The 52,625-nt window shown below is 68.6% G+C and carries 36 protein-coding genes and 4 pseudogenes (1 of these 40 only partly in view); 23 read left to right on the forward strand and 17 right to left on the reverse strand.

The annotated features are described in order from the left end of the window. From AB0937_RS33625 to AB0937_RS33640, 4 genes and pseudogenes are all read left to right on the forward strand, one after another. On the forward strand, positions 1-6,566 hold the 3' portion of the coding sequence (locus AB0937_RS33625) for an RHS repeat-associated core domain-containing protein (protein WP_366717217.1). Its footprint begins 385 nt before the window's first position; 6,566 of the gene's 6,951 nt are visible here — the last part of the coding sequence; its start codon lies beyond the left edge, outside the window; its stop codon occupies positions 6,564-6,566. Positions 6,567-6,572: 6 nt separating this feature from the next. After that, on the forward strand, positions 6,573-7,067 hold the full coding sequence (locus AB0937_RS33630) for a hypothetical protein (protein ID WP_366717218.1): 495 nt from the start codon (positions 6,573-6,575) through the stop codon (positions 7,065-7,067). A 99-nt stretch (positions 7,068-7,166) separates the two neighbouring features. Next, complete coding sequence (locus tag AB0937_RS33635; RefSeq protein WP_366717220.1) at positions 7,167-8,240, forward strand: Dyp-type peroxidase; 1,074 nt, start codon at positions 7,167-7,169, stop codon at positions 8,238-8,240. Between the two features lie 85 nt (positions 8,241-8,325). Next, positions 8,326-8,451, forward strand: a pseudogene (locus AB0937_RS33640) (transposase); the annotation flags it as partial. 260 nt (positions 8,452-8,711) lie between these two features. Here the strand turns inward: AB0937_RS33640 and AB0937_RS33645 are convergent. Both AB0937_RS33645 and AB0937_RS33650 read right to left on the reverse strand, forming a co-directional pair. Beyond that, entirely contained in the window at positions 8,712-9,674 is a 963-nt protein-coding gene (locus tag AB0937_RS33645; protein WP_366717222.1) for a hypothetical protein, read from the reverse strand. A gap of 16 nt (positions 9,675-9,690) precedes the next feature. Next, on the reverse strand, positions 9,691-10,260 hold the full coding sequence (locus AB0937_RS33650) for a hypothetical protein (protein ID WP_366717224.1): 570 nt from the start codon (positions 10,258-10,260) through the stop codon (positions 9,691-9,693). Positions 10,261-10,363: 103 nt separating this feature from the next. Between AB0937_RS33650 and AB0937_RS33655 the strand changes: the two genes are divergently transcribed. Then, positions 10,364-11,416, forward strand: coding sequence for a TniQ family protein (locus AB0937_RS33655; protein WP_366717226.1), 1,053 nt, complete (start codon positions 10,364-10,366; stop codon positions 11,414-11,416). A gap of 53 nt (positions 11,417-11,469) precedes the next feature. Here the strand turns inward: AB0937_RS33655 and AB0937_RS33660 are convergent, their stop codons facing one another. Continuing rightward, on the reverse strand, positions 11,470-13,632 hold the full coding sequence (locus AB0937_RS33660; RefSeq protein WP_366717228.1) for a helix-turn-helix domain-containing protein: 2,163 nt from the start codon (positions 13,630-13,632) through the stop codon (positions 11,470-11,472). A 427-nt stretch (positions 13,633-14,059) separates the two neighbouring features. Here AB0937_RS33660 and AB0937_RS33665 point away from each other — a divergent pair, with 427 nt between their 5' ends. The 5 genes from AB0937_RS33665 (at position 14,060) to AB0937_RS33685 (ending at position 20,048) form a co-directional block, all read left to right on the forward strand. Next, on the forward strand, positions 14,060-14,779 hold the full coding sequence (locus tag AB0937_RS33665; protein WP_366717230.1) for a hypothetical protein: 720 nt from the start codon (positions 14,060-14,062) through the stop codon (positions 14,777-14,779). Then, positions 14,779-17,004 carry a Mu transposase C-terminal domain-containing protein gene (locus AB0937_RS33670; RefSeq protein ID WP_366717232.1) on the forward strand — a complete coding sequence of 742 codons (2,226 nt, stop codon included), beginning with the start codon at positions 14,779-14,781 and terminating at the stop codon, positions 17,002-17,004. Before AB0937_RS33665 ends, AB0937_RS33670 begins: the two co-directional genes overlap by 1 nt. Before the next feature lie 81 nt (positions 17,005-17,085). Beyond that, on the forward strand, positions 17,086-18,114 hold the full coding sequence (locus AB0937_RS33675) for an ATP/GTP-binding protein (protein WP_366717234.1): 1,029 nt from the start codon (positions 17,086-17,088) through the stop codon (positions 18,112-18,114). A gap of 267 nt (positions 18,115-18,381) precedes the next feature. Continuing rightward, entirely contained in the window at positions 18,382-18,936 is a 555-nt protein-coding gene (locus AB0937_RS33680) for a hypothetical protein (protein ID WP_366717236.1), read from the forward strand. Positions 18,937-19,157: 221 nt separating this feature from the next. Continuing rightward, positions 19,158-20,048, forward strand: a complete 891-nt coding sequence (locus tag AB0937_RS33685) for a hypothetical protein (RefSeq protein ID WP_366717238.1) — start codon at positions 19,158-19,160, stop codon at positions 20,046-20,048. A 37-nt stretch (positions 20,049-20,085) separates the two neighbouring features. Here AB0937_RS33685 and AB0937_RS33690 read toward each other — a convergent pair whose 3' ends face one another. Genes AB0937_RS33690 through AB0937_RS33700 form a run of 3 tightly spaced genes read right to left on the reverse strand, consistent with a single transcriptional unit; the run spans position 20,086 to position 23,789 of the window. Beyond that, a complete protein-coding gene (locus AB0937_RS33690; protein WP_366717240.1) occupies positions 20,086-22,038 on the reverse strand; it encodes a DUF3732 domain-containing protein in 1,953 nt (650 codons plus the stop codon). Between the two features lie 33 nt (positions 22,039-22,071). Beyond that, positions 22,072-22,548 carry a three component ABC system middle component gene (locus AB0937_RS33695; protein WP_366717242.1) on the reverse strand — a complete coding sequence of 159 codons (477 nt, stop codon included), beginning with the start codon at positions 22,546-22,548 and terminating at the stop codon, positions 22,072-22,074. Between the two features lie 2 nt (positions 22,549-22,550). Continuing rightward, on the reverse strand, positions 22,551-23,789 hold the full coding sequence (locus AB0937_RS33700) for an ABC-three component system protein (protein ID WP_366717244.1): 1,239 nt from the start codon (positions 23,787-23,789) through the stop codon (positions 22,551-22,553). Positions 23,790-24,508: 719 nt separating this feature from the next. Between AB0937_RS33700 and AB0937_RS33705 the strand changes: the two genes are divergently transcribed. Further along, positions 24,509-25,675 (forward strand): hypothetical protein, encoded by a 1,167-nt coding sequence (locus tag AB0937_RS33705; RefSeq protein ID WP_366717246.1) that lies wholly within the window; start codon positions 24,509-24,511, stop codon positions 25,673-25,675. After that, complete coding sequence (locus AB0937_RS33710; protein ID WP_366717248.1) at positions 25,635-26,048, forward strand: hypothetical protein; 414 nt, start codon at positions 25,635-25,637, stop codon at positions 26,046-26,048. The genes AB0937_RS33705 and AB0937_RS33710 overlap by 41 nt, the downstream gene beginning before the upstream one ends. 377 nt (positions 26,049-26,425) lie before the next feature. Here AB0937_RS33710 and AB0937_RS33715 read toward each other — a convergent pair whose 3' ends face one another. After that, entirely contained in the window at positions 26,426-26,563 is a 138-nt protein-coding gene (locus AB0937_RS33715; protein WP_366717250.1) for a hypothetical protein, read from the reverse strand. A gap of 1,117 nt (positions 26,564-27,680) precedes the next feature. Here AB0937_RS33715 and AB0937_RS33720 point away from each other — a divergent pair. Beyond that, entirely contained in the window at positions 27,681-29,405 is a 1,725-nt protein-coding gene (locus AB0937_RS33720) for a hypothetical protein (RefSeq protein ID WP_366717252.1), read from the forward strand. 387 nt (positions 29,406-29,792) lie between these two features. Here the strand turns inward: AB0937_RS33720 and AB0937_RS33725 are convergent, their stop codons facing one another. Continuing rightward, positions 29,793-31,664, reverse strand: coding sequence for a zinc-ribbon domain-containing protein (locus AB0937_RS33725; protein WP_366717254.1), 1,872 nt, complete (start codon positions 31,662-31,664; stop codon positions 29,793-29,795). Between the two features lie 6 nt (positions 31,665-31,670). On the opposite strand from AB0937_RS33725, the gene AB0937_RS33730 reads away from it, so the two are divergent. From AB0937_RS33730 to AB0937_RS33740, 3 genes are all read left to right on the forward strand, one after another. Next, positions 31,671-33,518 (forward strand): hypothetical protein, encoded by a 1,848-nt coding sequence (locus AB0937_RS33730; protein ID WP_366717256.1) that lies wholly within the window; start codon positions 31,671-31,673, stop codon positions 33,516-33,518. Then, on the forward strand, positions 33,518-35,170 hold the full coding sequence (locus tag AB0937_RS33735; protein ID WP_366717258.1) for a UvrD-helicase domain-containing protein: 1,653 nt from the start codon (positions 33,518-33,520) through the stop codon (positions 35,168-35,170). The genes AB0937_RS33730 and AB0937_RS33735 overlap by 1 nt, the downstream gene beginning before the upstream one ends. 116 nt (positions 35,171-35,286) lie before the next feature. After that, a complete protein-coding gene (locus AB0937_RS33740) occupies positions 35,287-38,109 on the forward strand; it encodes a dsDNA nuclease domain-containing protein (RefSeq protein ID WP_366717260.1) in 2,823 nt (940 codons plus the stop codon). A 156-nt stretch (positions 38,110-38,265) separates the two neighbouring features. Here AB0937_RS33740 and AB0937_RS33745 read toward each other — a convergent pair whose 3' ends face one another. The 5 genes from AB0937_RS33745 to AB0937_RS33765 all read right to left on the reverse strand — a co-directional run bounded on the left by AB0937_RS33745 (position 38,266) and on the right by AB0937_RS33765 (position 43,298). Continuing rightward, positions 38,266-38,811 (reverse strand): NUDIX hydrolase, encoded by a 546-nt coding sequence (locus AB0937_RS33745; RefSeq protein ID WP_366717262.1) that lies wholly within the window; start codon positions 38,809-38,811, stop codon positions 38,266-38,268. After that, on the reverse strand, positions 38,808-39,695 hold the full coding sequence (locus tag AB0937_RS33750) for a sugar nucleotide-binding protein (protein ID WP_366717264.1): 888 nt from the start codon (positions 39,693-39,695) through the stop codon (positions 38,808-38,810). Before AB0937_RS33750 ends, AB0937_RS33745 begins: the two co-directional genes overlap by 4 nt. Positions 39,696-39,703: 8 nt before the next feature. Beyond that, positions 39,704-40,744, reverse strand: a complete 1,041-nt coding sequence (locus tag AB0937_RS33755; protein ID WP_366717266.1) for an ROK family protein — start codon at positions 40,742-40,744, stop codon at positions 39,704-39,706. Further along, positions 40,737-42,380 carry an iron-containing alcohol dehydrogenase gene (locus tag AB0937_RS33760; protein WP_366717268.1) on the reverse strand — a complete coding sequence of 548 codons (1,644 nt, stop codon included), beginning with the start codon at positions 42,378-42,380 and terminating at the stop codon, positions 40,737-40,739. The genes AB0937_RS33755 and AB0937_RS33760 overlap by 8 nt, the downstream gene beginning before the upstream one ends. A gap of 579 nt (positions 42,381-42,959) precedes the next feature. Continuing rightward, positions 42,960-43,298, reverse strand: coding sequence for an extradiol dioxygenase (locus AB0937_RS33765; RefSeq protein ID WP_366717270.1), 339 nt, complete (start codon positions 43,296-43,298; stop codon positions 42,960-42,962). A 426-nt stretch (positions 43,299-43,724) separates the two neighbouring features. Between AB0937_RS33765 and AB0937_RS33770 the strand changes: the two genes are divergently transcribed. From AB0937_RS33770 to AB0937_RS33780, 3 genes and pseudogenes are all read left to right on the forward strand, one after another. Then, the gene (locus AB0937_RS33770) at positions 43,725-46,262 is read left to right on the forward strand and encodes a Helicase associated domain protein (RefSeq protein WP_366717271.1); all 2,538 of its coding nucleotides are present in this window, start codon (positions 43,725-43,727) and stop codon (positions 46,260-46,262) included. A gap of 161 nt (positions 46,263-46,423) precedes the next feature. Further along, positions 46,424-46,573 (forward strand): annotated as a pseudogene (locus AB0937_RS33775) (XRE family transcriptional regulator); the annotation flags it as partial. Between the two features lie 204 nt (positions 46,574-46,777). Then, positions 46,778-46,981 carry a terminal protein Tpg-like protein gene (locus AB0937_RS33780; protein ID WP_366717289.1) on the forward strand — a complete coding sequence of 68 codons (204 nt, stop codon included), beginning with the start codon at positions 46,778-46,780 and terminating at the stop codon, positions 46,979-46,981. Between the two features lie 31 nt (positions 46,982-47,012). Here the strand turns inward: AB0937_RS33780 and AB0937_RS33785 are convergent, their stop codons facing one another. Continuing rightward, positions 47,013-48,125, reverse strand: a complete 1,113-nt coding sequence (locus tag AB0937_RS33785) for a hypothetical protein (RefSeq protein ID WP_366717273.1) — start codon at positions 48,123-48,125, stop codon at positions 47,013-47,015. An 11-nt stretch (positions 48,126-48,136) separates the two neighbouring features. Beyond that, positions 48,137-48,880 (reverse strand): ATP-binding protein, encoded by a 744-nt coding sequence (locus AB0937_RS33790; RefSeq protein ID WP_366717275.1) that lies wholly within the window; start codon positions 48,878-48,880, stop codon positions 48,137-48,139. 38 nt (positions 48,881-48,918) lie between these two features. Here AB0937_RS33790 and AB0937_RS33795 point away from each other — a divergent pair. After that, positions 48,919-49,194, forward strand: a pseudogene (locus AB0937_RS33795) (hypothetical protein); the annotation flags it as partial. 6 nt (positions 49,195-49,200) lie between these two features. Further along, positions 49,201-49,758 carry an XRE family transcriptional regulator gene (locus AB0937_RS33800; protein WP_366717291.1) on the forward strand — a complete coding sequence of 186 codons (558 nt, stop codon included), beginning with the start codon at positions 49,201-49,203 and terminating at the stop codon, positions 49,756-49,758. On the opposite strand, the gene AB0937_RS33805 is transcribed toward AB0937_RS33800, so the two are convergent. Both AB0937_RS33805 and AB0937_RS33810 read right to left on the reverse strand, forming a co-directional pair. Beyond that, positions 49,742-50,329 carry a class F sortase gene (locus tag AB0937_RS33805; protein WP_366717287.1) on the reverse strand — a complete coding sequence of 196 codons (588 nt, stop codon included), beginning with the start codon at positions 50,327-50,329 and terminating at the stop codon, positions 49,742-49,744. The genes AB0937_RS33800 and AB0937_RS33805 overlap by 17 nt on opposite strands. Before the next feature lie 194 nt (positions 50,330-50,523). Continuing rightward, on the reverse strand, positions 50,524-51,015 hold the full coding sequence (locus tag AB0937_RS33810; protein ID WP_366717277.1) for a sortase: 492 nt from the start codon (positions 51,013-51,015) through the stop codon (positions 50,524-50,526). A 472-nt stretch (positions 51,016-51,487) separates the two neighbouring features. Between AB0937_RS33810 and AB0937_RS33815 the strand changes: the two genes are divergently transcribed. Further along, positions 51,488-51,661, forward strand: a complete 174-nt coding sequence (locus AB0937_RS33815) for a hypothetical protein (protein WP_366717279.1) — start codon at positions 51,488-51,490, stop codon at positions 51,659-51,661. 171 nt (positions 51,662-51,832) lie between these two features. Then, positions 51,833-52,534 (forward strand): annotated as a pseudogene (locus AB0937_RS33820) (IS481 family transposase); the annotation flags it as partial. Between the last annotated feature and the right edge of the window lie 91 nt (positions 52,535-52,625).

Genomic DNA, 52,625 nt, shown 5'->3' on the forward strand with positions numbered 1-52,625 from the left:
GCAAGGCCGCGGCCGTCACCTCCGCCTCCGCCACCCGTCTCGTCGTCACCGTCCCCTCCGGGGCTGTCAACGGAAAAGTCACCGTGAGCGCGGGCGGTGCGTCCGCCGACGCGGCGGAGGCGTTCATCGTGGCGCCGTCCGGGCCGAGCGTGACGAAGGTCGAGCCGGCCTCCGGCGCGCCCGGCAGTGAAGTCACCCTGTCCGGCGTCGGGTTCACTTCCGCGGTCACCGATAACGTGGTGCGGTTCAACGGCCTGGTCGCGCAGGTGAAGAAGGTTTCCGGTTCCTCGCTGACCGTTGAGGTGCCGCCGCATGCCCGTACCGGGCGGGTGGAGGTGGACACCCCCGCTGGTTCAGCTGCGGCGCCGGGCGACTTCACTGTCACCGCCGACGGCGAGGGCGCTCTGTACGACACGACGATGCGGGCCTCGTTTACCGATGCGGACCCCTCGCAGGTGGCGGTGGTGACGGCCGAGAACAAGGCTCGGATCCTGTTCGACGCCGAGCGAGGCGATGCGATCGGGTTCGGTCTGCAGGGAGGCTCGTTCACCTCCCAGACCTCGATCAGTCTCGTCTCGCCCCAGGGCGCGACGGTCGCCTCCAACAGTTTCGGTGGCACGGCGGCCGACTGGGAGGTCACCGGCCTGCCGGAGTCGGGGACCTACCAGTTCGTCATCGACCCGCGCTCCACCGACACCGGCTCGGTGGCGGTGATGCTGTCCAAGCCGGTCAACGCGACCGTGGCCTTCGACGGGCCGACGGTCTCCACGGCTCTGTCCCGGATCGGGCAGGACGGCAACTGGGCCTTCACCGCGGCCAAGGGCGAATCGTTGAGCGTCGGCGTGGATGCCACGGCGATGGGCGGCTATCTGCGCTGCTACGTCTACCGGCCGGACGGCACGCAAGGTGAGTATCTGCCCGTTCCCAACGGGGACAGCCACTCCCTGGACGTCGACTCACTGCCCCAGAGCGGCCAGTACACGCTGCGCTGCGACCCCGACGGCGGCGGCACCGGAACGGTCAAGGTGGCCATTTCCCACTACGTCCAGGGCGGGGCGCTCAGCGCGACCGGAGCGTCGCCGACGCTGAATATCACCCGTCCCGGCCAGGACGGCATCGCTACCTTCACCGCTCAGGCCGGGGACTTCGTCAGCCTTGCCGCGACGGGGGCGACGATGCCGTCGTATGCGACCGTCACGATCACCGGGCCGGACGGCAACTTCGTCTCCAGCATCACGGCAGCGCCAGGCCGTAACGATGCCTGGGACAGCGGGGCGCTGACGGCCGGCACGTACACGGTGCGGGTGGCGGACCGCAGGCTGGACGTCGGCAAGGTGACGCTGACCCTGTCCAAGCCGGCCGACGTGGGCGTACTCGCGCGTGGCGGTGCGGCGGTGAAGGCGACGGTGGGCCGGCCCGGGCAGAACATCCACGCTTCGTTCACCGCCAAGGCGGGTGATGACCTGTCGCTGGAGGTGGCGGCGAACACCTTCACCAGCAGTCTGTGGGCGGACGTGCTGGCCCCCTCGGGCACCGCGGTGGTCAGCTTCCGGCTGATCTCGGCCGGCGCGTCGGGGTCGATCGCCTTGACCGACCTCGCCGAGGCCGGCACCTACAAGGTGCGACTCAACCCCACCAGCGCGGCCACCGGCTCGCTCAACCTGAGCCTCAAAGCAGCGGCCGCAGCGGCGAAGACGCATGTGTTCACCAGCAACGTGCCGCAGCTGTCGGTGAAGAGCGCGTGCCGCGCCGAGCGCCTGGCCCGCACCTTCGCCATGTCGCCGCCGGACTGGCTGAAGGTGCGCGCGGACAAGTGTGACCGGCTCGAGCAGCAGGCGAAGGCCAAGGCGGAGAAGGCGAAGAAGGCGGCAGGCATCGTGCCGAAGGGGCGCGATGCCTGGCGGCCGGCTGCGCACAACCTCAAGGGCCGTGACTGGCTCACCGGGCGGGGCGCCGGGCCGAAGGCCCCGCCAGCGCTGCGTGCACCGCCCGGCAGTACCGCGGTGACCGGGCACGTACTGAAGCTGGACGGCAAGCCACTGGCCAAGGTGAACATCAGGGTCGGGGCGAAGACCACGAAGACCGACGGCCGGGGACGCTTCCTGCTGTCCGGGATCAGTGCCGAGGCCACCACCCTGGTAGTCGACGGAGCGAGCGCGAAGACCGGCAAGCGCAGCTACGGACGCTACGACATCCGGATCCGGCCGGTGGCGGGCCGCAGCACGGACTTGGGTTTCCCCGTCTGGATGACGCCGCTGGATACCAAGCACACCGTCGCCTTCGACACCCCGACCAGGTCGGACGTCACGCTGACCACCCCGCAGATCCCCGGCCTTGAGGTACGCATTCCCAAGGGCTCGGTGGTGCGCGATGAACATGGCAGGCCGGTCACCGAGCTGGGCATCACCGCGATCCCCGTAGACCGGCCGCCCTTCCCGCTTCCCGAGAACAGTGCCGTGCCGGTGTACTTCACCGTCCAGCCCGGCGGCACCTATCTGTTCCCCAAGGGCGCGCAGATCGTCTACCCGAACTACACGCACGAAGCTCCCGGCACCCGGATCGACTTCCTCGCCTACGACCCCGAGCGCAAGGGCTGGCACACCTACGGGCACGGCACCGTCACCCGCGACGGCAAGCAGGTCGTCCCTGACGACAAGACGCGCGTGTGGGCGTTCCACGGCGCCATGCTCAGCATCTCCGACGTCATCCCCTTCGACCTCTCCGCCATCTCGGACATCGTCGACTGGCTCTCCGGCGACCCCGTCGACCTGCAGACCGGCCTGCTGACCGACTCCCGCACCGATCTGGGCGTGTCCGGACCGCTGGGCTCGGCCGAGGTCACCCGCACCTACTGGCAGGGCGACACCCGCCCCCGCGCCTTCGGCATCGGCCGCGACCTGTCCTACAACATGTACCTGCACTCCAAACGCCTCTACACCGAGGTGGACCTGTACCTGCCGGGCGGCAAGAAGGTCCACTTCGTGCGGACCTCACCGGGCAGCGGCTACGCCGACGCGATCTTCGAACCCGAAGGCACACCCACCGCCCTGAACGGCGCCAAGATCAGCCAGGAGTCGGGCAGCTGGCACCTGCGCCTGAGGGACGGCACCGACTACGTCTTCCCCTGGTACGGGCCCTTGCAGGAGATCCGCGACCGGCACGGCAATGCGCTGCGCATCACCCGCTCCAACGGCTCCAAGGGCGACATCACGTCCGTCACCGCCCCCGGCGGACGCTGGATCTCCTTCAGCTACGACAGCGCACAGCGGATCACCAAGGCGCAGGACAACACCGGCCGCAGCACCTCCTACACCTACGACGATGCCGGCCGGCTCAAGACAGTCACCGACCCCGCAGGCAAGGTCAGTTCCTTCACCTACGACGGCGCGACCAACCGGATCGCGACCGCCAAGGACGCCCGCGGCATCGTCTACATGACCAACACCTACTACGCCGACGGCCGGGTCAAGAAGCAGACGCTGACCGAGGGACAGGAATACTCCTTCGCCTACACGAAGACCCCGGCCGGCCAGATCACCGCCACAGAGGTCACTCAGCCGGGCGGCTCGGTACGCAGAGTGGAGTTCAACAACAGCGGCTTCGCCGTCAACGACACTCAGGCGTACGGCACGACCCTGGCCCGTAAGACGGTCTACGAGCGCGGCACCAAGCACCGCATCGCCGCCGTCATAGATCCTTTCGGCCGCCGCACCGAACTGTCCTACGACCCCAACGGGTACGTCACCTCGGCGCTCGAGCTGGCCGGCACCGCCAATGCCCGCTCCACGGGCAAGACGACCTTCGACGGCCCCTACAACCAGCCGACCCAAGCCGCCGACCCGCTGGGCAACGCCACCGTCTTCGGCTACAACACCACCGGTGATCTTGAAACGGTCACCGACCCCGAAGGCCGCAAGACAGGCTTCACGTTCAACGCAAGCGGCCAGATCAAGACGGTCACCGACAACGCGAACGCGACCAGCGAGTACACCTACCAGCACGGCGACCTGGCCCAGGTGAAGGACGCCGAGGGGCGCATCACCCGGCAGTTCACCGACGCCGCCGGCCGCATCAGCGCCCTCACCGACGAGGCGGGCTCACAGACCACAGTCCTGTTCGACGCCCTCAACCAGCCCAGGGAGATCACCGACCCGCTGGGGCACACCACCGCGCTCGGCTACGACGAGAACGGCAACCTCACCACCCTGACCGACGCCCGCCTGAACACCACCAAGTGGGACTACGACCAGGCCGACCGACCCAAGACGGCCACCGACCCGCTGGGCGCGCAGGCGCTGTTCGAGTACGACGCCGCCGGATTCCTGAAGAAGGCCACCAGCAGATCCGGCAAGGCCGCTATCGCCGAGTACGACCTACTCGGCCGGCCCAAGAACACCAAGTACGGCGTCGACGCCGCCGGCCAGGCCGAATCCACCGTCACCTACGACTACGACACCCGTGACCTGCTCAAGCAGATCACCGACAGCAAGGCCGGCAACCAGGCCTTCACCTACGACGTCCACGACCGCCTGGCCACCACCACCGGACCCACCGGCAAGGTCACCTACGACTACGACAACGCCGACCGCCGCAAACTGATGACCGCAGCCGGAACCAGCACCACCTACGGCTACGACAAGTCCAGCATCCTCAAGTCGGTCAAGACCGGCACCCAGGACGTCACCTTCGGCCTGGATGCCGTGGGCCGGGAGAAGACCGCCTCTCTGCCCGGCGGCATCACCCGCACCACCGGCTACGACACCACCGGCGTCATCAAGTCCATCGCCTACGCCCAAGGCACCAAGACCGTCGGCGACCTGACGTACACCAGGGATGTCCGTGCCCTGCAGGCGGGCTTGTCGGGCTCACTGACGAAGGTTGCTTTGCCCGCCGCGGAGAGCGGGACGCAGTTCGGCAAGGACAACCGCATCACCACTTATGGCGGCCGCACCTTCACCTACGACACCGACGGTCAGCTCAAGAACGACGGCCTGCGTACCTACACCTGGAACGCCCACGGAGAACTCACCGGGCTGGCCAAGGCAGGCACCGCGTCATCGTTCGGCTATGACCCGCTCGGCGGCCGCATATCCAAGACGACCGGCACCGCCACCAGCCGGTACCTGACCGACGGCACCAACCCACTGGTCGAACAGAACACTTCCGGCACAACGACAGCCAGCGTGGCCACCTCGGGCCTGGATGAGTTCCTCAGCCGTACCGAAGGCGGCAAGACGCAGGTCTACCTCACCGACGCGCTCGGCACCGTCGTAGGTTTGGCCAACACCGACGGCACCATCGCCACCACCTACGCCTACGACCCGAACGGCACCCCCACCACCACCGGCACCCCCACCTCCAACCCCTACACCTTCACCGGCCGCGAAGACGACGGCACCGGCCTGCTCTACTACCGCAACCGCTACTACGACCCCCAGACCGGCCGCTTCATCTCCCAAGACCCCATCGGCCACGCCGGCGGCACCAACCTCTACCAATACGCCCTGTCCTCCCCCACCACCTACACCGACCCCTCCGGCAACAACCCCCTCATCGCCGGCTGCATCATCGGCGGCGTCGTCGACGGCGGTATCGACTGGCTCACCCAGCGCCTGTCCGGCCGCAAAGTCAACTGGGGCCAAGTCGGAGTCGCCGCCGCAGCCGGCTGCCTCGGCGGCATGCTCGGCGCAGGCCTCGGCGCCAAGGTAGGCAGCAGAATCGGCTGCGCTGCCCCCAACAGCTTCACCGGCGACACCCCCGTCCTCATGGCCGACGGGAGCCGGCGACCTATCAAGGACGTGCAAGTCGGCGACACCGTCATCGCCACCGACCCCGAAACCGGCGAGAGCGGACCACGCAAAGTCACCACGTTGATTGAGGGCAGTGGCGTTAAGCGCCTCGTCGACATCACTCTCGACACCGACGGCTCTATAGAGCACTCGACAGGGAAGATCATCGCAACCGACGGGCACCCGTTCTGGGTTCCCGCCCTCCACCAGTGGGTAGAAGCTGGTGACCTCAAAGCCGGACAGTGGCTGCAGACTAGCGCCGGCACCTGGGTCCAGATCACCGCTATCCGGCACCACACCCGACAGGCACCGGTCTACAACCTCACGGTTGATGGCCTCCACACGTATTACGTGGCCGCCGCCGGTACGTCGGTCCTCGTCCACAACGACAACCCACTTGCCTGCCCTTTGAGGGCTTATACCGACATCCTCAGGATGGGCCCGGGGTTGAACAGTGGCGCGACCAGCGTCCTTTGGACTCCGTCCGGCAACATGTACTTCAACTTCAGTCGCCCTAGGTCAGCTTCGCAAGCACGTGAGTGGCCGTTGGTGCTCAGACGGGTGTACAACCAGCTCGGCCATCACCGAGGATGCGCCGAAATCGGCTGCATCATCGACGCCTTGGACGCAGGTGAAAGGATCAAGGGAAGCCGTAGTCTTGCCATGGTGCACAAGCCGTTCGACCATCCCCGCAACAGAGAGCTGATCCCCGGTTGTGATCAGTGCCAACGCGTCATGGACCGGCTTGGTATCACCGACACGTTCGGAGGCGGGTGAGCAGGCATGGGGACCATCTTGAAGGGATTGCACCGTGTCCAGTGGGGTGATCTCGAGGTGCCCAGGGGCTCCGCGCGAGACATTCCCACGTTGCTCTCCAAAGCGGCCTGGTCGGATCGCGAGACCGGGAGCCTAGCCTTGGACTATCTAGCTGATCTGGTGTGCGAGCTGGGCTTCGTAATCTCTGAGGCCACCGCTCCGACCGTACCCTTTCTCCTCGAACTGGCCAGTGCTCCTCACGTGGCCTGCAAAGCCGAGGTGCTCCAGCTCCTGCTGAACATCTACTCCTCCCGCGAGTGGAGTCACTCCGCAGCAGATGCTCTTCCGAAGTACGCCGACAACTACACCCACAAGGTCCAATGGGAAGTCACCGCGAAGCAGGCGGTGCTAGCCGGCCGCCAGGTCGTCGAGGGGTTGACCGGTTCCATTGACCCCGATGTCGCTGAGGCTGCCAGCAAGCTGCTCGACGCCTTCGATGCGGAGGATCCCAATGCCGCCTAGCCGAAGCCGACGAAGCGAGGCGTCTGCCATGCAGCCGCTCGACCAAGCCTGTCGACACCGAAGCAGCGCTGCTGCCCGCCGGACACGTGAGGCCATCCAATGGCTATAGCAAGACGGGAGGTGCTGGGCACTTCCCTTGCCATCGGTGCCGGGGCTGTCGGTCTGGCCGCGGTGAGTGCCGTTGCTCTGCGGGGCAATGGCGCAGGAAACACCGAAACGCCGGCGCACCTACGCGGCATGGCACCGCTACCGTTCACACAGATCCATTCCTTCGATCTCAACGCAAGCGGCTTGGGACGTGCCAACGTGCTGCGTGCCGCATTCCATGCCATCGCTGAGATGGACGGCGGCGAAATCGCCGCCTGGCTGGCGCTCGGCGAGGGCGCTTTGCCCCCGCGCATCGACCGGCCGCGGTATCTGAGGAAGATGCCCTCGTTTGCAGGTGACGTGATGGACTCTGCCGCGTCGCATGGCGACCTCTTGCTCCACATCACAGGAGCCTCAGCCCGCGCGGTACGGCAGGCCGCCGAGCAAGCACTGCGCGCGCTGCCACATCAGCAGCTGCGCTGGCGCGTGGACGGGACCCGTCCCGAGAACCGCATCGAGGACGGCCGGGGATTGTCCCGCAACCCGTTCCACTTCACCGAGGGACATGGAAACCCCGCCACTGCGGCCGAGATCACCGAACGTGCGATCGTCAAGGCCGGTCAGGGTGAGCCTTCTTGGGCTGTAGGCGGCAGCTATCAGGTGATACGGATCATCAGGCTTGCCACCGACTTCTGGGACCGGGACACCATTCAGGAGCAAGAGCGCATCATTGGCCGCCGTAGGAGCGGACGGTGGCTCGACGGCACGCCCGGCACCGATCGGGCCGCCTTCGCTACTGATCCTCACGGCAGCATCACTCCGCTCGACTCACATGTGCGCAGAGCGGCGCCCAACCCTCGTATCCCTCCGCCCATGGTCCGGCGCAGCTACAACTACGACCGGGGCCCCGATGACCAAGGGCTCATCTTCTCCTGCTTCCAAGGCGACTTGGAGAAGGGTTTCGAGGCGGTACAGCACAGACTCCAGGGCGAGGCCATGGCCAAATACACCCTCACCACGGGAGGCGGCTACTTCTTCGTCCCACCACCCGGCGACGCATGGCTCCATGCGATCGCAGATAGCTGACTCCGAGGCAGCGATTGGTGAGTATGAGCTGCTGAGAGGCCGGGTGATCAGGGGGCCGGGCAGCCGGTCCCTACCGGCCCGACATCGGTCAGGACGGTCTTGGACCGTCCTGACCGATGTCGGGCCGGAGGAGATAACCGTGCCCCGCGATCGGGACGGCCCTTTCGAACCGAAGATCGTCAAGAAGCGGCAGAAACGCTTGACCGGCGTCGTCGACGCGCAGAACGGCGATCTCGTGGGCGTCGAGGCGGTGCAGCGGGGCGTGGGGGCGCCGCCTGAGGGCCTGGACGACGTCAAGAGGGGATCATGACGCGGACGCTGCGGCGGGAGAGGCCGGCAGGAGGTCGGCGCGGATGAGGCGGCGCAGGGTGGTGATGGCGCAGTCCACTTCGGCTGCTGCCTGCCCTGTGGTCAACAAGCATCCATCCCTCATTGTAAGTCTGATCAGATATCTGATCAGACTTACAAGTGTCAGATGGCGGTGAGGCGGGCTTGGTCCGCGGCGGGACCGACTGCTCCGATCTTCAGCAGCCGGGATTCGATGGCCTGTTCACTGCGGCCGAACTCGGTGCTGAGTTCGGGAGTCAGCACTCCCTCGGCGCAGCGCCGGGCCAGTTGCCGCTCCTCTTCGTTGTTCCAGCGGGTGTGGGAGTTCGGGTGGGTCTGGCGTCGTTGCTGCATGGCCTCGGAGAGGGGTCGGCTGGCGGGAGCGGTGCGGTCCGATCCGGGCGTCCGGATCAGTCCCTGGCGGGTGAGTTCTTCGTAGATGGCACCACGGGAACAGTCGAACTCCGCGGCGAGGATGCCGAAGTCACATTCCTGGCGGAAGCGGACGCCGAGCCGGTAGCTGTCTGCGGGTGCCCACCTGCCGCCCTGGCGAGGCGGCGGGATGGCGGCGGGGGTGGTGAGGGTGCGGGAGGCGGCGTCCAGGAGGCGGGCCATGGGCGCGAGGTCGTCCGCGGTGACGCCGCCGCAGAGTTCTCCTTGGACCTCTCCCCGCTCACCTCTGATGGTGAGTTCCAGGGTGAACTGTCCGTTGTCGCAGCGAGTGCCGGTCAGGACGTAGCGGCGTCCGTCTTCGGTGGAGGCGGACGCCAGGCAGGGCGCTGGCAGGGGGTCGGGCGGGGTGGCGGACGGTGCGGGCTGGGGGGCGGTGCCCATCGGGGAGGCGAGGAGGGTGTGGATGTGCCAGGTGGCCTGGAAGCGGCCGCCGGTGTCGAGTTGATAGGTGACGGGGCCGGCCTCGAGGTCGGTGACGCCGTACAGGACGGTGAGCCGCTGGCCGGCGAAGGGGCTGGTTGCTTCGGGGGTTCCGGGCACGGGCTGGTAGGTGAGGATTCCGCGGCCGGGTTCGTCGGCGGGGTCGAGCAGGGGGGCGTCGGGGTCGCCGTGCCAGTTGCCGCTGCGGTCTTGGAAGGCGTAGATGACGGCCATGGGCGGGCTCCTTGGCTCAGTAGTGGAACTGGATGAGGTGCAGGTCGCTGATGGTCACGGCGGCCTGCTGCTGGTCGGCGGGCAGGGCGCGGAAGAAGTAGGCCTCGCCGATGCCGTCGGCGAGGATGCGGCGCAGTTCGTCTTCTTCGGCGTCGCGGTGGCGGGCGTCGAAGAGGTGGCGGGCGTGGTGGGCGGGCAGGTCTTCGATGACGCGCAGCAGGCGGGGGTCGTGGAATTCGCCGCTGAGGGTGGTGTAGGCGAAACGCGCGTGGAGTTGGGCGGTGACGCAGCCGCCGTGGTCGAGGATCTGCTGATGCGCACGGCGACGGACATCCGGCTGCCAGGTGCGGTGGATCTCGCGCTCGATGAGGGTGGCCTGGGCGGGCGTGAGGTCACCGAGGTCGCCCTCGACCCACCGGGCGAGGGTGTGGGGATAGGCGAACAGGCGTGGCGCCAGGACACTGGGGCTGCTCTGGCTCAGCAGGTGGCGCAGGCGTGTGGCGGGACGCTTGGGGGGTTGTCGTGTCCAGTGCCGGGCGTCGGCGAGGTCGAGCGCGTGGGCGACGGAGGTGTTCAGCAGCGGCACGGTGGGGGTGGTCTCCTGTCAGGGGTTACCGGGGTCGGTGCTGGTCGTTGTCCGCGGTGAAGGGTCCAGGCTGAGGCCAGGCCGGGGATTGCGGGAGGCGAGCATGAACACGGAGGCGGTGCCGAAACTGGTGGGGGTGGAGCCGGTGCCGGGTGAGGCAGCGGCCTCCTTCGTCCGGCGGCTGGCCCACCTCAACGAGTTGCCCGTGAAGGAAGTGCTGCGGGAGGCGGGAGCACGCCGGCCGCCCCGTGAGCTGGATCCGTGGGCGCAGGAGGTGTTCCTTGGTGAACAGGCCGCCGCGCGGCTGGCGGTGATGGCCTGGCGCACGCCGCAGGAGCTGTGCCGCGCTCTGCCGACACTGGCCGCCGACACGAGTGGCTGCCGCCGCCCATCGGTGCGGGTGGAGCCATGGCCCGGACAGTGGACGCCGCTCGAGCCGTGCACGGCGTGCCTGGCCCGGCACGACGACCTCGTGACCCCGGTGGTGCTGGCCGGCGCCGATCCGTGGCAGGTGTGCGTGCGCCACGGCCGGTGGCTGCGCAGCACTGCCGACGGTGGCCCCGCACAGGTCTCTCTGGCCGGGCTTGGGGAGGTGGTGCGGGCGCATCGGCGTCGGGTGCGGCTGCAGCAGCGGGTGGGACCGTACGCGCGGGCGCTGCTGGCCGATGCGCTGCAGGTGGCCGCGGCCTGGTGGCAGGGCCGCCAGATGGGATCGGAAACGCCCTGGGCCGGCCGGGAAGCGGTGCTGGGCACGGGGCGGCAACGGTGGGCGGTGCCGCTGGTCGTCTACCCGGAGGCCGTCACCGTCGCCGAGGCCATGGCCGTGTACGAGCGGCAGCGGCACTGGGGGCGGGAGTTCGCAGGCGGTGCACCGGGCTGGGTCTCGAAACGCTGGATCGCCTTCGTGGGCGAGCGGTTGGGTATGCCCGGCCCGATGGAGCACGGCGGCTACCGGATGCTGCGTCAGTGGACGCTGCAGCATCGCATCACCGCACCGGTGGTGGACCGGCTGGCCCTGCCGGCGCCGCCGCCCGGTTACCGGACGGTGCACCTGCCGGTGATGGACCCGCATTACGGCCTGCCGGAACGAGGGGCGTTGGAGGACGCCTCGTGTCTTGACTGGCGGCTGGGCCGGCCGGTGACCGCAGCGGAGTAGGAGGGAGGCGGCCGTCGGCGGCGGGCGCTCGGAGCCGCGGGCGGGCTGGGCGCTCACCATGACGGGCAAGTGCCCTTTAGCAGTTGGGCGGGATTGGTGCCCTCGGCGCAGCGGGCTGTGTACCAGTGCAGCGGGCGCACGGCGACGGGAAGGACGTGGCCGGGCGAGAGGCCGATCTTGAAGTCGCTGTGAGGGGTGTCGGTGATCTCGGTCAGGTGCGGGGTTCGGGTGGCGTAGACGATGTGGCCGCCGGCGACGGCGAGGGGCCAGTAGCCACTGCGGGATGTTCGGGCGAGCTTGCGGTGGAGGTTGGCGCGGGCGTTGGCGACGGCTGCGGCGCGCAGGTCGGGACGCCAGGAGGGCTCTTTGGGGCTGGGCCAGGCGGCCAGTGCGGCCTGGTCGGGCTGGGCGGGTGGCTGGGCCAGAGCCTCGAAGGCGTCCTGAACGGTGGTGTGCAGGGCGTGCAGTAGGGTCCGCTGCAGGGGGTCGGTCTGAGGCAGGTCGGTGAGGGCGGTCAGAAGGTCGGGGGTCTCTAGGGTGGCGGTGATGCCGAGGCGTTTCAGGACGGTCAGGCGGGCCGAGCGCAGGTGGTCGTACCAGGGGGCCAGGTAGGGGCTGGTCGGGCCGGGGCGCAGCCAGCCCTGGACGGGTTGTAGCTGTGCTGCGCCCACCCGTAGCGCGGCATAGGCGACGGCGGGCGTGGTGTGCCAGGCGAGGCCGGTGCTGGCGAAGGCCGGTGGCAGCAGGGCGTGTTGAGGGACGGCGGAGAGGTCGACGAGCCAGCTGCCGGGTCGTTTGGGGTCGAAGGGCGGGTGGTGGAAGTGGTGGGCTGGCCCGTCGGCGACTCGGATCTCGTTGCTGCCGGCGAGGTGGAGCAGGTTCACCGCCAGGCACACCACATATGCGCGGTCGGCTTCGTCGGGGGCGGGATGGCGCCACCAGTCGATGTCGGTGTCGGCGAGGGCGTCTTGCTCGGCGCGGTGGCTGGCCAATTGGTGTCCGGGCGGGGCCTCGCAGGGGGCCGGGTCGACGGGCATCGTCAGGGCTCCGCGCACGCCTGCAGTCAGCTGGGCGCCGGTTGCGGTGTGGCGGTGAGGGGGCGGGCGCAGGTCGCGCATGAGTTGGTGGCCGCAGGCGCCCGGGGCGCCCAGCGGAGTGCGCACGAGCGAGGCGTACTGGCCCAGAACGGCGGCGAGTTCGCTGGGCGTGAGCCGTTCGGGCAGATTCCAGGCGTCGTGGTGCAGGGCGCCCCAGTCGGTGAGAGCGAGGTGGATGCTGTCGCATGCGGGGTCACCGGCGCTGGGGTGCAGCCGCGTCCAGGGGCCCAGGCCGTCGGCGTCGGTCTGCCAGCCGATCGTGCGGGCCTGCTGCAGCAGCGGGTGGTCGCTGCGCGGATGCCGTGCGGGCAGGTCAGGCAGGCTGGTGGGCAGCGCCAGGCGGGCGCGGGCGGTGGCAGTGAGCACCAGCAGCGGGCCGGGTGGTAGGGCTTCGCGGCGGATGGGTACCGCGCCGAGCGGGGTGTTTACTGCCCAGGTCAGCAGCCCGTGCAGGTCATCGGCGGGACAGGTCAAGGTGTGGCCGTCAGCGAGGTGGGCGATCAGCCCCGACGGGCCGGCGTCGAGGACGGCCAGGGGGCCGTCGGACATGCCTCTGGCCTTGAGCGGCGGATAGGCCAGTCGCACCGTGGGGCGGGCCTCGAACCGCTGCTGCTGCGGCAGCGCAGGAGTGCTGCTTCCAGGCCATCCAGGCGCTGTCCGGGATGCGGGTGAGGCCGGCAGGGCCCGGTCGGCGTCGGGTGCGGGGCATCTGGTGCCCAGATGCTGGGGGTGGCCGCCGACACGCTGTTGCGTGGGCTGCTGGCAGCGGCGGCACGGTGCGTGGGCTGCCGCCCGGGTGGGGACCTGGTGCCGGAGAACGCCCAACGCGGCCCAGTCCGGTGCCTGAGTCGGCTGGGTGTCAGGCCCGGCTGTACCTTCCTGCCGGGTTGCCAGGGCAGCCAGCAGATGGCCGTAGATGGTCGCGGTGTCGCCGCGTGGCGTGGTACGGCCCTGTTCCCAGGCGCGGACGGTGTCCTCGCTCACGCCGTAGGCGTCGGCGATCTGGTGCGGGGAGAGTCCGGACTGGCGGCGCAGTCTGCGCCGTTGCGCTGGCAGGGGCAGGCCGCCGGGCGGCGGCCCGGGCTCTGAGATGGCGTCGAGGTCGAACAGTCCGTCCACGGTTGGGTTGGCTCCCCCACTGGTGCTTGGTCCGGGATGCGGCACCGCTGCACGGCAGATGCGCTTGGCAGCGCAGCATGCAGGAATCTGCAAAGCGCAGGCGTCACACGCAAGAACGTTCCGTTGGGCGCCGACCTGCACAGATGCCGCGGAAGTGGCCCGGAGATCTGCTCCGTTCGAGCGAGGCGCGCGCCGGGTGTTGTCCTGCGCCCCCTGTCCCGGCCTTGTCGGTACGGGTTCACCTGGCGCAACGGCCGGTTCGCCCGTGTGATCGAACGGCGCGCGGGCGTGGCGCGCGCTCGCTCGTTCGAGGGTGTTCGACCCGGATCGCCTTCTCCAGGCGCAGTGGGCGGCCACGGTGATCGACGTCGCCCCGCTCGATCACACGGGCGATATTCGTGCTGTCGCGTTGTGAGAGGTGTTGAACGTGGCTGAGGTGGTGTGGGCGCAGTTCCTGTCCCCCGCTGGGCGGCTGCTGCAAAGACCCGTGAGCCAGGTCCGTCAGGAGCGGCTGGAGGAGCGGGCCGAGGTGTGGAGACCGACGCGGTACCGGGGCCGACGGGCGATCGCCACCTGGTGGCGGCCGGCCGGGCAGGCCCGCCTCGCGGGCTGCGCCACCCTGGGTGCCCTGGAGGCGGCGCTGTCCTTGGAGTTCGATCCGCAGGTGGTGTCGTTCACGGGCTGGTCAGTGCGGCTGGCCTGGGCGGACAGCGAGCAGGGGTACGTGCCGGACTTCTTCGCCCGGCTGGCCGACGGGCGCGCGCGGCTGCTGGTGTGCCAGACCTCGCAGCGGGCCTCGGGCGGCTGGGAGGAGGCATCGAGGCTTCTGGAGGCGGCCGGCGAGCAGGCCAGCTGGGAGGTGCGGGTGCATCCGGGCGCCGATGACACGGCCGCGGCAGCGAATCGGCAGCGGCTGGCTCGCTACCGGCATGCCCGGCTGGCGGATGCGGACACCGCGCGCGTCCTGCACCAGGTGTTCGCCCGGCCGCGTCCGTTCACCGACGGGGTGACAGCGAGTGCCCTGCCCGAACTAGCGACCGTGGCCCGGGCGTTGCATCTGGTCTGGACGCGCGAGCTCCTCATCGACTGGAGCACCCCGTTCGTGCCGGCGCGCTCCCTGGTGTGGTCGCCGCAGGGGGTGCGCTGATGGCGGTTCACGCACCGGCCCGGCCGGAGGTCGTGGCGGTGGGCAGCGCCGTGCACTGGCACGGCGAGACGTATCTGGTGACGGCGCTGCAGGGCAGCAAGGTGCACCTGCTCAGCCAGCACGCCGACGGCGAGGACGCCGTCGTCCTGCTGGATACGCTGCACCGCTCCCCTGGCTTCCGCGTGCTGGGAGCGCCGGCCTCAGACGACGGCCATGCCCCGCCGTCGGCGTCCCCGCGCCGGTCCTTGGGCGGAGCGGACCTGCTGGAGGGGCTGGCGAAGGAGGCCCGCAAGGAGGTCGACTTCTGGCTCGACCATGTGCTGGAAGTGCACACGGGACTGCCCGGATTCGCCGCGCCCGGCACTGCTCCGCGCCCCTGCTACGACCCCGAGCACACGACCCTGCGGGACCGGTATGCGTCCAAGGCCGCCGAGCTGCGCGCCGCGCATCATCAGGTGTCGGCGGCCACGGTGGAACGTAAGCGGCTGGCTTGGCTGGCGCAGGGCGTGTGGGGGCTGGTCGACAAGAGGCGGGTGCGTGGCCCGAGCCGGCACGGCCGCGTCGACGAGCAGGTCGTCAAGCTGCTGCGCAAGGTGCACAAGCGGCACGAGAAGAAGTCCATCGGGACCAGGTCACGGCTGTTTGAGCTGCTCAGGAGGGCATGCGTGCGCAAGTTCAAGAAGAAGGCGGAGAAGCTGATGCCTTCCAGAGCGACGTTCTACCGGCTGCTGGACCGGCTCGGGATCGTCTGCGGAAAGCAGGCCGCCGCCCGGCGCGGCGACGGCAGCCATCGCCCCGAACCGCCGTTCACGCTGGCGATGGCCACGGCGCCGGGCGAACAAGTGCAGATCGACACCACCTCGCTGGACATGCTGGGCGTGGACGAGACCGGACGCGTCGTCTCCTTGGAGCTGACCGCAGCCATCGACGTGGTCAGCCGGTCGGTCCTGGCCGCGGTCATCCGGCCCAAGACCAGCGGCACCAAAACCGGTACCACCTCCCGCCGTCACGGGGGGCGGGCCACAAAGGCCGTGGACGCCCTGTTCCTGCTGGCCGAGATGTGCACCCCGCAGCCGATGCGCCCGCACTGGTCGCTCAAGGCGGGTGCCAAGGAATCCGACCTGCCCTACGCCCAGCTGGTGGAGGCCGACGAGCGGATGCAGGGCGCGGCAGCCCGGCCGGTGATCATCCCGGAGATGATCGTCATAGACAACGGGAAGGTGTTCGCCGGGCGTGCCTTCATGGACGCCTGCGCCCAGCTCGGCATCTCCGTACGCCCGGCCTGCGCCTACTCCCCCACCCACAAGGCGATCATCGAGCGGACCTTCGGCTCGATCAAAAGCCTCTTCAGTCAGTTCCTGCCCGGTTACACCGGCAAGGACCTCACCCACCGCGGCAAGAACGTCGCCAAGGAACGGCTGTGGCGCATCGATCAGATCAACGACTTTCTGCAGCAGTGGATCGCCCTGGGCTGGCAGCAGCGCCCGCACAGCGAACTGCGTAACCCGTTCCTGCCGTCCATGCCGCCGCGCACCCCCAACCAGATGTTCGCTGCCCACGTCGCCAGCAGCGGCTACGTCCCCCTCCGTCTCAGCGCCGAGGACCGGCTGCGGCTGCTGCCCACCGCCTGGGCGCAGGTCACCGACAAGGGAATCCGCCTGAACAACCGCACCTACGACAGCCGCGCCCTGAACGGCTATCGCAACGCCCGCTCCGGCTGGCCGGGCAAGGGACAGCGGTGGCCGGTGCGCTACCACCCCCATCAGCCGGAGAAGGTCTGGCTCGAAGACCACCACAACGGCGCCTGGGCGGAAGCCGAATTCGTCTACCAGCGGCTGATCGGCGATGCCTGGAGCGAACACATCTGGGATCAGGCCACCGCAACCCATATCGACAAGGGCGGCCACGCCCGGGACGAGACCGCCATCGCCCGCCTGGTGCGCTCCCTGCTGGAGCGCGCCGGCCGCGGCCCCTCCCGCACCGCCGTACCGGGGCCGGTCCCCGTCGAGCGCGGCATGCAGGTCTCACCGGCGCCGGTGCAGGACCCCTATCGCGGCATCCCCGCCCCCGCCTACCACAGCGTGGCCAGCCTGCCTGTCATGGACGTCGACCCGCGCGAGCTGGGCGCACCGGCTGTGCGTCTCGCGCTGCCGGCCAGCCCGTCGGGCCCACCCCAGCCGAGCGAGGGCCACAGCCACGACTGCCCATCCGCCGAACGGTCCTAGCTCTCCTTCCCCGTCTGCGAGCGGTGACCGGCGCGGATACCGAGCGCCGACCACCGCCGACTGTCTCCAAGGACGCATGCCATGGCTTACCCCCAAACCCCTGACGTCACCGGCCGGTTCCTGCCGCCGACGACCCACCCGGGCTGGCTGGCCCAGCTCGACCGCGTCATCGACCCGCCCGACCTGGCAGCCTGCCCGCAAACGGAACACCCCCTCCGGCTCGACGACCCACGCATCCTCTACCACGCCACCATGCGCACCGTGCAGACACCGGCACTGATGAAAGCGGTCGCCGTCGCACGGCGACTATGGCTGGTGGGCGGCCCCCGCAGCGAAGGGCCCCTGCACCTGGCCGTCGACGGACCGGGCGAGACCGGGATGACCACGGTGCTACGGCAGATCGGCCGGGCCTACGAGGGCCTCATCCGCGACCGACTGCCCGCCGACCCCAAACGGATCCCTGTCATCCACGTCAACACCCCGCTGGCCCCCAGCAGCAGGCTGGACATGTCAGTCCCGTTCGCCGAGTTCCTGGGCCACAAGCACACCAAAGACCCCGAGACCAGCCAGCGCAGCACCGACATGACCGGACCCGTCTGCCACGTCATGAAGACCCGTGGCACCCGCCTGGTCCTCGTCGACGGCATCGACCGGCTGGACAACTGCGAACTGAAGACGGCCTTCGACTACTTCGGCTACCTCGCCGCCGAATGCAACGTCTCCTTCGTCTACTGCGGGCCCGGCGCCCGCGAGATCGTCAACGAGGCCCGGCGCGGCAAACGACCCGCACCGCCCGACGGCGGTGCAGGCGGCATCCCCACCCTGGCAGTCAACCCGATCCCCTACAGTGCAGACGACTACGACCTGTTCCACCAGGTCGTCAAGGCCCTCGATCAGGACCTGCGCCTGCACCAGCACCGTCCGGGCGACCTGCTCAAGCTCGCCGCCCACCTGCACCGTCGTACCGGCGGCTACATGAAACCGCTGTCCTACCTCATCTGCCAGAGTGCGCAGGAGGCTATCGAGACCGGCATCGAGGCCATCACCGAGGAACTGCTCGACAACCAGCTGGTGGGCCGCTTCGATGATGATCCGATTCTGCAGATCTGACACGCATCCGTTCAGATCATCCGCTCGTTGCACTCCATGTCAGGCACCGCTTACGGCAGCGCGACAGGCGCCGGCAGCCGCGCTCTGCCAGACACCCCCCCCCCGGGCGGCCGACCTGCCGCCACTCCCCCGAAGGAACCTGCTCCCGTGGCCAAGCGCAAAGCCAAAGCCGCCCGTCCCCGCCAGGTGCCCACCGTCGTGGTAGCGGACGCAACCGAGATCGGAACCTCGCCAGGTGTCCTCATTGTTCGGACTGGTCCCCTCACCATGACCCCCGCGGTCCTCGCCTTGCCCGCCGAGAGCGTCGACTCGTTCGTGTCGACCTTGCAGAAGGCAGCCTGTGCAGCAGAAGAGGAGTACTGGGGCCTTCTGCCCGCTTTCCGAGCCGGGGCCGCCAGTGAGGACAGCGCCGAGTTGGCAAGGGCCAAGGAGACCTGGCTTCTTTCCCAGCCCTGGCAGCAGGAGATGCGGCGGGTACTGGGCCAGCGGAGCGATCGTCTGTTCCTCATGGACTACGTCGGACACGTCGCCGTCGTCGCAGCTCCGCCCTTCGCGGACACCCCTCACCTGCTCATCTTCGACCCGCTGCAACTCCACCGGCTGGCCCCAGCGTTCCGGCAGGCCGCCGACCGGGCACGGCACAGCCCGCCGGCCGCCACGGCCGATCCAGTGCAGCGGCTTGCCGCGGCGCACCTCGAATGGTCCTCCCTCTCCTGGCCGCGCCACCCGGTCGCCCTGCCCACCCAGCAGCAGGCAGACACGGTCATCACGGCGCTGCGCACCGAATTCCTGCGCCGAACCCCGCTCCTCAAGGGGCACTGAACGCTCCCGGCCAACCGCCCAGCCCGTCCTCGCGGGTCGCGGTAGCGCGCAAGCGGGCCGTGCTGCCTGCCGGCCAGGTCGGTCTCCCAGTGCCGCTGCGGCCTCATAGGCCCCAGGCCGGATAACGGGCCTGTCCCTCTCATGTCTCTCTTTTCTCTTTCCCCCAGGCGCAGCGCGCCGCACTGGCGTGCCGCGCCCCATCTCAGAACAGGGAATGCCTGATGGAGCAGTACCGCACATGGTTGGAAGTGCGTTTCCGAGATGACGACGGCCAGGACGGCCCCTGGCAGCGCTACGACGAGGTAATGGATCCCTACTACTCGCAGGCCCCCCGCAGCGAGCAGCTGTACGAGGACGACAGCCAATGGCTTCCGGGCACTCTCCAGGAACGCGCCCAAGACGATCTCAACGAGGCTCTCGACACCGTCATCGACGAGCAGTACCTCGCGCGCGTGGTACGCGATGGCCCGATGGACGTGCGTGTCCGGCTCGTGGAAGAAGGCTCCGGCGACACCCCTGACAAGGTCATTGCCGTGTGCACGCCGTCCCCCGAGCAGGAAGCCCGGGCGTATCTGAAGTCAGCCCTGAGCGGCTACGACGACGTACGGGACGATCTGCGCTGGCGACTGCTGCGGGCACACCGGGCGGGTGTCGTTGCGGACGATCTCATCCGCGAGACCGCTGGACGGATCGAAGCCGCCGAAATCCACGCCCTGTTCGAGGCCGACCGGCTGGCCGAGGCTGCCCGCGCTGTCATCGCCGGCTGGCCGGACCCGGAGGATCGGGCAGCGGTGACCGTCGAGAGGGACAACTCTGTTCTTGTCCTGTTGCGGACCTCATTCCAACAGGAGATCAACTACGAGGAGATGTGCCGCAGCGACGACGACTACGGGTACGAAGACTGCGAGGACGGCGACTGGTGGGGATACAAGGACGGCGTTCGCGACGCCGAAGCGCTGCTGCAGCTCCTGACCGAGCACTACACGGTCACCCGCGGAGTTGGCCCGGCGACGCCGTCCGACCTGGCCCCGCTGGATCCCGTCCGGTGGGGCTGGGTACGGATCGCTCCCAAACCGTCCCTGGCGCAGGGGCCCTGCCTGCAGTCGCCCTGACAGACAGCGGACCCGGCGGGGTGGCCCAAGCCTGGCGTCAGTCGAGCCAGTCGGTGGGGATCAGCGCTTTGCGTTGTCCGCCGTCCGGCCGCCAGTTCTCCACGATGGCTTCCTGGAACCAGAGTTGCTCTGTGAGGTTGGCGTGGTCGCACACAATGATCTGTAGTGCGCCTTCGTTGAGGTCGGCCACGTCCCTGAGGAGTTCGAAGTAGGCGGTGACGGTGTCCCAGTCGGCGTCCTGGACGGTGGTGGCGTCTTTGATCTTCGCGGGGAAGAAAGCCTGGGTGGGCTGGTCGAGCATGAGGAAGCCGGGGACGGGCCGATCGTGGAGCCGGAAGTAGGTGTGCAGGGCGAGGTGGGCGACCATGTGGTAGCCGATCCAGTTCTTGGCGCTGCCGATGCGGTTGAGCGGGAGACGCCCCTGGGGGCGTCGCACGACGACGTTGAGTTGACTCAGGCTGATGGCGACTTCGTCGGCCGAGGCGGCCTGTCCGAGGTTCAGGCGCCTGGCCCAGGTGGTCATGTTGTCGGCGATGTCGGCGAGCCGTCGTTCCGTCTCGGCGGTGACGTCGTCTTCGTCGATCAAGGTCTGAAGGGCGGCGACGTTGTCCTGGGCGAGGACCAGGTCGTTGCGCAGTTCGCCGATGTCGCTGGCGGGTGATCCTGTGCCAGCGGTGAGGGCTTGGTCGATGCGTCCCTGGATGCGGGCGATGCGTACGTGCTGGTCCTGGAGGCTGCGCATGCGTTCGTCGCTGGCGGCGAGTTCTCGCAGTTGTGCCCCGTTGATGCGCAGGCGTTCGACGACGGCTGCCCGTTCGGTCTGCAGGGCCCTGCGGTGTTCGTCACGGATCGGTTGGATGGTCTGGGCCTGCTCGAGTTCCTCAGAGAGCTGGGCGGTGAGCGTGGTGATCTCGGCGGCCGACGCGTCCGGTTCCTCCAGCGGGCGTGTGCACATCGGGCAGACGGTGGTGTCGTGGTCGCGTTCGGGTCCCAGAAGACTGAGGGACTGCAGTCGGCCGAGTTGCAGATGGAGCTCACCGGTAAAGGCCTCGCCCTGCTTTTGCCAGCGGTCCACGAGGGCTAGTTCCTCGTCGAACTGCTGTAGTTTTTCGCGAAGTTCCCGTCGCTCGTCGGTCAGGCCCTGGCGCCGGTCGCGCAGGTCGACCGGGCCGATGCTCGCCACCGTGACGGTGAGAGCCTCCTCCAGTAGCCTGCGGATGTCTTCGGGGTGGGGGGCTGTCGGAACCTGTTCCAGGAGTCCTTCGTTCTGGGCGAGGCGGAGCAGGGCCATGCCGCTGGCGTCGACTGCGTCCCGGTGGCGCTGGGCGTCGTCGAACTTACGTTGAGCGGCGCGCTGGGCGCGCTGGGCTTCGTTGAGGCGGTGGCGGTTCAGGGCCTGTTCGGGTCCGGCGGCGCCGAGGAAGTAGGGCAGGGTGTCCTTGAGGGCCTGGGCCATGCCGTTTTCGGTCTGGCGGTGGAAGAGGGCCTTCTTGTCGGCGATCTCGTTCTGGTTCTGGAAGCACAGTAGGGCTGCTTGGGCGATTGATACGTCGAAGGCCGCGCGTGCGGCGCCGGGAGGAGGCTGGAAACGGAAGTCCTCAATGCCCAGGCGGGCGCTGACCTGGCTGCGCAGCGCGGCGACGTTGGAGTTGGGCGTCAGTTCGTCGGCACGGGGCAGGGCGAGGGTGTCGCCGCCGGTGCGGATCATGGCCTGGGTGGTTGAGGCGCCTGTGGGCCGGGGTCGGGCGAGGAGCATGCGGCTGTCGCGGAAGGCGACCAGGAGCGCGTACCAGCCCACGGTCCTGTCGATGGGTTCATCGGGGAGGTTGGGGGTGCTGCGGCCCAGGCAGTAGTCGACGATGTCGAGGATCTCGGACTTCCCCGTTTCGGACTCGCCGGTGAGGATGTTGAGCGCCCCGGGGCGAAACCGCACGACCCGCGGGGTGGGCCTGCCGTCTCGGTGGTAGAGGGCCAGGGCGAGTAGCTGCATGGTGGTTCGCAAGCTCCTTGAGGAGAAGGGTGGTCAGGGGCGGACACCGAGAAGGTTGAAGGCGAGGGCGGGGTCGACGACGGCGAGCCAGCGTCCGACGAGGCCGGCGCGGCGGGCGCAGTCGGCGACTTCCTCGCTCGCGGCCGCTGAGGCAGGTTTTGGGCTGCGGGGGCAGCGCAGTCCTCCTACAGTGACCTCGAGGGCCTGGTGGCGAACGGCGGTGCGCAGGCTGGCTCGGGTATAGCCGGTCAGCGCGGTGGCCCGCTGCGCGAAGGCGGCCTGGTGCTGAGGGTGTTCGGTGAGCCAGGCGGACATGGAGTGGACGGCCTGGGTGGGCAGGTCCTTGCGGGTGTCGGCGGGCAGCACGAACGGCAGCACTAGGAAGGCGCTGGGCCAGGGCAGGGGGCGGCTGGCCTTCTTGGTGGCGGCGTGGACGCTGGTGGCCAGGAGGTAGGCGCCGAATGCCGTGTTGAGCAGGGCCTGTGCTTCGGGGACGCGATGGTTGGTCATGGTCACTGGCCTGGCTGCTCGTTGTGGTGCTGGCACAGGTCGGGATAGTCGGGGTGCCAGCCGACGGACTCGTCGTCATCGGCGGTCTGTGCCCGGCCGGCGAGGCTGTGCATGGTGCCGCGGCCGATCCATGCCTCGGTGGTGCTGCCGGGGCGGGCGGGCATGTCGGCGACCTTGTCCATGGTGTCGTCCAGGACGCGTTTGCCGGCGGCTTTGCGTTCTGCGGCGGGGGTGTCGTCCTCGATCGCGTCGGTGTGGCGGGTGAAGACGTGGTCCCACTCGTCCCACAGGAGCCGCTCGTAGTCCTCGAGCGCCTTCTCTGTGATCTTGAAGTTGCGCAGCCATGCGGAGCGCTGGGCCCGTGCGTAGTGGTAGTTGCGGAGGTGGGTGGCGATGCTGCGGTCCTTCAGGCCGATCCACTGCATCTGGGCGACGACCAGGTCGTCTTTGTAGGCGGCGATCTCGGCGGTGGTGAGGCGGCGCAGTGTCTCGGTGATGGGCAGGTTCTTCCCCGCGAACCGGTCGAGGGTCTCTTCCAGGCGGCACTGCAGTTCCTGGGCGGTCACCGTGGCCCGTGTCCGGTTCTTGTCCAGCAACTCCACGGCCATGCCGTACCACCACCCCTTGATGTCGTCGAGGATGGCGCGGGCGTGCTGGCCAGGCCTGATCCCCAGTGTCCGGGCCAGACTAGAGTCGAGGTCTGACATCAGCGGGGAGGCGTCGTTGATCTCGATGGCGGTGACGAGCCGGTAGCGCTGCGCTGGCGTGAGGTCGGTGAACTTCTTGCGGTCCTTGGCGGTGTTGCCGGGTTCGGCAGCCTCGGCGACCCGCTCCATGCCGGCCAGGGCGTCGTCCACGGAGCGCCCGTCGCCGGGGCGCAGCTGGTGGAGGAAGGTGCCTTCGGCCGCCACCTGGGTGGTGACCAGCCGCAGCAGGGGCATCGTCCCGGTGGACAGGCGGCCCAGTGCGGTCAGCGCGTCGATCCAGGAGGCGACCGAGCGCCAGAAGTCCTTGCCGGTCTCGCTCAACCGCCCGGCGTTCTCACGGTGTTTGGACTGCAGCAGTACGAAAGGGTCGCGGGTGTCCTGGTAGAGGAACTCGATGTCGTCGAGGACTTCCATGCGGACTTCGAGCGTGATGTCGTCCCAGCTGCGCTCGGCGAGTTCCAGCAGGGCCAGTTCGCACTGGTAGAGGTATCCGGTCATCTGGCCTGCCGCCGAGTGCGACCCTGCTTGCGCCACGTTCCCCACTTGTGGTCGAACCTGTACCGACGGCAGCCGGCTCACCGGCCGCAGCCGCTGCCCGAGAGCTGGTGCGGGCGGTTGCCCTCCAAACCTCACGAACCGGCCCACGGCTCCCCTGTCGGCGTAACCTAACACCTCCCGGACACGCGACACCCCCGCTCTCACACCATCGCCCACCCCGAAGTCATCGTCGCCAACGCCCGGGAGGGGTGGCGTCGATGGTTCGGTTTCGAGGGGACACGCTGCTGAGCGGCAGGCTGCCTCGGCCGGCTCGCACCCAGGTCCAGAACTGCCCGGCGCGATACCTGGTTGCAGAACCGCTCATGTTCGTCTGCCCGCCGATCCCCTGCCTCGTCGTCGCAGCTGGGCGCGTTGCTGGTGCAGTTCCCCGAAAGCCCCGCTTGCTACGAGCCGTCGCCGATCCGCCTGCTTGTCGATTGGCCCCTGCGGTCGCCTCTTCGAGTCTGCATATATCAACATGCGCCGCGGGCGCGTGACGGGCCCAAGACTCGCCGACCGCACGAGGCGGCAGGCGCAAGTGGGCCCGGTTCACTAGAGTGCAAAGTTGGGTTGTAGCTCCAAGGTCACCGCAGGTTGAAGACTTCGACAGATGAAAGGCAGACAAGTTCCGTGCGTGTCGGGTCACTGACCGCTCTTCGGGATTGCTTGCCCTCTCTCTGGGGAAGTCCTACCGCTTTGACTTGTGGGGGCAACGGATGGCACGTAGGAAATCTCTGGCGGCGCAGCTGGTGCAGGCCTTCCGGGACAACCAGAAGGCGAAGGCAGCAGCAGTCAAGCGCGCAGAGGAAGAGCGGGCGCGTCGGGCCAGAGCTGCGGAGCGTGCGGCCGCCGAGCGGGTCAAGGAAGACGCCCGTCGGGAGCGGGAGCAGGCGCAGACGTGGGTCCGTACTCAGAAGGAGAAGCAGGCCCTGCAGAGTTCGGAGTCGCGTCGGGCCGAGCAGATCGTGCGGGATCTGGAGAAGCGCGAGGCGGCGCGGGCACGGGAGGCTGAGCAGAAGCGTCGTGCTGAGGAGCGGGAGAAGGCGGCGGCCGAGCGGCGTGCCAAGCAGGAGCGTGCTGAGAGCCTGCGGCGGGAGGCCGAGGTGCGGACGGCTGAGGTTGCGGCGCTTGTCGAGCAGCTGGGGACGGTGCTGCGTGAGCGTCCTGGAGACTTGAACGATCACCGTCCGGAGGTGGAGCGTGCGCTTGGGGACGGGGACCTCGAGGCGTTCGCGTTGCGAGTGGAGGGTGCGCTCGCGCGCATCGAGTATCCGGCGGGATTGGTAGGCGCTCGGCGGGCGGGATTCGCCCCCGAGACGCGGGAGTTGATGCTTGAGACCGAGTTGCCAGCTCAGACGGTGGTGCCGTCGGTCCTGGGTTACCGGTTCAGGGCTTCCGCTCCCCCTGCTGTGGTGCCGCAGCCAAGGAAGGAGGCGGAATGCAAGGCGCTGTACAGGGACTTGATTGCACGTCTGGCGCTGCGGGCGATCGATGAGGCATTCGCGGTAACCCCGCCTGCGTTGGTGGACTCTGTCGCGTTCAATGGGATCGTCCGCGCGAAGGACCGCGCTACGGGGAAGGCGATCGAACCGTGCTTGATCGGTGTTCGGGTGAGCCGAGAAACCTTCGGTGAGCTCGTCCTGGACGAGCCCGAGCTCGATCCGGTGCGGAGTCTGCACTATCTCAATGCTGTCGTCTCGCAGCATCCCTACGACCTGGAGCCCGTGCCTCCCGTCGTACACCGTCGAGGTGCTCGAGAGGTGGAAGGAGCAGCGGGAGAGCGAGGGGACGGCTCCGCTCCTGCAGTTGCGCGGGTTGACAGAAGACCGGCTGCGGGAGTTGGTGACAGAGTCGTTCTCAGCATTCCACGACGAGACACGTGAGGCACTGACCGAGTTGACAAAAGTCGCTCCTGAGGCGGCGTCCACGTTGCAGGTGTTGGTCGAGGAGCTTCGCGACCCGCGGGTGCATGGGTTCGGGATCGACCCCGATGTGGCGGCGTGGCTGCGTGACGCATCCGATGGGTTGGGGCATCTGCAGGACACCGCTCCGCTGCTGTTGAACGCGGCCAGAGACCTACGGCATCTGCAGGACAGTGCTGATCTTCTGCAGTCTGCGGCCGACGGCCTGCGAGGCACGGTGGACATCGCGATGGCTGTGCGTGACGGAGCCGATCAGCTGATGCGGGCGGAAGGTCTGATCTTTCAGCTGAAGCAAGCCGCTGCAGAACTGCGAAGGGCCAGGGGCGAATACTGATTACCTCAGCTCCGCCAGGCAGAGGTGGGCGGGCCTAAGAAGCCGTATTCATACCTTCGAGCTTGGGGATCGAACAGGGCTCTGGATCGGATGATCTCGGGGTGATCCGTACATGAGGACAGGCCCTCTTGGTAGTTCGGGGGTGTTGAAGCCTGCCGATCCACCCAGGAGACCCTGTTGCCGCAGTTGTACGCGCTCGCGCCCTCATCGTTCAACTCGTCCGACGTGTCGTGCGATTGCCTCGCCCATGTGTACGGAAACGCGGCGGACCTGCCGGAGCGGGTGCGGCGTTATCCGTGAGACATGACGAATGCGGAGTGGGCCGAGGTCCGGGTGCTGCTGCTGGTGCCGGCCTGGCAGATGCTCGACGCTGTGCGTTACGCAGCATCCAGCGTGTTGTCCTCCACCACGCCCACGGCCTGGCCAGCCGGCTGGGCCAGCACTTCCACCACCGCTTCACGGGCGACGACCAGCCGTTCGAGTGCTCGCTCGGCCTCTTCGAACACGGCCGCCATCCTCGTGGCTCCCTCCCGCGACCGCTCGACCGCCTCCCGCGCGGCCGACTCTTTCGCCACCAGCGACTCCCGTCGATCAAGAATCAACCCGACGCTCCAACACTTCCGCGTAGACACGGAGTTCAATCCTGACCAGCGGAAACTCAACGGTCACGGCCGGAAAGACAACGGCTTCTCAGGGCTTGTCTGCGCCTGGGCCCGTTCGCCCGGGTGACAAGCCACGAAAGTCCAGAATCACATCCACGGCATCCAGTACTGCCGCGCTGGAGGCGCTCGCCTGCAGGTACAACGCGCATGCAGTCGGCGTCGCCGACAAGCCGCTCTCAGCCTGCCTGCTCTCAACCCCAGGCGCAGTAGGGAGCGTTGGAAAGGTTCGTTTCGAGCACATCGCCTTTCAAACGGCGGTTTGATGGTCCTATGCAGAGATGGGGGAGATACGCGCTCGTGGCGTGCGCGGGTACGTGCGGGACCGCGGCCGTGTGTTTGGTGGCGGTCGCCATCTTCATGGATCTGGCGTCCGCGGACCGGCTTGGCAGTGTGATGGGGGCAATCGCCGGACTCGTGGGTTTGGCGGTTTCGGTATGGGCGCTCGCCGGTTCCGGACGCCTCTCGGTTGAGGCACATGATGGCGCCGTAGCGTCTGGTGGACACGTGGGGCGCGTCATCCTCGGCCACCACAACGAGGCCACGCCGCAGTCGGCCACGCCGCGCCTCAATCCGCCCGCAAGCGGCAGCGTGAGTGCCTCGGGAGCGGGTAGCACCGCTGCCGCAGGAGACATCGATGAGGTCATCACTGGGGACGGGAACCGTACGTGAGCCCTGTGTGGGGCCGTCGGGACCACAGCGCGCAGGACGGCGATGGCGGCATACCTTCGGCACCGGCCAGCCGGGTGCAGGCGAGCAAGGACTCGGTGGCCGCGGGCGGAGACGTCGGCGCGGTCATCACGGGCGATCACAACGCCGTCACGCATGTCTACGTCCTCCCTTCTACTCAGCGGGGCAGTGACACGGGCAAGGAAGCGCTCACCACTCGCCTCATCAGCGAGTGCCACCCACTCGACCTGGAGGTGCACCACGCGATCCGTGTCGCCGCTGAGGGCAATGAGTTACCTGCTAAGTGCCACGCGAGCACGATGTCCATCTGCAGCGCATCGTGGACGCCGCACGAGGCGGCAAGAGCCAACTGTGCGTGCTGGTGGGCGAATCCTCCACCGGCAAGACCCGCGCGTGCTGGGAGGCCATCCAGGGTCTGGCGGCCGACGACTGGCGGCTGTGGCACCCATTCGACCCCACCCGAGCCGAGGCAGCCCTGGCCGGCCTCGCCGCGGTGGGGCCAAAGACCGTGGTCTGGTTGAACGAAGCGCAGCATTATCTGGCCGCGCCCCAGGTAGGAGAGCCAATCGCCGCGGCTCTCCGGACGATACTGACCGACACCGACCGCGCCCCCATCTTGGTTGTGGGCACTCTGTGGCCCGTGCACTGGGACCAATTGACCTCCCTGCCGGCCAAGCCGGAGCACGATCCGCACACACAGAGCCGGCATCTGCTGACGGGTCGGCAGGTACACGTGCCGGACGCCTTCACCGAACAAGATCTGATTGCCGTGCGCAGCGCTGCGGAAACGGACGAGCGCCTGGCACAGGCGCTGGCAGGAGCAGCTGACCGGCGCATCACCCAATTCCTGGCCGGCGTTCCTGCCCTGCTGGACCGGTATAGGCATGCCGGCCCGGGTGCCCGGGCGGTCCTCGACGCCGCTATTGACGCGCGCCGCCTGGGATGTGGGATGGAACTTCCCGCAGCGTTCCTCGAGGAAGCGGCCGCCGACTACCTGCCTCCCTCCGTATTCCACTCTCTGGACGATGACTGGTTCGAACACGCCGTCGCCTACACCGGACGCCCAGTCCACGGCAACGCAGCACTGCTGCAACGGACTCGCCGCGTGCCAGCAGACAACCTTGATGACCGCTGCTTCCGGCTGGCTGACTACATGGAACAGCATGGCCGCCGCACACGTAGTCATCTGTGCCCGCCGGTCTCCTTCTGGGACGCTGCTCTCCGGCACCTGCCGCGACGCACCGATGTCAGCGCGATGGCGTCAGCAGCCTCAGCCCGGTGGCGGCTACGCCACGCCGGGCTTCTGACCGAGCGCGCCCGTCAACTGCCCTGGTCTGCACCGGCCATCGGCGCGGACGTACAGCCCCCGGAGTACGACTGGCTCGATGAGGACGCCAGTTGGCCGACAGAACACCTCGCGTGCAGGGCACTGGCTGACCTCGCCTTCACGGCCGCCGAAGCCTCCGAATACGACCAGGCCGCGGCCCTGGCCCTGCAGGCTGGCGAATGCTGCCAGCCGGACGCACTCGCTGAGATCGCGCTGCGGCACGAAGAGGCGGGACTCACCGTCGAGGCATCCGACCTGGCTCACCATGCAGCAGCCAGCGGAGCCCCTGCCTGCCTCAGCCAGCTGGCCATGATGCGAGAAGAGGCGGCCCTGTTCGACCAGGCAGAGCACTACGCGCGAGCCGCCGCCGAGTACGGGCTCACCAGCACACTGACCGACCTGGCAGTGCGCCGCGAAGCAGCCGGGCACAAGGAGCACGCCGAAGACCTCTGGGAAGCCGCAGCCGCCTACGGACATCCCGAAGCCCTCGCCAACATCGCCCGCTTCCAGCACGAAGGCCAGGACATCGACGGAGCAGCCCGCACTGCCCGTGAAGCACTCGACCGCGGAGATGCCGCCTACCCCCACCGCATCAAGCCCCTATGGGTATGGCTCTGGCCGCACGGCATTGAACCGGACGGCACCCCCACCTTTCCTCCCTACGAGGACCACCTCTGGTAAAGACCAAGTGATGCGGCCAGCCTGTCTATCCACCGGCCGCTGAACGCCAGCGACGTGGACTTCTCCGGCCGCGTCGGCACGCAGGGCCGCCCTGGCCGCCGTAACCGAGGCCGAAGAAGGCGCCACGGCATGGCGGATGCGTGCCTTCGCCGCAGGGCCCGGCCAGGACCAGCTCGGCCTCGCCAGGTGCTCCGCCAGGTGGTGTAGCCGGTGAGGACGACGTGCTCCCAGTCTGCGGCGCGGCAGATGCTGACCGCGAGGTGAGCAATCATATGGCCGATGATGGCGAGGAAGTCCGCACCGGCTGGGGCGGCGGAGGCGGGCCGCGACGTGATGCGGTAAGGCGGCATAGCGGGCATAGGGAAAGAAACGAGGAACGGGTTGGAATCACGGCTGAGTGCGGCTTTCGCGCGATGGGTGGCACACCGGGCAGCGCTTGCCGGTCCCGCCGCGACGGGAGCGCTGATCGGGCGTGGCCTCCCACCGCCCCGGACAGCCAGGCTTCGAACATGCCCACCGGCACACTTTGGCGGAACTCGGCCTCAGTTCCTTCGCGGTTAGGCTCGGTTCGTCGATCACTTCGAGGAGTTCGTTGGCGATGGCAGGGTGTATGTCCTGCAGGGATTTGCCAGGCTTGGGGCGCACCCTGGCGGCAACGGTGCGTCGGCGAGCGCACCGGGGGCATCCACTTGACTGGCCTGTGCGGCGGTTTAGGGGGGCAGGGTACTCGAATCGGCAGCACGGTTCGGGGCACCTCCACAAACATGCCTTGTTCGCTGTCGGCAGCAGGTCGAATGCGGTCCAGCCGGGGTGGTCGACGACCTCGATGAGTTCTGCGGCCATCGTCGGATTGACCTCGGCGAGTGATTCACCTGGGCCCGGCCTGCTGTTTGCTGCGCCTACCCGTGCGTAGCCGCACTGCCGGCAGCCGCGGCCGGCAAGGGCCCGGCTGTGCAGTACGGCCTTCCATTCGTAGCCGCAGTCCGGCTTCCGGCACCGCCACAGACACACGTCGTTGCAGCCGGGCGGCATCCGATCGGGGGCCTTGCCTGGGTTTGTGAGGTTCGCGACGAACTCCTCCTCCAAGTGGGGCGCCGCGTCCACCGCCGATACCTCGGGGCCGGCCACGGCCTTCTGCCACAGCTGCGCACCCTTCGTGAGCGCCGCGGTGACCTCAGCCTGTGTGAGTTGTCGCCAGGGCAGCCCGCGGCGTCGCAGTATGACTCCCACCGCCTCCGCCCAGTCTTCGGGGTTCACCCCCGGCCCGGCCTCATGGTGGGCAAGGCCGTGCACCGGGACAGGCGGAAGCCCGCGGCTTCGGATGCGTTCCACGTCGAGTCCGGCGGCGAGCGCTGCTTCGGTCTTCGTGGTGTCACGCTCCAGGCTTCCTGGCCTGTTGTGGGTCCATTCCGGGTCCAGGTCGATGAGCAGGCCCGGGGCCGGCTCGGGCAGGTACAGGTCGAAGCGGTCCTGACGGCGCCCGGGCAGGCGTAGGCGGTGGTCCAGTTCCACACCGAGCCCGGAGGCGGCCTCGACGAGCATGGCGACGTTGCACTCGAACGGGGAGCGGCCGTGGCCGGTGCAGTCCGAACAGCCGCGCCCATTGGTGCGGTTGGCGAGCGTCGCCAGCCAGAAATGCCCTTGAGCGCACTCCCACTCGCACAGGTCATGGGACTGCGGGCGCAAGGTGTCCGGGCCACGGCCGGGGCGGCTGAGGTTGCGACGGAACTGCCGTGCCAGCGCAGGACTGAGATCGGCCAGCGATTCTCCCGGGCCGGGAGCCCGGTTGCGGCGCTTCCAGCACTCAGGGCATCCCGAAGGATTGATGGTACGGGTGCGAAACTGCAACCGGGCGGGCCACTGGTGACCGCATCCTTCCGCCGAGCAGCGCCACTGGCACCGGTCCTTGGAAGAGAGTCGCATGTCTTCCAGCGCCATACCCGGGCTGGAGAGGTTAGACACGAACTCGGCCTCCAGCCGAGCCCGAACTGCAGCCACCTCGGTAGCACTTCGCCGTTTACCCATGACGGCAGATCCTGACAGCCGCCACTGACAACGGCCGTCCACGCGCCGGCTACCCCACAGCGGCCCGAGAGAGCCAAGTCTCATGCCACAGAAACACGTTCGTGTCCGGGGCAATCCATGTAATGGGCAGACTGCAGGTACATCCGTGTTAAAGATGCCTGTGTGCGTGTAACACGAGTGCTGATTGAAGGCTTCAGAGGTTGGGGACACCTTGATGTGCGTCCCGGCAACCATGTGTTGGTGGCGGGGGTCCCCCGCGCCGGACGCACCGACCTGATCACTGCCCTAGCCCGGGTCCTGGATCCGGATGCCGCGCGTGGCGCCGCACTGTCCGATCTGCATCAGCGGCCTGTCAGCCTCGACGGTGCCGACCCGGCACCGTCTGAAGCGGCCGGTGGCGTGGCCGGTGGACAGACGGAAGCCGTCGTTGAAACCCCAGCCGCTGATGTTGCCAGCGCGGAAAGTGCAGCAGGAGATGACGCGTCCGGCGACAACGGCGCCACCCGGCAGCCTCCCCATGCGGTGCTACAGCGAGTGGAGGCCGCGCACGTCGAAGTGACGCTGACCGATCTTGATCCCGATGTGCAGCAGTTGCTCGATGGGGTCCTGGAGCCGCTGGAGGACTCCGGGTGCGCGAGTGAGGATCCTGATGCGTCTGCGGATGCTCCGCTGTGTGTGCGGCTGGGCTATCGCCTCAGCTATGACGAGGAAGCCGAGTCGCTGGAGTCGGTGGTGTACTTCCCGGCGCGCAGCAACCCGGCGCTGGGCCAGTACTCCCGGGTTCCTGCCGCCACCCGGCGGATGCTGCCGGTGGTCACCCTCGATGCCGGCCAGCCCCTGCAGTTGCGTGCCGGTGCCGGCTTGCGGCGCATCCTCGACGAGCGGGACGCCAAGGCCGGTGCCGCGGCGTTCGATGCGCTGGCCCAGGCCGTCGCGGAGGCCGTGTCAGCGCTGTCGGCCGACCCGGCCGTGGCCGAGGCCGTCAACGCGGTACTCGCGGTCGGCGGGACCGGGGAACGGATCGGCGATGCCCCTCTCACCGCGGAGCAGGTCGGCTTCCGCACCGAGGACGGGTCGGTGGCCGCATTGCTGCGGACCCTGCGCGCGGCGCTGCACCTGGACGCAGGCGGCATGCTCGGGTTGGCACAGCACGGCAGCACGGTCAGCGCGGTGTTGTCGATGGCCGAGGCGATGTTGCTAGCCACGGTGCCCGGAGCGGTGGTGCTGGCTGACGACTTCGGTGACCAGTTGGATGCTCCGGCGACCGAGCATCTGGCGGCCCTGCTGCGCGCCCGCTCCGGGCAGGTGTGGCTGTCCACCCGGCGGCCGGAGGCCGCCCGGGCCTTCGAGCCCGCCGAGGTCATCCGGCTGGTACGCCACGGCGGCGTCCGCTCTCACCATCAGCTGACCAGGATCATGGACCGCAAAGCACTGGTCGCGATGAGGCAGTGGCACACCCAGCTGCTGGCGGCGCTGACCGCCCCCACGGTCGCCATCACCGAGGGGCCGCACGACGTGGCCGTGCTGAGCATGGTCGACCGCCGTAAGCCACCCTCCTCTCTTCCTTTGTCCGCCCACGGGGTGCGGCTGGTCGCCTCGGGCACCGGCGGAGAGGGGGGCATCAGCCAGATTCCCCGCGTCGCCAACTTGGCACGCCAGTTAGGCTTCCGCGTCCTGGCGGTGATCGACCGAGACAAGGACAGCGCCCAGACAACTGACGAGCTCGCCAAGATCGAGGCTGTGTGTGACGCGGTGGTGCGACTGCCGCCTGGCGCGATCGAGCGCGCCATGGCCGACGGCCTCCCCATGCAGGCGCTCGCCGATGCCAGCGCGACACTCACCGAATACGGCATCCCCGACCCCATGGGCGGCCAGCTCACTGAGGCTGCGGTGACCAACCTGTGCAAGGTGATCCACAAGCAGGGCCTGCACGAACAGTTCCTAGAAGCCCTCTACGCCGAACCCAACGCACCGCACCCGCCCGTGGTCTCCACGGCACTGGCCCTGCTGGAACTGGCCGCCGACCCCTCCTACAGCGGGCAGGGTCTGATCGATGTGCCCACTATGTCCCGGCCGACAGGTGCCTGATGACCTATCAGGCACGTGAGGACCAATGCGCGGTGATCGAGAGTGTTGCGCCGGTGCTAGTGGTCAGCGGCGGCGCCGGCACGGGCAAGACCACGACCGCGGTTGCCGCCGCCCGTGCCCACCTGGAAGCGGCGGACGAGAAACTGCTGCGACTGCGGCAAGAGGCGTTCCGGCGCGGACAACGCACCCAACAGCCCGCTGCGACACGGGTGCTCTTCCTTTCCTTCTCACGTACCGCCGTCGCCCAAATCATCGACCGTGCCGCGAACGTCATCGGTGAGCTGCGGCCGCGGCTGGAGGTGTCAACCTTCCACGGCTTCGCCTGGAGAGTCATCACAGGCTTCGGTGCACACCACGGCTATCCACCCCCGCAGAGCGTGCTCAGCCAGGCCAACCAGACCGTGCCTGGGGCCCCTCCCGGACTGACGTACAACCAGTTGATACCAGCCGCCTGCCGACTGCTGGCCCTGGAGAAGGTCCGCAACCACTACGCCGGGCGCTACACCCTCGTCATCTGCGACGAGTTCCAGGACACTGACGCCACCGAGTGGGCGTTCCTGCAGCAGATCGCCCCCAAAGCACGTCGCATCCTGCTGGGCGACGTCAATCAGAGCATCTACGAGGGCTCGTTCAAACCTGGGGTGGATCCCGCCGCCCGAATCGCCAACGCCATGGCTCTGCCCGGCGCTCGCCGGATCGACCTGCAGGCCGCCAGCTACCGTGACCCCTCTGGTGTGCTGCCTGCCGCCGCAGAAGCCGCCCGCCAGCGCCGCTTCACCGACCCCGCCCTGCGCGCCGCCACCCAGCAGGGCCGCCTCTCCGTCACACGGATCACCGACGACACCGGCTACGCGCAGGTCATCGAACTCGCCCGGGCCGCCCGCCAGAAGAGGCACACCGTCAGCATCTTCACCCACACCAACATCGCCACCACCTCCCTATCCGACGCCCTGACCACGGCCGGCGTGATCCACGAGCAGGTCGGCTTCACCGAGGCCCACGCAGAAGCCCTCTCCGCCCAACTCGCCCTCGTCCAGTTCGCGCTCAGGCAGCAGGGCTCCCAGGTGCGACGGGCACTAGCCGTGTTCGTCACCGCGTGCCTGCGTGGCCGAGGACTCTCCTATCTCGCACGCCAAATGCTAGATAAGTCCAACCCCGCGCTGGAGCGCGCCTTGCGAGCACTTGCGCAGGACCTACGCTCGGCGGGAATCGGCCCGAACGCCGACATCGACCGCCTCGCCGAGCTTGTCACCGGCGCCTACGCACGCATCGGAACCTTCCGCGGCCAGGAAGCCTGGCTCCAGGCCGCACCGACCACCCGCCGCGCACTGCGCCTGCTCAAGCAAGGCCAGAGCATCACGGCGGTGGCCGAGGAACTCCGCAGTGCCCGCGACGAGACCCTGGTGGGTGACACACGGCCGCGCCCGCGGCCGGTACAGGTGATGAACCTCCACCAGACCAAAGGACGCGAAGCCGACACCACCATCCTGCTGCTGGCCGACGACGAGTACTACGGCCCCGAAGGCGAACCGTTCCCCAACGGCTCACGGCTTCTATACGTCGTCATGACCCGCGCCCGCCACACCGCCCACCTCGTCGTTCCCCACCGCTCCCATGCCTTGTGGGCACCCCTGATCGCCGCCCTGGAGTAGCCTTCCCGCTCGCCGGTCTTGGCGTGTGGCGATCGCGCCCGCTGGCGGCCCTCATGGCTCGGTTGTCACTACGCTGCGACTGCAAGGAAGCGGCACACAGAAGGGATTTGCGGGGGATGCAGGATCCGGGCCATCTTCCGGCACCCGACGACACGGGCTCGGCAACCGGGGAGCGCTTCGCCTACCAGGCGCAGGCCGCCCTCAGTGCGGTGCTGGAGATGCTGGCGGGTGACGGTGTGCTCCATGTGACATGCGAGCATTTCGAGGATGTCCTGGTCGCCCGGGCCGGGGGCACGGTGGCGGGGGGCGTGGCACTGTGGGACTTCCAGCAGATCAAGTCCCGTGAGACACAAGGTACCTGGACCTTGCCCAAAGTGCTCAAGAGCAAGGCACTGGCGAGCCTTCTGCGCACTCATCGGGTCTTGAAGGAACACAAGGACCTGCCGTACGTACTGACGGTCGGTGTGGAGGGTCCGCTGAGCTCTGACACTGATGTGCGTGCCGTCGCGCGGGGGCAGGGAGGCGACGATGCGAAGCGACTGCACAGGATCGCCGAGCGCCTGGATGCAGACCCTGCGGAGACTGCGGAGTTCTTGAAACTGGTTCGAATCAAGGAACTGCCTGAGCGTTACGAGCTGGAGCGCCGCAACCGCGATGCGGTCTTCGAGCTGGCCCCGCATCTATGGGTCGGTGAAGCCGAGGCGCTGCACGCGGATCTCTTCAACCGAGTCGCACTCGCGATGCGTGGGCGCCTGGGGCCGCGTTGGCAGGCGGTGGTGACGCAGCTCGATGTACCGGAAAGGGTGCTGCGCAAGCGCCTGACGCCGCACCAGCTCCGCGACGTTGCACTGCGCCTGACCCGCCCGGGCCTGGCGGACTATGTGCGCGCGAGCCGCCATGCAGCACAGACACATCCTTATCCCGAAGCCGAATGGTCGGGCATGCCGTCGCTGAGCTCCGTCTATGTGCCTCAGCGCCTGCAGCAGGTGACGTCTGAGATCAGGGCCCCGAGCGGCGGCCCGACAGATCAGTTGGTCGGCGATGCCGCGAACGCGTCAGCGTTCCTGGGGTGTGCACCCGTGTGCTTGGTGCTTGCTGGCCCGGGCGGGGGAAAGTCCAGCCTCCTGCGCGCCGTACAAGCCGACTTGGCCGAGCACTGGCTGACCCATGAGGAGCGAGATCTGCTCGGGGTGATGGTGCCCGCCACAGCGTTGCTTGGCACTCCCCTGCCGGAGGCTCTGGCATCAGCGGCAACCAGACAGCTGGCCGCTTTCGCGCTGCAGCGGGCCGTGTCCGACGAGCTTTTCCTCAGTAGGCCTGCCCAGGGCGCCTGCTGGCTCGTGCTGGTCGATGGACTCGATGAGATCACTGACCCGGACGACAGGCAGACCGTCCTGCGCACCCTCACGAACCATGCCGCTGAGCCCGATCCGTTGTACCGGTTCGTCCTAACCACCCGGCCGCTTCCCGAGAAGGATCTCGGCCTTCTGGGCCGTGAGGTACCGCGCTACCAGTTGATGCCCTTCTCTCGTAGCGAGCTGTCCAGCGCAGCCCAACGCATGCTGGACGGCCTGGGCGTACCCGATTCCCGGGACGCGGCACGCCGGTTCGTCCACGTGCTGGACGACGCGTACCTCACCGATTTCGCCCGCAATCCGCTCATGACGACGATGCTGTGCCAGCTGTATGCCGCAGATCCCGGGCGGTCGCTACCAGGAAGGCGCGGGGCCCTCTACGCGAAGTTCACCGACCTGCTCCACCGCCGTATGAGCGGCAGGGACCTGTCCGGCGTCCGGAGCCAGACCGACGCCGCCATCGCCCGCTTCGGCCCCATAGCCCTCTCGCAGGCGCACGACCTGCTCGATCAGCTGCCGGACACAATCGACAGCCTGGCGTTCGACCTTCACAGCGGCAGTGAAGCGTCCTGGAGCTGCGTGCTGGCCGCCGTAGACAGCGCTCGGCGCCCCCGCACCGTTCCGGAAGACGACTGGAACGGTTTCCTGGCCTCGTCCCTTGGACGCAGCGGGCTGCTCACTCGCTCCGGGGAGGGCTTCGCCTTCCTCCACCAGACCCTTCAGGAGTACTGCGCTGCACGCCACATCGCACGCGTTCCCTCCGCCCACGCTGCAGAGTTGGACCGGCTGCTCCAGCCCTGGAAGGAGGACGCGGGAAACCCGTGGGGGGCGCCGTTGGACACCGTCTCCTACATCGGGTTCCTCATCGACCCCGGTACCGCCTCGCCCACCGATCCGGTCGCCTCTCTCAAGGCCCTGGCAGTGCCCGACAACATCCGCGGGTGCCTGTTGATCGCAACCCTGCTGTCCCTGGGCACCCTGGTCGGCGACGAGTGGAAACCACTGGTCCAGGCAGCCGCGCAGGCCATGGCAACGGCGAGCGCAGATCCCGACAGCGAGGCCACCGCACGCGTCTGGGCGGCGAGCGTGCTGGTGAAACTGGACCTCCAGGAGGGCACCACTGCGCTCGAGACGCTGGTGGACGATCGGCTCTTGGACGCGGAATTCAACGAGGACCCGAACAGCCCGGATTTCAGCAACCGTCTCTTCGCCGCCAAATCTTTGCTGGGGCTGGACCCGCTGCGCGGGAAAAATGCCTGCCACCGGCTCGTCCACGACTCTCACCTGTACGACTCCGTCCGAGTACGAGCCGCTGAAGTACTCCTGGCTGTCGGGGATGAACGCGCCGGCCCCGCCTTGGAGTACCTCGCCGAAGCGGACATCCAATTCGACGACCGCCTCGACGCAGCGAACCGGCTCGCAACCCTGGACCCCGAGACGGCAGTTCGCGCGCTCCACACACTGATCGAGGACTACTGGGGCGACCCGGACTGGCTCGACTGGTGCAAGATCGCCGCTCAGGCACTGACCGATCTGGGCGACCCGCGCGGCCGACAGATCACCGACGAGCTCTCAGCCAGCTGACCCCCCTGCTCCGAGACTGCCGTGCTGGCTGCTGCCAGGTGCCTGTGGGCCATGCGAAACGAGCGGCCGTCCCGGACGGCATACGTGGTGAAAGCCACCGGGAGGCCTCGGCTGCGGTTTCAACTCTCAAATGGCTGCCGAACGGGGCGCTGCCGTTCAAGTGCTCTCTGAGGGAGTCGTGTTGAGTAGAAGCAAGCTGTAGGCGGCCAGGGTGGCAGCATCGGTGATCCGTCCGCCGCTGACGAGACTCTGCCACTCGTCGAAGTCGGCCCAGCGCTGCCGCATATCCGACTCGGTGGCTTCCCGTTCTGGTTCGCCGGCTGTCAGTTCTTCGGCAAGGAAGACGTGGCAGCCTTGGTTCGCGTAGCCGTAAGCGACATAGATTCGGCCGAGGTAGCACATCTGCGCAGCGCGCAGGCCGGTCTCCTCGCGGAGTTCGGCTCGGGCCAGATCGAGTGGAGATGCGGCCCTGCGATCAGGCCAAGACCCTTGCGGAAACTCCCAGTATCGTCCGCCTACGGGGTAGCGGTACTGCTCAACAAGCTGCAGTCGTCCTTCCTCGCGGGGGATGATTAGAGCGTAGTCGGGCTTATGGACCACTCCATACAGGCCCTGGTTGCCGTCGGGGTACTGGATGTCGTCCTCCCGGACGGTCATCCAGGGGTTGCGGTAGACCTCTCGGGAGCGAAGGGTGCGGATCATGGTGTGGCCTGTGTCAGGGCTGTGGTTCCTTCAGTGACGCTGCGGACGTGCAACCCCCTCGTGGCGGTGAAACCGTCCATCAGGGTGCTCGTCAGGCAGGTGTTGACTGGTCGGCTGGCGTAGCGGCTGGCGGCCTTAGGTATCCGCGCCACGAGTGACTTTGGGACGCCCAGACAGTCAGCGATGGTCTCGGCCCAGTCGGCACGAGAGATCCGCTGTGGGCCGCCGAGGTGCAGGAGTGTCGGGGCATTTGTCCCCAGTGCGGCAACAGTGACTGCTGCGAAGTCATCGACGAGGACTGGAGTGGTCCACTGGTCTTCGGGGGCGTGTATGGGTTCTCCTTGCCGAAAGCGGTGGGCGCAAGAGGCGAAAAAGTTCAGCCACTTGCTGTCGGGCTCGTCGCGTTCCCAACCGTAGACAAGGCTGACACGCAGTATGGAAGCGGCCGGCGCAGCTCCAATGATCTCCTCGGCCAGCAGTTTGGCGCGGCCGTAGGCGTTGGTCGGGTCCGGCGCCGCCCCTTCGTGGTTGTCCCATGTGCTGCCGTTGAAGACGTTGTCGGTGGAGATCAGCACCGTCCGGCATCCGGGGGCGGAAGTGATGATGTTGGTCGCAGCCGCTGTGTGCACTTGGGCAGCGCGATGAGGATTTTCCTCGCACCAGGTGACGTCAGAAGGGCCGTGGACAAGCACGATGGCATCCGGGCGAGTGCCGTCGATGGCTCTGGTACAGGAGTCGCGATCTGTGGCGTCGAGCGCTGTCCAGGGCGCTGTGGCCTCTTGGGGAGGTCGGCGCGAGGCGAGGAAGGAGCTGCCGCCAACGCTGGTGATGGTGGTCGCGACCGCCCGGCCCAGGAATCCACTGCCGATGATCAGTGTGCGCATATTCGTCCTCAGGAGTCCGGTGGGCCGGATGCCGGTTGCTGCTGGGTGGTCTGGGTGGTCAGCAGTCGTCCAGCGCCGATCAGGCCATGGTCGTCGTCGGGTTCAGCTAGACGGATCATGGACTGGATCTCGACGTCGGTCAGACCGAAGCAGCCGAGCCGTTCGATTTCTTCGGTGAGCAAGGAGGCGTAGGTGGCGCCCACGGCCAGCGCGAAGCCGCCCATGATGATGAACCGCCGCACCCCTATGGCGGTGAAGACGGCCGTAATGGCCGAGGCCAGGTGGGTAAGGCCGACACGGAGGATGTCGGTGGCGAAGCGGTCTCCGTTCTGGATGGCGGCAGCAAGGGCCTGGGGGTCGAGGGCGGCGGAGTCCGGCGCCAGTTCGGCCAATTGGGAGTGCGCGTAGCCGTCGGGGTCGGCGTGCGCGGCTCGACGGGCGGCGGCCTGGGTTCCTCGGCCTGATGCCAAGGCGCCGAGGTGGCCCCGCTCGCCGCACTCGCAGAGCGGAGCTTGGGTGGATGTGTCGCAGGTCCAGTGGCCCAGCTCGCCACCGTGTCCCTGTGGGTCCAGCAGAACGTTCCCGGCCCAGAAGATCTTGCTGCCGATACCGGAACTGACAGTGATCAGGCAGAACGGCTCCTCGAGGCCGGAAGGGCTGGCGTAACGCCAGACTGCGGCAGTGACGTCATTGATGACCATCACCGGGATGCCCAGCCGCTCCTCCATCAGGTTCTTGAGCGGAAGCGGCTGACCGGGCCGGCCCCAGATCGTCGGGGCGGCGCGGACAGTCCCGTCTGTGGTGACCGGTCCGGCGAAGGCAACGACTGCGGCACTGCTGCGGTGCCGTGCAATGGCATCGGCCATCTGGTCGCCGAGGTGTTCGACTACACGGTCCTGGAGGGCGCGTACCGGCTCGTCCGGGTAGCGAGCGATGCCCTCCGTCGGCACCTTGTGCACGTCGGCCAGAATGTCGATGTCAGGGTTGTAGTGAGCGGTTCTCAGGGTGGTGCCCCCGAGGTCTGCGACAGTGAAACCGGGTTCAGGCACGCTCGTCTCCGTGCGAATTGGGGGTGTTCGCGGCGCGCGCCTTCGAGGGGCGGATGTCGTAGACCAGCAGGTGCAGCTCGATATCGGTGGGGTTGGACAAACCGTGTCGGCCGTAGGGCAGGTTGGTGATCACATCACCAGGCCCGACGTCGATCTCGTGTTCCTCACGTGTCATGCGGCCGTGACCGGCGAGGACTACGTAGGTTTCCACATCGTCGGCGTGCTGATGCAACCCGATGGAAGTGTGCGGGGGCAGGACGACCAGGTCGATGAAGGCGATTTCGTCTGAGCCGTCAGAACGTCGGTAGATCCGGTGGGCAAGGATGGCGCCTGTCCCGCCGTGGTCGTTGACGACGGGGCGTAGCAGGTCACGGTGCAGGTTAGGGACCGGTTGGTGGATCATGTCGGGCGCAGAGTCTGCTTCAGCCGCCTTGAGGGGACCGGAGGATCGGAGGGCTAGGGCGTCCAGGGCCTGCGCGAGTGCATCGGCGGGGATGTCCGCCAGGTCGTCGATGAAGGTGGCGGAACCCAGGGCGGTCGGCACCACCAGGTGGAGGCGGCGTCCGCGGCGTTCCCAGGCCCCTTGGAGTGCTTCGTGCATCAGCTCGGGGGTGCAGGTCAGCGCGTCGTACACGGGGAGTCCCAGAGCGGAGATCAGGCTGACGATCTGCTCGCAGTCCTCGGGTGTGAGTAGTCCCAGCATCTTGGCCAGCTCGCTGGAGATCGCCATGTCGATGGCCACTGATTCACCGTGCGCGATGCGGTGCCCACTGGCCGTCTCGATCACCGGACCGAAGGTGTGCCCGAAGTCCACCAGGCGGGCCAGGTTGTGCTCCCGAAGGTTGGGGGCGAGTTCCTCGAGCATGAGCCGCATGGAGGTGCGCAGCACGTAGCCCTCCAGGTCCTGGCGGACACCTGCGACTGCGGCAAGCCACTTCGGTGCAGGGTAATGCCGATGAAAGACTTCGGGGTATGTCTGGAGGGTGTGGCAGAGCTGAGCGTCCTTGATCACGGCCATCTTGGCGATCTCTCCCAGGCCACATCGGATCTCTCGCGAGGGCAAGGTGCGCAGGAAAGCCGCATCGTTGATCGACCGGAGAGCCGGGTGGAAGGCGCCCGCGAAGTTCTTGGTCCCCAGGGCATTGACTCCGGTCTTGATCCCGACGCCTACATCAACTTGGCCGACGAGCGTCGTGTTGACCTTGATGTAGTGGATGCCGCGGTGGTAGATGGCCGCGGCGAAACCCACTATGTCGCATAGGACACCGCCACCGATGGCGAGCATCACCCCGCTGCGATCCAGCCCGGCGGCCTTGGCCCTGGCGATCACGCCCTCGACCGAGGCCATGTTCTTGCGATCTTCCCCAGTCGGAATCACCTCCACGGTCCAGCTGCCGGCCGCCAGCCCCCCGGACAGGTATTGCCGCACCTGCTCGCCGAAGAGCCGGTCTGCATTCGGGCTGATGAAGGCCGCTATCCGCCGGCCGTGGCAAGCCTCCACGAGGAGCCGGTTTGCTGGGTCTAGCAGCGCTTTGGTGATGTCGACCCTGTAGGAGGTGCCATCCGGTGCACGCAGGCTGAAACCTTGCTCGTCCTCAAGTACGAGCCGCTCATCTTCGGGGATTTCTGCGGCCATGACCAGCTCCTCAGCGGGCAGCACGCGGCCTGCGAGGTTCAGGGGAACGAGGTTCAACCGCTGCGCGGGCCATCAGTTCTTCCCAGCCCCGTACGGCCACCGGGCTGCGTCTCCGGCTGGGCGAACACCTCAGCGTTCCTGCGCTGACCTCGGTAGTTCCAGTCTAGCGGCTGGCATATCTCTTCGCCGCTTCGAGCCCTCGGGGCAGTTGATAGACAGCTTTTTCTTCCCCTGCTGGAGGGGGGGGACCCTGGTCAGCTCTGCAGAAGGTTGGCTGCAGAGGGAAAGAGGCGGCCAGTCTGGTCCACGAACAGGCCGGATTCGAAGGTGGGCCGGGCGCTGCTCGACGGGTGTCGCGAGAAGTCCGCCGACATCACGCTCAGTGGGCCCGAAGCAGGTGTAAACCCCAGTTGATCAGAACCGCTTCTGGCGCTGCGGCAATGGCCGAGTGTTTGGCCAGCGAACGCGGGGGCACGGGCTCTGGTGGAAGTGGACTGGCCCAAGGCGCGCGAGGTGTCCGCGCGGCTCAAGGCGCACCGGCCGGTGCAGCCCCGGTGGTGACGGCGTGGTGGCGAAGGTTCAGTCAAGGCTGTGCGCGATGAGGTGCAACGGCTGGTACAAGGGCAGTTCACCGCCGCTGGGGAGGCGTACGCCGGCAAGGCGCCCCCACCGCTCCTCGGTCACCACGCCGATGAGTTCCGCGCCGCGCTCTATGAGCTGGGCGAGTACGGCGTCGAGGTCGTCGCACCTCAGGTAGAACTCGTGCTTCGGCGCGCCGTCGGTGGGATGCACGGCGACCTCGGCGGGCGGCAGCTTGAAGACCAGCCAGCCGTGGCCCGCATCGATGTGGGCGAAGCCGAGGAGTCCTTTCGGACTTGCCCGCCCCGCGCTCTCCCAGCATGACGACGACCGGCACATCCCGCATCTCCTCCAGCCGCACCGGGCTGCTTGCGTCCTGCCTGCCGTCGAACGGATCAGGCTGGGTGCCGCCGTCAGGGGGCAAAGGCCACAACGAGCGTCGCCACGCGTATCGCATCAGCCCATTGTCCCGAAGAGCCCACACGACCGCGGCCTAGGTAGGCCGGGACTACTGCCAACCGCTCCGGCTCCACGGCCACATCGCACGGCCCTGGAGGCGACTCACCGACGCCACTGGCACAGCGACCCTCAAGGTCGTGAACGTCCGTGACACTCCCTCAGGCCCCTGTAGGCGTTCTCATAGCATCTGCGGCAGTCGCAACCAACCTGCAGGATCGCAGTTCAGGCGAGCTCTCACCGCCCCCGGGTCTGTCTCAGCACATCTTCGAGACCACAGGTCAAATTCGCGCGGCTACCGCAGCATCGGTGAGACCTCACAATCAGCGAGAAGCCGTGGACGCGGCACGCCGTGTACTCGAATTGCCTGCACGAGCTACCGTGCCTGAGCGGGGTCTGCGCACCCAGGTGATCATGGCCACCGGCACCGGCAAGACCCTTGTCGCCGTACGCAGCGCCGAGGAGCTGCGTGCCGGCCGTGTACTCGTCCTCGTGCCTTCGCTGGATCTGCTCGCGCAGACCGAGGCCGCGTGGCGTGAGGGAGGCCGCAGCGGCCCGGTGATCGGGGTCTCTTCCTTGCGCGGTGAAGAGGCGTCCTTCCCGAACACCACGGACGTGAGCGAGCTCGTTGACTGGGTGCGCCCCTTCGACAAGGTCACGGTGTTCGCCACGTACGCCTCCCTGGGGCTGGGCACGCTTGAGCGCGCGCACCAGGCCGGCCTTCCGGGCTGGGACCTGATCGTGGTCGATGAGGCGCACCGGACGTCGGGGCGGCTGGGTAAGCCGTGGGCGGTCGTCCACGACAACACCCGCATCCCCGCCCTGCGCCGTCTCTACATGACCGCCACACCCCGGCTGTGGCAGCTCGACGAGGGCCAGGAGCAGCAGGGTGTGCCGGGTGAGCTGGTGGCGAGCATGGAGGACGATCCGGACGGTCCGTTCGGTGCGCGCTGCTACACGCTGACGCTGTCGGAGGCGATCGACCGCGGCATCTGCGCCCCGTACCAGGTGGTGTGCGTGGACATCACCGACACCCAGCTCCAGGCCGCGCAGCTCCTGGGCGTTCAGGGCCGTTCGGACGAGGTCCGCGGGGCCCGGCTCGCAGCCCTCCAGACTGCCCTGCTCAAGGCGTCGGCGGACGAGAGCTTCCGGCGCACGCTCGTCTTCCACCACGTCGTCAAAGAGGCCGAGGCGTTCGCGGCCGGCCTCCCAGGCGTCGCCGCGCAGCTGCACGCCACCGACCCCGAGCTCTACCCGAAGACGATCTGGGCTGACTGGCTCTGCGGCGATCACAAGCCCAACCACCGGCGGCGGGTCCTCGAGGAGTTCGCGGCCGGGGTCGCCACGGATGGCACGGTGGTGGAGAAGGGCTTTCTGGGCTCGGTGAAGGTCCTCGGGGAGGGTGTCGACACCAAGAACTGCGACTCCGTCTACTTTGCCGACGTCCGCGGCTCCATGCCCGATCTGGTCCAGGCCGTTGGCCGCGCGCTGCGCATGCAGCCCGGCGACGGCAAGGTCGCTTCCCTCGTGGTGCCGGTCCTGCTCGGTCCCGGCGAGACGGTGGACAACATGCTCACCAGCCGGGCGTACGGCGGGCTGGCGAAGCTGCTGGAAGCGCTCAGGGCCCACGACGCCCGAGTCGTCGAGCGGCTCGCCGAACAGCAGGCACGGAGCCGTGTCAGGGGCGTACAGAGCCGCTCGGGCAGCGAGGAAGGCAAGGAGGCGGAGAGCGAGCGAAGCGACCGTGGGTTGTCGGTGCCGGCACGAGAACTGCTGAAGTTCAGCACACCCCGCGACCCCGCGCAGCTGGCCGCATTCATCAACCTGCGCGTCCTCAACCCCGAGCACGCCCACTGGCGGCGCGGCATCGAAGCCGCCGTCATCTATGCCCGCGAATACGGCAACCTGCGCGTGCCCTTCACCTACCGCGTACCCGGCCGCGACGACCAGGCAGTGGAGGCCGAGGGATGGCCGGCCTCGCTCGCCGGGTTCCCTCTCGGGCAGTGGATCGCCGACAACCGGCGCTTCCACGCCCGCGGCGACATGGACGATGACCGTGTCCAGCAGTTGGAGAAGCTGGGCATGGTGTGGTCGCACTTCGACGTCGCGTGGGAGGAAGGACTCGCCGCCGCGCGTGGGTGGGCGGCCGAAGCGGGTCACCTCCTGGCCCCGCTGGACGCCACCTTCCAGGGCTACCGGGTGGGGATCTGGCTGAAGAACGCGCGGGCCGCCGCCCGCAAGGCGGCCGAGATCAAACAGCGGCGTAGCGAAGGACTCCCGGCCGGGTCGGCGGCCGGGGCGCTGTCCGAGGAGCGGCGCGAGCAGCTGGAGGACATCGACCCCTCCTGGTGCCCCGCCTGGCCCGTGGAATGGCAACGCGCCTTCCACCTCGTCCGGCAGCACCTCGAGGCCGAGGGCACGCTGCCGGCCGAGCCGGGTGAGGTCGTGCACCAGGGCGAGGACCTCGGACGGTGGGTGCGCTCCGTCCGGTACGGCTTCGACAAGCTCACCACCGTCCAGCAATGGATGTGCGAACACATCCTCGGGATCACACCCGCGAGCGAAGACGAGAAACCCAAGCCACGGACCAGCCAGGCGGACAAATGGGCCGCCAACCTCGCCGCCGCCAAGCAGTACTACCAGCGAGAAGGGCACCTACAGGTACCCCGCAAACACATCGAGACGATCATCGTCGGCGGCGACGACAGGAACGGCGGCAGCGGCGAGGAACAGAAGGAGCGGCAGATCAAGCTCGGGGCATGGATCAGCAACCAACGCTCACGCGCCGCCACACTGTCACCCGAACGGATCGAGCAACTCTCCACCATCGGTATGCGCTGGGCATAACCCGTTCTGTCATCGGCGCTCTCCTGGGGCTCTCTTAGCCGACGCCAGTTGGTGCTGTCACGGGAATGCCGGAAACGGCGGTCAGGGGGCAGACAGCGTGGGAGGACTGAAGTCACGGGCTGGGATGGCGGCCTGTCGACTGGCCGCTTGGAGAGGCGGACGTGGGGCATATCGAGCAGGGGCTGGAGCAGGCGTTGCGCACCCGGCCCGTTCCCTTGAGCACCGAGGCTCGCCTGCGGTTTCTGCTGGCAGCACATCGGCATTCCACCCGGAGGGTGGCCGCAGTCCTTGGGGTGTCACAGCGCACCGTGCAGAGGTGGGTGACAAAGAAGCCCGGAGCGCGTCGCCCGCCAGGTCCGCTGCATCTCCGGGCGATCGAGGAAGCGGTCCTGGCTCGGTGGCAGCCCCGGATACGGGCCCGCCGACGTGCCCAGGCTGAAGCGGAGGGCTTCGTTTTCCACACCAGGGCGCGATTCGGGTTCGCTGCTGCGGCCGGCTCCTCGGACGATCCGCGGGTGCGGTGGATCACCCAGTACCTGCCGGGAGAGGTCGCCCGGGAGCTGTTCGCTGCCCGGGACGCCGGTGCGGGCGAGCAGCAGCAGTTAGTGATCCTCGCCCGCGGGCTGGGGCATGCCTACTTCCGCGATGGGGGCCGCCGCGCCCACGGCCTGCACATCGCCTTCAGCGACCTCGAGTTCGCCGACTTCTCGATCGGATGAGCCTGCCCTCTGATCGGACGCGTCAGGGCGTTCAGCGCCGCGAGGGCCTGGCGCGTACGGCCAGCATCGCTTCGTACCTCTTGGCCTCCTGCCGCTCGCGCCAGTCCCACTCCACACGGCCGGCCGGGCCTTGGCGACGGGCCGCAGGTGGCTGGGGCGGGCGCAGCCTGGCCGCCTCCACCACGCGCAGCAGGAGGGCACGGTTGCCTGGCGCGGCGAACAATTCCTGGTCCTCGCCGGAAACGAGCCGGGCGAAGCAGGCCGCCGCCCGCAGGAAGACGCCCGCCCAGGGCGGCACGGGGTAGGCGGCACAGCCGTCGGTGTAGCGGGCGCGGTCGTGCAGGGCGAGCGTGGCCGCAGCGTCGTCGTAGTCGCGAGGGCGTGCGGTGGCAAGTTGCTGGAGGGAGGCGCCGGTGATCAGTGCGGCGGCAACGGTCGCGGCCAAGCGAGGGTGTGCGGTCACCCCATGAAGCCGGTGGACGACTTGCTGGGCAGCGTACGAGGTGAGAGGCGTGGGTGGCGGGCGGTGCCGCCAGGCGATCGGCGGTGGCGTGCACGGGGCGGCGCAGGGGCGGGGGCTGTCGTAGGAGACGAGGCGGTCCAGTGCCGGCAGGGTGAGCCACCGGCTGGCCGGCGCGGTGGGCTCGTCTGCGGGCGGGGGTTCGGCGATAGGCGTGCCGTAGTAGTAGCGGCGGGCAGCCTCGAAGTCGGCGGTGACGGAGTAGTCGGCCGTCCGCAGGGCCTGGTGCAGAGCGGCGGGAAGATGAGGGCGGTGGCAGACCAAGGTCAGGTGGATACCGGTGCGGGCCTGTAGCTGCAGCAGGCGCATCGTGCGGCGGGCGGTGAGGCGGTGAGCGCGCAGGACGGTCAGCCGAGTGACGGGAAGGGCGGTCATCCAGGCCGTGGCGGCTTCCCATGCGGGCTGGCGGCCACCGGGAAAACGGCCCGGGAGCAGCGGCGGTTTGCCCAGGGCGGCGAGTAGGTCGTGGGCAAGGCCGGTTTCGCTGGTGGTGCCCGGGCCGGGGTGCAGGGTGATCCGGCCGGACGGCGGATGGTGGGCGGCCAGAGCGGTGTGCGTGTGCAGCGTGTCGTCGTGACGGTCGATGACCACGGTGACGGACGGCAGCGGCGGGGCAGGGGGCATGGACGGTGTGGTCAGGCGAGGCGGCTGAAGGCCCAGCGCAGCAGCTCTTGGTCGACGCGGGGGCGGCCGGTGCGTGCCAGGGCGGTGCGGGTGTGGGCGGTCAGCTGGGCCCAGGCGCGGAAGTTGCCGTGCGTGGCGTGGCTGTCGGCGAAGGCGATGTCCTCTGGGTCGGCGTCAGCCCAGACCGGGTGGAACAGAGGGATGGCCTCGAGGACCTCGCTGGGGGTGAGTCGGGTGAAGTGCTGCCAGATGAAGATGCGCGAAGAGAGCATCGGTTCGCGGCGCAGCATGGTGTGGCAGCCCTCCCCGCCGACGAAGATGACCGCAAGCCGGGTGGAGGGTTCGTCCCACAGGTAGCGGAAGTATTCGAACGCCTCCCCGTTGAGCCACTGGGCCTCGTCGACCGGGAAGGTGCGTGGGCGTTCGGCCAGGGCGGTTTTCAGTAGGCGGTCGAACTCGCTGGGGTGGCGCGGTGGTTCCCCGGCCAGGTCGAGCGCGGTGAACAGTTCGTAGCGCACCGCTCGGGCGGTGGGCCGGGCCCGGAAGGTGATCTTGCGGACGTCCTCGTCGGGTTCGAGTGCGCGCAGGCAGGTGTTGACGGCGAGGGTCTTGCCGAAGCCGGCGCCGCTGTGGATGCACATCATGGCGCGGGCTGCGACGGTGTCGGTGATGTTCTCGCGGGCAGTGAGCAGGGCGCGGGTGGTGACCACGGACGCATCGGGCAGGTCGACGTACTGGTAGGTGGCCGCGGTCACGAGGCGTCTCCGTCTTCGTCGGTGGTGGGAGGTGCGGCATGCCCCTTCACCGGCACGTACCCCGGTGCTGTAGCCGACGGCGGCCGGTGCTGTCACGAAGACAGCGAAACCGGCGGGCAAGGACCGCCGAGTGTGGGAGACCTGACACCGCTGGCCGCGGGGAGGAGCCCCGCAGGCCGATCAAGGGGATCGACCGTGGGAGAGATCGCGCGGGGACTGGAGCGCGCGCTGCGCACCCGGCCTGTTCCCCTCCCGGCGCCGAGACCCGCCTGCGGTTCCTGCTCGCGGCGCACCAGGGCTCCACCCGGCAGGTGGCCGCCGTGCTGGGGGTGTCGCAGCGCGCCGTGCAGCGGTGGGTGACGAAGAAGCCCGGAGCACGGCGTTCGCCTGGGGCTGCGCAGGTCCGGGTGAGCGAGGAGGCGGTCTCGGCCAAGTGGCAGCCCCGGGTACGGGCCCGCCGACGGGCCCGGGCCGAAGCGGAAGGCTTCGTCCTGCACACCAAGGCACGGTTCGGATTCGCCGCCGCGGCCCGGTCCTCGGACGACCCGCGGGTGCGGCGCATCACCCAGGGCCTGTCGGGGGAGGTCGCCCGGGAGTTGTTCGCCGCGCGAGACGCCGGCGCGGGTGAGCAGCAGCAGATGGTGATCCTCGTCCGCGCGCTGGGACATGCCTACTTCCGTGATGGCGGGCGGCGTGCCCATGGCATGCAGATCGCCTTCACGTGGACGGCAGTCGGCGGCGCAGATGCATCGGGAGCCCTGGTCGTGATCGAGGGACAGGACCTGTTTCTGACGCGCCGTCACTGGCACCCACCCACCCCGTCACCAAACCGGCACATCGCACCGTCGGCCTCTCACGGCGCTATTCCACCGCGGTGAGCGTCGCGTAGACCACGACGTTGCCCCGGTATCCGGTGTGCTCGGCGTAACCGCCCCCACAGGTGATCACCCGCAGCTCGGCCCGCTCGGAGTCGCCGTAGACCTTCTCGCTCGGGAAGCTGTCCTTGGCGTAGACCTCCACGGCGTCGACGGTGAAGACGGCCGTGCGCCGGTCCTCCCGGTCGATCTCGATCGTGTTGCCCTTGGCCAGGGCGCCGAGGCTGTAGAAGACACCGGGCCTGCCGGTTTGCAGGTCCACGTGCCCCGCGGTGATCGCCGTGCCGACGGAGCCGGGCGTCGTACCCCCGCCGTACCAGCCAGCGAGGTCGGGCTCGTCGGCGGGCGGGGGGCGCAGCGCCCCCGCCGAGTCCAGGCTCAGCTTCGTCAGGGGGGCGTCGACCTCGATGGCGGGAATCCGGATCCGCAGGGGTTCGGAGGGCCGCAGCGGCTGTACGGCGGAGTCGGCCGCGGCGGTGCGGCCGGCCGCCGGGGCCGCCGGGGCCGCCGGGGCGGAGAAGGCCTGGCCCGCCGAGGGCTGCGGCGGCTGTCCCTCGTGCAGCGCGCCGGTCATCAGCACCGTACCCACCACCAGGGTCCAGATCAGAAGCCTGACCGACGGGATGCACGGGGGCGGGGAAGCGCTGTCGTCGTGCCTGGATGTCATCGCGGTGGTGCCTCTTGCGTGCCGTGAGGTGGGTGTCCCCGCCTCACGGCCTCCGGGGCGAAGGGGGCCCGGGAGGCCGTGAGGCGGGGGGGGGAGGGCGGTCAGGTGCGGTTCGCACTCGAACGGTGACGCACCCTCACCGTCCACCCGGCGGCAGCCGCGGCGACCAGCGCTCCGCCCAGGGCGAGCTGCGGGGCCGAGTCCCGGGGACTTCCGAATCCGGCCTCGACGGCCCCGTCGGGCCGGTGCTTCCCGAGCTCGTACGAATCCGTGATCTTGGTGCGCGGTGGGCACTTGACGGTGATGGTGTCGGTGTCTGGCAAGGTCCCCTCCGGCAACGTGAACTCGCCGGTCAGCACACCCTTGCTCTCGCCTTCGAAGAGGTGGAACTTCCCCGCCACCTCGGACTCGCCCTTGCCGTAGGTCACACCGTCGCCGCAGGCCGCGGTGGAGACCGTGACCGTGGATCCGGGCGAGGCGCCCCGCGACCTGATGTCGAGACCGGAGCCGTCCGCGGCGGCGGCGACCGGAATCTGCAGGGCCAGGGCACCGACCACCAAGCCGATACCGATGCCAATACGTGTGTTGCCCAAAGCAATCCTCCTGTGAAAGAGCGTCCGGCCGGCCTGTACGGCGTCTCGTTGTACGTCACTGACGAGGCAACCGACGCTCCGTCACCTCCGCAACATGACGGATGGCACCTGCGTCGCCCGGGCAGCGGTACCGATCACCCGCACGCGATCATTTGTGCAGGTCGCGGAAGTCGCCGCCGCCCCGGCGGAGAGATCGTCAAGGGTCGGCGAACAGGCTAACGAAGTCCCACCGACGGCCCGGGCCGCATGCCGGGCGGTGACCGGCGGGGCCATGCCGAGCAGGTCCCGCGGCGTCGGCCGGATCAGGAGCGTCACAGACTGAGCGCGTCCTCCGCGTTGTCCGCCCGGCCGCATCCAGCAACTCACCACAACCGTGCTGACCCCGCACAGACGAAAAGCCCGGCAGGGACGAAGGCTTCCAGGCCGCCCGCCCCACCGGAGTCACGAGCAGCACTCAGGAGGAAGCACCACCATGAACGGGACCAACCGCCCCGCCGCGCAGGGACCCAGCCGCTTCGGGCACATCTGCGCATGGATCCGCCGCCGTCGCAGCGCCCTGATCTCCAGCGCCCTGCGCGGCGCCGCCTACGGCAGCGGAGCCGGCGCCGTAGGCCTGATCTTCTGGTGGCTGCGCCAGCCGGTCTGAGCTCCCCACCAGCCGGGGCTGCAGGTGGTCGGGCGCTGGTGGGGGCTCGCAGCAGTTCGGGGCTCACCGGCCTGCGCGCACCGGGCCTGGGTGGGCGGGCCTGCGGGCCTCAGGTGGCAGTGGGCCAGGTCTGCAGCAGAGCGGCGATCTTCCCGGCGGTGCAGGCCGGATCGAGATGGGCCTGGCTGGCCGTCCGCACCGGCATCGCCGCCTCCACCGCCCACCGCGTCCTGCACCGGCACAGCCTGCCTGCCCTGGCCGCCGTCGACCGGGCCACCGGCGAGCCCGTCCGCCGCTACGAACGCGCACGCCCAGGCGAACTCGCACATGACGTCAAGAAGCTCAGGCGCATCCCCGACGGCGGTGGCCACAGGGTCCTCGGCCGCGCGGCCAGCAGCCCGAACAAGGATCGCCGCAATGGAGCCGGATACGCCTTCCTCCACACCGTTCTGGACGACCGCTCCCGCCTCGCCTGCACCGAAGACCTGCCCGACGAGACCGCCGTCACCTGCGCCGGCTTCCTCTGCCGTGTAATTACCTGGTTCTCCGCACACGGCGTGACCGTCGAGCGGGTGCTGACCGACAACGTCTGGGCCCACACCAAGAACACCTGGCGTGACACCTGCCGCAACCTGGGCATCAGCCCCCGCTGGACCCGGCCCTGGCGGCCCCAGACCAACGGCAAGGCCGAACGCTTCCACCGCACCCTGCTCGACGAATAGGCCTACCACCGGCCCTAGACCTCATACGCCGAACGACAGGCAGCGTTTCCTGACTGGCTGGACTGGTACAACCACCACCGACCCCACACCGGAATCAGCCGCCCGCACCCCAACCAGCCGCGTCACGAACCTGTCTGGACAGCACACCTAGGCCGTTTCTGATGGCTCTTGGTGGGCTGGGTGGATCTCGTGGTGGGCCGGGCAGGATGCCCGTATGGTGCGGCGACACGAACTCACGGACG

It is taken from the genome of Streptomyces sp. NPDC047880, assembly GCF_040706515.1.
GTDB lineage: Bacteria > Actinomycetota > Actinomycetes > Streptomycetales > Streptomycetaceae > Streptomyces.

Bases quoted from the DNA above. Each gene is read 5' to 3' on its own strand.
- AB0937_RS33630 (WP_366717218.1), top strand. From the start codon at position 6,573: ATGGGGACCATCTTGAAGGGATTGCACCGTGTCCAGTGGGGTGATCTC.
- AB0937_RS33635 (WP_366717220.1), top strand. From the start codon at position 7,167: ATGGCTATAGCAAGACGGGAGGTGCTGGGCACTTCCCTTGCCATCGGT.
- AB0937_RS33645 (WP_366717222.1), bottom strand. From the start codon at position 9,674: ATGGCCGTCATCTACGCCTTCCAAGACCGCAGCGGCAACTGGCACGGC.
- AB0937_RS33655 (WP_366717226.1), top strand. From the start codon at position 10,364: ATGAACACGGAGGCGGTGCCGAAACTGGTGGGGGTGGAGCCGGTGCCG.
- AB0937_RS33670 (WP_366717232.1), top strand. From the start codon at position 14,779: ATGGCGGTTCACGCACCGGCCCGGCCGGAGGTCGTGGCGGTGGGCAGC.
- AB0937_RS33675 (WP_366717234.1), top strand. From the start codon at position 17,086: ATGGCTTACCCCCAAACCCCTGACGTCACCGGCCGGTTCCTGCCGCCG.
- AB0937_RS33680 (WP_366717236.1), top strand. From the start codon at position 18,382: ATGACCCCCGCGGTCCTCGCCTTGCCCGCCGAGAGCGTCGACTCGTTC.
- AB0937_RS33685 (WP_366717238.1), top strand. From the start codon at position 19,158: ATGGAGCAGTACCGCACATGGTTGGAAGTGCGTTTCCGAGATGACGAC.
- AB0937_RS33690 (WP_366717240.1), bottom strand. From the start codon at position 22,038: ATGCAGCTACTCGCCCTGGCCCTCTACCACCGAGACGGCAGGCCCACC.
- AB0937_RS33695 (WP_366717242.1), bottom strand. From the start codon at position 22,548: ATGACCAACCATCGCGTCCCCGAAGCACAGGCCCTGCTCAACACGGCA.
- AB0937_RS33705 (WP_366717246.1), top strand. From the start codon at position 24,509: ATGGCACGTAGGAAATCTCTGGCGGCGCAGCTGGTGCAGGCCTTCCGG.
- AB0937_RS33715 (WP_366717250.1), bottom strand. From the start codon at position 26,563: ATGGCGGCCGTGTTCGAAGAGGCCGAGCGAGCACTCGAACGGCTGGTC.
- AB0937_RS33725 (WP_366717254.1), bottom strand. From the start codon at position 31,664: ATGGTTGCCGGGACGCACATCAAGGTGTCCCCAACCTCTGAAGCCTTC.
- AB0937_RS33735 (WP_366717258.1), top strand. From the start codon at position 33,518: ATGACCTATCAGGCACGTGAGGACCAATGCGCGGTGATCGAGAGTGTT.
- AB0937_RS33740 (WP_366717260.1), top strand. From the start codon at position 35,287: ATGCAGGATCCGGGCCATCTTCCGGCACCCGACGACACGGGCTCGGCA.
- AB0937_RS33745 (WP_366717262.1), bottom strand. From the start codon at position 38,811: ATGATCCGCACCCTTCGCTCCCGAGAGGTCTACCGCAACCCCTGGATG.
- AB0937_RS33750 (WP_366717264.1), bottom strand. From the start codon at position 39,695: ATGCGCACACTGATCATCGGCAGTGGATTCCTGGGCCGGGCGGTCGCG.
- AB0937_RS33760 (WP_366717268.1), bottom strand. From the start codon at position 42,380: ATGGCCGCAGAAATCCCCGAAGATGAGCGGCTCGTACTTGAGGACGAG.
- AB0937_RS33765 (WP_366717270.1), bottom strand. From the start codon at position 43,298: ATGTGCCGGTCGTCGTCATGCTGGGAGAGCGCGGGGCGGGCAAGTCCG.
- AB0937_RS33785 (WP_366717273.1), bottom strand. From the start codon at position 48,125: ATGCCCCCTGCCCCGCCGCTGCCGTCCGTCACCGTGGTCATCGACCGT.
- AB0937_RS33805 (WP_366717287.1), bottom strand. From the start codon at position 50,329: ATGACCGGCGCGCTGCACGAGGGACAGCCGCCGCAGCCCTCGGCGGGC.
- AB0937_RS33815 (WP_366717279.1), top strand. From the start codon at position 51,488: ATGAACGGGACCAACCGCCCCGCCGCGCAGGGACCCAGCCGCTTCGGG.